Genomic DNA, 47,522 nt, shown 5'->3' with positions numbered 1-47,522 from the left:
CCGGCGGCACCGGCGGACTGGGCGGCAATGGCATCAAGGCCGCCGACGGCGCGGTCGGCGCCAACACCGACGGCGGTCACGGCGGCGACGGCGGTAACGCCGCGGCGGGCGGGGCCGGCAACAACGGCGTCAACGCCGCCAACCCTGACGGCACCGCCGGCCACGCCGGCGGTAAGGGTGGGGCCGGCGGCGACGGCGGTGCGGCCGGCGGTGTGGGCGCCAAGGGCGGCACCGGCGGCAACGGCGGTAAGGGCGGCGACGGCGGCCAGGGCGGCAGCGGCATCGACGGCACGGCCGGCAGCCAGACCACCAACGGCGTCGGCGGCAACGGCACGGCCGGCGGCAACGCGGGCGCCGGCGGCGCGGGCGGCGATGGCGGCCAGGGCGGCGCGGGCGGCGCGGCCAACGGCGGCACCGCGGGCACCGCGGGCACCGGCGGGGCGGCCGGTAACGGCGGCAACGCTGGCTCCGCCGGCAAGGGCGGCAACGGCGCGGCCGGGGCCAACGGCACCGCCGCGGTCAACAACGGCAACGGCTTCAACGGCGGCGACGGCGGTGCCGGCGGTAAGGGTGCCGACGGCGGCGCCGGCGGACACGGCGGCGCCAACGGCGACGGCATCGGCACCGGCGCCAACGGCAACGGCGGCAACGCCAGCAGCGGCGGCGTCGGTGGTGATGCCGGTGCCGGCGGCGCCGGCATCACCGGCGTCAACGGCACCGCCGACATCGATAAGTACGGCAACGGCATTGGCGGCGGCCAAAACGGCGGCAACGGCGGCAACGGCGGCACCGGCGGCAAGGGCGGCGACGGCGGTACCGGCGGCGCTGCCGGCGGAGCCGGCGCGACCAAGGGCAGCGACGGAGCCGGCGGCGTCGGCGGCAAGGGCGGCAACGCGGGCACACCGGGCAGCGGCGGCGACGGCGCGGCCGGCACGGTCAACAACACCACCGGCGGTGCCGGCGGTAAGGGCGGTAACGCGGGCACCGTGGGCGCTGGCGGAACCGGCGGGATCGGCGGCAATGGCATCAAGGCCAGCGACGGCGCCAACGGCTCCGCGGTCGTGGGCCCGGCCGGTAACGGCGGCGCCGGCGGCACGGGCTTCAGCCCCACCACCGCGGGCGCCAACGGCGGTGACGGCGGCGCCGGTGGCGCCGGCGGCAACATCGGCAACGGCGGCGATGGCGGTGCCGGGGGCAACGGCGCGGCCGGCGCGCCGGGCCCTGACGGCGTCAACGCCAACAACCCGAACGGGTCCGACGGCCAGGCCGGCGGCAAGGGCGGGGCCGGCGGCAAGGGTGGCGCTGCCACCGGCACGGGCACGCACAGTGGTAACGGTGGTGCCGGCGGTAAGGGCGGTGCCGGCGGCAACGGCGGCAGCGGCCTAGACGGAACAGCCGGCACGGCGAGTAGCGGTGTCGGCGGCAACGGCACTGCCGGCGGTAACGCCGGCAGTGGTGGGGCCGGCGGCGACGGCGGTAAGGGCGGCGCCGCGGGCACGGCCAGCGGCGGTGCGGCCTCAGGCGCTGCAGGTGCGGGCGGCGCTGCGGCTAACGGCGGCAACGCGGGTACGGCCGGCAATGGTGGCGCCGGGGCGGCCGGGGCCAACGGCACCGCCGCGGTCAACAGCGGCAACGGCTTTGCCGGTGGCGAGGGCGGTCGCGGCGGCAACGGCGGCAACGGTGGCGCCGGCGGCCACGGCGGCGCCAACGGTGACGGCATCGGTAAGGGCGCCGACGGCCTGGGCGGCAACGCCAGCAACGGCGGCCTCGGTGGCGCAGCGGGTAGCGGCGGCAACGGCATCAGCGGCGCTAATGGCACCGCCGACCTCAACAAGTACGGCACCGGCGTCGGCGGCGGTCAAAACGGCGGCGACGGCGGCAACGGGGGCAAGGGCGGCGCCGGGGGCGACGGCGGTAAAGGCGGGGCTAACGGCAGCGGCGTCGGCTCCGGCAGCAATGGCGTCGGCGGCAAGGGCGGCCAGGGCGGCAACGCCGGCACACCCGGCAGCGGCGGCGACGGCGCGGCCGGCACCGCCACCAACACCACCGGCGGTGCCGGCGGTAAGGGCGGCAACGCCGGCAGTGCGGGCAGTGGCGGCGCCGGCGGCGCCAATGGCGGCGGCGGCAGCGCCGCCAACGGCGCCAACGGGACCGCCGTCACCGGCCCAGCCGGCAATGGCGGCGCCGGTGGTGCGGGCTTCAGCCCCACCGCCGCCGGTGCCAGCGGCGGTGACGGCGGTGCAGGCGGCGCCGGCGGCAACGTCGGCAACGGCGGCGCCGGCGGTGCCGGTGGTAACGGCGTGGCGGGTGGGGCCGGCGCCAATGGCGTCAACCCCGGCTCCAGCGGTGCCGACGGTCAGGCCGGCGGCAAGGGCGGCGCCGGCGGCGCCGGCGGCGCGGCCACCGGTGTGGGCACCAAGAGCGGCAGCGGCGGCGCCGGCGGCAAGGGCGGCGCCGGCGGCGCCGGCGGCAGCGGCGTGAACGGCGCCAACGGCACGAGCACCGCCGGTGCCGGTAACGCCGGTCAGGCCGGCGGCGCGGCCGGCAGCGGCGGCGCCGGTGGCGACGGCGGAAAGGGCGGTGCCGCGGGCTCCGCGGGCGCCGGTGTCATCCAGGGCACCGCCGGTAGCGGCGGGGCCGCCGGCAACGGCGGTAACGCAGGCACCGCCGGCACCGGCGGCATCGGCGCACCCGGAGCCAACGGAACGGCCTCGAGCCCCAACGGCTTCGCCGGCGGCAACGGCGGCGCGGGCGGTGCCGGCGGCAACGGCGGCAAGGGCGGCGTAGGCGGTCTCAACGGCAACGGCTCCGGCACCGGCACCAATGGGACCGGCGGCAACGCCAGCAACGGCGGCGTCGGTGGCGCGGCCGGCGCCGGCGGCACCGGCATCACCGGCGCCAACGGAACCGCCGACCTCAACAAGTACGGCACCGGCATCGGCGGCGGCCAGAACGGCGGCGACGGCGGCCAGGGCGGCACCGGCGGCGCCGGCGGCAAGGGCGGCGTAGGCGGTCTCAACGGCAGCGGTAGCGGCACCGGCACCAACGGCAGCGGCGGCGTCGGCGGCAAGGGCGGCAACGCCGGAACACCGGGCAGCGGCGGCGACGGCGCGGCCGGCACGGTCACCAACACCACCGGTGGTGCCGGTGGCAAGGGCGGTAACCCCGGCGGCACCGGCGCCGGCGGCACCGGCGGGGCCAACGGCGGCGGCGGCAGCGCCGCCAATGGCGCAACGGGCGCCGGAGTCGGCGCGCCGGCCGGTAACGGTGGCGTCGGCGGTCGGGGCTTTGACGCCATCACCGCGGGCGGCAACGGCGGCGACGGTGGCGCCGGTGGCGCCGGCGGCTCGATCGGCAACGGCGGCGCCGGCGGCGCCGGCGGCAACGGCATGGCCGGTAAACCCGGCGACAACGGCGCCGCACCCGGCGACAACGGCCAGATAGGCGGGCAAGGCGGTAACGGCGGCAACGGTGGTGTGGGCGGCAATGGCGGGTCAGCCACCGGGACCGCCGGTGTCGGTGGCGCCGGCGGCAACGGCGCCGACGGCGGCAAGGGCGGCGCCGGCGCAGCCGGCAAGGACGGAGCGGTAGGCACCAACAACGGCGCCGGCCAGGCCGGCGGCGCCGGTGGCCAGGGCGGCAGCGGCGGCAGCGGCGGCAACGGCGGCGCCGGCGGCAAGACGCTCGGCGGAACCGGTACCCAAGCTCTCAGCGGCGTCGGCGGTAACGCCGGCAACGCGGGCAACGGCGGCAACGGCGCGGCCGGCGGCAACGGCGCGGCCGGCGTCAACGGCACCAACAACGGTGCCGGCGGCAACGCCGGGGCCGGCGGGGCCGGCGGGGCCGGCGGTAACGGCGGCAACGGCGGCACCGGCTCCACGCAAGGCAAGGCGGGCAACGCCGGCAGCGGCGGCAACGGGGCAACCGGCGGTAACGGCGGGATCGGCGCCGACGGCACCGCGGCCAACCCCAACGGCGGCGCCGGCGGCGCCGGCGGCAACCCCGGCCTCGGCGGCAAGGCCGGCAGCGTCGGCACCGGATCAGGCACACCGACCCCGGGCACCAAGGGCACCACGCCCACCTCCGGCGGTAACGGCGGCAACGGCGGCAACGGCTTCAGCCCCAGCGCCCCGGGCGCCAGCGGCGGCAACGGCGGCGACGGCGGCAACGCCGGTGCGGTCGGAAACGGCGGCAATGGCGGTAACGGCGGAAACGGTGTGGCCGGAATGGCCGGCAGCACCGGCATCAACCCCGGTGACAGTGGCGGGAACGGCCAGGCCGGCGGTTCCGGCGGCAACGGTGGCCGCGGCGGTAACGCCGGCGTGACCGCCGGCATCGCCGGCAACGGCGGCAACGGTGGAACCGGCGGCGCCGGCGGCAACGGCGGCACCGGCCTCAAGGGCTCCGCCGGTGTGCAGGGCGTCGACGCATACGGCACCGGCGTCGGCGGCGGCCAGAACGGCGGCAGCGGCGGCAACGGCGCCGTGGGCGGCAACGGCGGCAACGGCGGCGTCGGTGGCCTCAACCCGCACGGCGCCAAGGGCACCACCGGCGTCGGCGGCAAGGGCGGCGACGGCGGCAACGCCGGCACACCCGGCGACGGCGGCGACGGCGCAGCCGGCACCGCCACCAACACCACCGGCGGGAGCGGTGGGAAGGGCGGCGACGTCGGCAAGGCGGCAGCCGGTGGCGCCGGCGGCAGCGGCGCCAACGCGCCCGTCAACGGCAACGACGGCGGCACCCCCACCACTCCGGTGGGCAACGGCGGCCGCGGCGGCATCGGCTACACCGCGACCACCGCGGGCGGTAACGGCGGCGACGGCGGCGCCGGCGGCGCCGGCGGTAATTACGGCAGCGGCGGTGCCGGCGGCAACGGCGGCAACGGAGCGGCGGGCGCGGTAGGCAAGGACGGGGTCGCCAACGGCGGCAACGGCTTTACCGGCCAGGCGGGCGGTGCCGGCGGCAAGGGCGGCGCCGGCGGCGACGCCGGGGGCAACCTCGGCGACGGCGGCGCCGGCGGCAAGGGTGGTGCCGGCGCGGACGGCGGCAACGGCGGTACCGGCCGCGACGGCGCCAACGGCGTGTCCGGCGTCGACGCGTACGGCACCGGCGTCGGCGCCGGCCAGAACGGCGGCAGCGGCGGCGACGGCGGCGTCGGCGGCAACGGCGGACAGGGCGGCGCCGGTGGCAAGGCCGGCCTGTACGGCACCGCGGGCGGTGTCGGAGCAGGCGGCAATGCAGGCAACGGCGGAGCCGCGGGTGGATCCGGCAGCGGCGGCAACGGCGCGGCCGGCATCACCGGCAGCATCAACGGCGGCGACGGCGGTAACGGCGGCAGCGTCGGCAAGGCCGGGGGCGGCGGCACCGGTGGCTTGGACGGCAACGGCGACACCAGCGGCCTGGACGGCAAGGCGGGCGCCAGCTTCACCGGTCCGTCCGGAAACGGCGGCAACGGCGGCGTCGGCTACAGCCAGATACCCAACGCCACCGACGCCAACGGCAACGGACTGGCCGGCGGCGCCGGCGGTAAGGGCGGCAGTGGCGGTACCAACGGCAACGGCGGTCAAGGTGGGGCCGGCGGTAGCGGCTCCAACGGCGCCAACGGCGCCAACGGCGCCAACGGCGGCACCAACGGCGCCACCGGCGGCAACGGCGGGGCCGGCGGCAAAGGTGGGGCCGGCGGCGCCGGCGGCACCACTATCGGCAACGCCGGCAACGGCGGTCAAGGTGGCGCCGGCGGCAACGCCGGCAACGGCGGGGCGGGCGTGGACGGCCATGACGGCGTTCCCAACACCAACGCTTACAACAACGGCATCGGCGGCGGTCAGGCCGGCGGCAACGGCGGCAACGGCGGGGTCGGCGGCAACGGCGGCGGCGGCGGCGCGGGCGGCACCGCGACCAACGGCACCAACGGGCTCGGCGGCAACGGCGGTAAGGCCGGCAACGGCGGCAACGGCGGCACCCAGGGCAACGGCGGCAACGGCGCGGCCGGCACCGTCACCAACCCCGACGGCGGCGCCGGCGGCAAGGGCGGCACCTCCGGCAGCGGCAAGGCCGGCGGCACCGGCGGCACCGGCGGTGCCAACGGCAGCGGCATCGGCGGTGGCAGCAACGGCGCCAACGGCACCGCGGGCAGCACACCCACCAACGTCGGCGGCAACGGGGGCCGCGGCGGCGACGGCTACAACGCCACTGTGCCCGGCACCAACGGCGGCAAGGGCGGAGCCGGCGGCGACGGCGGCCTCTACGGCGACGGCGGCGCCGGCGGCAACGGCGGCAACGGCGCGGCCGGTGCCAGCGGCCCCAACGGCAACGCCATCGACCCCAACGGCAAGGCCGGTCAGAACGGCGGTAACGGCGGGGCCGGCGGTGCCGGTGGTAACAGCGGCAGCCAGAACGGGCACGGCGGCGCGGGCGGTAACGCTGGTCAGGGAGCGGCCGGCGGGAACGGTGGCAACGGCGCCAACACCACGACCGGCACCGGCGGCAACGGCGGCAACGGCGGCAATGGCGGCCTAGGCGCGGAAGGCGGCAAGGGCGGCAACGGATTCCTCGGCGGCGGCGACGGCGGCAAGGGCAGCGACCCCGGTGCCGGCGGCAACGCCGGGATCGCCGGTGTCGGCCCGAGCGGCCCGGGCACCAACGGCACCAACGGCACCACACCCACCACCCCGACCGGCAACGGCGGCGACGGCGGCGACGCCTTCGGCGTCCCCGGCACCGGCCAGACCGGCTATAGCGGCGGCAACGGAGGCGACGCCGGGGCCTACGGCAACGGCGGCAACGGCGGCAAAGGCTTCACCGGCGGTGCCGGCGCTACCGGCTCCGCCGGCACGTTCCCCGGCGGCAACGGTGGCGTCGGCGGGACCGGCGGCGACGGCGGCGCCGGCGGTAAGGGCGGCAACGGCGGCACGGTTGCCGGCAACAGCGGCAACGGCGGCAGCGGCGGCACCGGCGGTGTCGGCGGCACCGGTGGCAAGGGCGGTACCGGTGACTTCAGCTTCAACGGCGGTAAAGGCGGCGACGCCGGCAACGGCGGGACCGGCGGCAAGGGCGGTTTGGGCGGCGACGCCGGAACCGTCACCAGCGGCACCGTCGGCAACGGCGGCAACGCCGGCGACGGCGGCACCGGCGGCGTAAGCGGCGTCGGTGGCACCGGCGCGGCGGGCACTGCCGCCCACCCGACCGGCGGCACCGGCGGCAACGGAGCCAACCCCGGCAGTGGCGGCGCCGCCGGAACGCCCGGCACCGGTCTCAACCCCGGCAACCCCGGCAACCCCGGCAGCACCCCGACCACCATCGCCGGCAACGGCGGTACCGGCGGCGCGGGCTGGAACTCCAACGACCCGACCAAGGCCGGCGGCGACGGCGGGACCGGCGGTAACGCCGGGCAGTACGGCGTCGGCGGCAACGGCGGTGCAGGCGGCAGCGGCGCGACCGGTACCACCGGCGCCAACGGCTCCTCCCCGGGCGCCGACGGCAAGATCGGCGACAACGCCAGCGGCGGCGGCAACGGCGGCACCGGCGGCCTGGGCGGCACGATCGCCGGCGACGGCGGCAACGGCGGCGCCGGCGGCAACGGTGGCGGCGGCGGCACCGGCGGCAACGGCGCCGACGGCCCAGCCGGCGGCGACGGCGGCAAGGGCGGCAACGGCGGCAACGGCGGCGTCGGCGGCAAGGGCGGCAACGGCGGAGCGCACTTGGCCGCGGGCTACCACGACGGCAACGGCGGCAAGGGCGGCAACGGCGGCAATACCGGTGTCGGCGGCAACGGCGGCAACGGCGGCAACGGCACGGCCGGCAACCCCAACGGCGGCAATGGCGGCGACGGCGGCATCGTCGGCGGCGCCGGTGGACTCGGCAAGGGCGGCACCGGCTTCAGCAACGGCGCCGACGGCAACCCCGGCCAGGTTCCGGCCGGCACCGCCGGCAACGGCGGCAACGGCGGCAACGGCTTCAGCCCCACCACCCCCGGTACCTCCGGCGGCAAGGGCGGCAACGGTGGTAGCGGCGGATCCACCGGCAACGGCGGCAACGGCGGGGCCGGCGGCAACGGCACGGCCGGCACCCCCGGCGTCAACGGCGTCGCCCCGGGCAGCAGCGGCACCGACGGCCAGGCCGGCGGCTCCGGTGGGGCCGGCGGCAACGGCGGTGCCAGCGGCACCCTCGCCGGAAACGCCGGCAGCGGCGGCGCCGGCGGCAACGGCGCCAACGGCGGCAAGGGCGGCAACGGCGTGACCGGCAAGGCCGGCGTCCAGGGCGTCAACAGCGGCACGGGCCAGGCCGGCGGCAACGGCGGCAACGGCGGCAACGCCGGCGACGGCGGTAACGGCGGCACCGCCGGCGCACTGCTCAACGGCAGCGGCAGCGCGGGCACCACCGGCGCCGGCGGCAACGGCGGCAACGGCGGCAAGGCCGGCACCCCCGGCAACGGCGGCACCGGCGCGCTGGGCACCCTGCTCAACCCCACCGGCGGCAACGGCGGCAACGGCGGCAACGCCGGTACCGCCGGCACGGCCGGCATCGCCGGAACGGGCTCCCCGGCCGGTACCAACGGCAAGGCCGGCGACTCGGTCGTCGGGCCGGCCGGCAACGGCGGCCAGGGCGGCGCCGGCTACAACCCGCTGACTCCGGGCCGCAGCGGCGGCAACGGCGGCAACGGCGGCGACGGCGGCAATATCGGCAACGGCGGCAACGGCGGGGCCGGCGGCAACGGCGTGTCCGCGGCCATCAGCGGAACCAACGGCGTCAACCCCGGCGACAGCGGCACCGACGGTCGCTCCGGCGGCTCCGGCGGCAATGGCGGGGCCGGCGGCAAGGGTGGCACCGTCTCCGGCAACGGCGGCAACGGCGGGGCCGGTGGCAACGGCGGCAACGGCACCAAGGGCGGCAACGGCGTCAACGGCGCGGCCGGCGTCACCGATGTCGACGCCTACGGCACCGGCATCGGCGGCGGCCAGAACGGCGGCAACGGCGGGGTCGGCGGCAACGGCGGCAACGGCGGCAACGGCGGGGTCGGCGGCGTGGCTCAGGGTGTGGGCACTGGCGGCAGCACCGGCACCGGCGGTAACGGCGGCGACGGCGCCAACGCCGGCACCCCCGGCGACGGCGGCAACGGCGCGCCCGGCACGGTGAACAACCCCGACGGCGGCAAGGGCGGCAACGGCGGCAGCACCACCGTCGGCGTCGGCGGCACCGCGGGCACCGGCAGCGGCGCTCCGACCAACGGCAAGAACGGCGCCGCGATCGTCGGCGCGGTCGGCAACGGCGGCAACGGCGGCATCGGCTTCAGCCCGTCGACCGCGGGCGCCAGCGGCGGCAACGGCGGCGCCGGCGGCAACGGCGGCAGTTACGGCAACGGCGGCAACGGTGCGGCCGGCGGCAACGGCGTGGCCGGTACCCCCGGCGTCAACGGTGCCGCCGCCGGCGACAGCGGCACCAGCGGCCAAGACGGCGGCGCCGGTGGCGCCGGCGGCAACGGCGGCAACGGCGGCTCGATCTCCGGTAACAGCGGCAGCGGCGGCACCGGCGGCAACGGCGCCAATGGCGGCGCCGGCGGCAACGGCGTGGCCGGTACGAACGGCCTCACCAACGGCCAAAGCGGCGGCAACGGCGGCAACGGCGGCAACGGCGGTAACGGCGGCACGGGCGGCAACGGCGGTACCGCAGGCACGGTCCTCGGTACCGGCAGCGCCGGCACCAACGGCGCCGGCGGCTCGGGCGGCAACGGCGGCAACGCCGGAACGCCCGGCAACGGCGGCAACGGCGCGGCCGGCACCTCCACCAACCCCACCGGCGGCAACGGCGGCAACGGCGGCAACGCCGGCACCGCAGGCACCGGCGGCATTGCGGGCACCGGCGGCACCGGCACCAACGGCAGCAACGGCACGCCGGTCACCGCACCCGCCGGCAACGGCGGCAAGGGCGGCGACGGGTTCACCGCGACCGCCGCCGGCGGCAACGGCGGCGCCGGCGGCAACGGCGGCAACGGCGGGAACATCGGCAACGGCGGCAACGGCGGCAACGGCGGTGCCGGCAAGGCCGGCACGGCCGGCAGCAACGGCAGCGGCACCGGCGCCAGTGGCACCGACGGCAAGGCCGGCGGCTTCGGCGGCGCCGGCGGCAACGGCGGCAACGGCGGCTCGATCTCCGGCAACGCCGGCAACGGCGGCAACGGCGGCAACGGTGCCAACGGCGGCAACGGCGGCAGCGGCACGACCGGAGCCGACGGCGTCGCTAACAGCAACACCTATGGCACCGGCATCAACGGCGCCCAGAACGGCGGTAACGGCGGTAACGGCGGCGACGGCGGCAAGGGCGGCAACGGCGGCACCGCCGGCACGGTCCTGGGTACCGGCAGCGCCGGCACCAACGGCGCCGGCGGCAGCGGCGGCAAGGGCGGCAACGCTGGGACACCCGGCAACGGCGGCAACGGCGCGGGCGGCACCGCCAGCAACCCCAACGGCGGCGTCGGCGGCAACGGCGGCAACGCCGGGACCGCCGGCAACGGTGGCCTCGCCGGCACCGGGGGCACCGGCACCAACGGCGCCAACGGCACCTCGGTGACCGGGCCGGCCGGCAACGGCGGCAAGGGCGGCGACGGCTTCAACGCCACCGTCGCGGGCACCAACGGCGGCAACGGCGGCGCCGGCGGCAACGGCGGCAACATCGGCAACGGCGGCAACGGCGGCCTCGGCGGCAACGGCGCGGCGGGCAATGTCGGCACCAGCGGAGCCAACCCCGGCGATAACGGCGGCGTCGGTCAGGCCGGCGGAGCCGGCGGCACGGGCGGCGCCGGCGGCATGGGCGGCACTATCTCCGGCAACGGTGGTATCGGTGGCAACGGCGGTCAGGGCGCCACCGGCGGGGCCGGCGGCAACGGCGCGACCGGCGACTTCAGCGTCAACTCCGGCGCCGGCGGCAAGGGCGGCGACGGCGGAGTCGGCGGGGCCGGTGGCGCCGCCGGGGCCGGCGGCAAGGCTCAGGGCGCCGGCGACGGCGGGGCCGGCGGCAACGGCGGACTGGGCGGCAACGGCGGGGCCCCCGGCACCGGCGGCAACGGCGCCGCAGGCACGGTGACCAACCCGAACGGCGGCACCGGCGGCGACAGTGGCACCGGCGGCAAGGGCGGTATCGGCGGCGCCGGCGGCGCCGGCGGGGCCGGCGGCGTCACTTCCGGCAACGGCGGCAAGGGTGGCAACGGCGGGGCCGGCGGCATCGGAGGCAGCGCATTGCTCGGCCAGACCGGCGGGGTCGGCGGCAACGGCGGCGGTACCAACGGCAACGGCGGCGACGGCGGCAAGGGCCCCAGTGGCGGTGACGGCGGCGACGGCGGCGCCTTGGGCGCCGGCGGTGCAGCCGGTACCGGTGGCACCAATGGCGACGACGGCACCGGCGGGACCGGTGGCGGCGGCGGCACCGCCGGCAACGGCGGTGGTGGTGGCACCCCGGTTGGCGCCGGCACCCCGGGCAACACCGGCGCACCGGGCAACCCCGGCACTCCCGGCGGGAACGGCTAGAACTGCAGGGCGCTGAAACGCCAGTCCAGCACCTGGCGATCTGGCTCGTCCGGGGTCTCGCTGACCGCGTAAACCAGCGACCGCAGACCCAGGACGCCGCCGTTCATGGTCGGCTCGGCGGACTCGACATGCAGCTCGCTGTACAGGGTGTCGCCCTCCCGCACCGGCCCGGTGTGGTCGCAATGCGCCCAGCCCAGGACAGTGGCCATGTTGGGCAACAACCGGCTCGCCTGCGCCAGCGCCAGGCCGATGGTGTGCCCGCCGTACACCAACCGCTGTCCGGCGACCCGCGAATCATGGTGTGTGGCAGCGACATTCAGCGTCAGTCGGGCCAGCTCAGGCGCGCTACTGACCAGATCCGCGGTGCTGTGCAGCACCGCACCGGCGATGCCGGCGTCAAGACAGGCTGCGAAATGCGGGCCCGGCACCCGTTGACGGAAGACATCGCCGTCCCAGTCGTCGGTCGGAGCGATTGCCGGCGCCACCGCGTCGGCGCCGACGGCCGACAAATCGTCGGCGGGCCCAGATCCAGCCCAGGCCGGGGAGGCAGGCAGCATGGCGCAGCGGTAGAAGTCAAGCACCAGCCGGTCCGCCTGGTCGATGGCGGTCATCCGCAGCGCCGCCAGTCCGGTGGGCGCTCGGCCAGGTTTGGCCGAATTGGCCCGCAGCCCAACGACTTCGGTGCGGGTGTAGATGGTGTCCCCGAGCACCGGGAACCGGTGAAACGTCAGCCCGCGGTAGAACAGGTTGGCCTTGACCCGCGGGGTCACCAGTGTCGACTGTCCGATCGCCAGGTCGCAAACCAGACCTGGATGTGCCAGCGCCGCCGCCGCGCCGGTCACCGCCGAGCACAGATCGGCGTCGAGGGCCAGTCGCATCCGGTCCCCCACGATCGCCTGGTGCGCGGCCGCCAGGCCCGGCGACAGCGTCACCGACGGTGCCCAGTCGAACACCTGGCCCACCGAAAGGTCGTCGAAGTAGGGCCCACCCTCGCGTAGTTCCGCGTAAGTCACGGGGTCAATATGGCACAGGTGAACAGTGAACTTGACGACGACGAGGCGATGCTGGTCGCCACCGTGCGGGCGTTCATCGACCGCGACGTCAAACCGACCGTCCGCGAGGTCGAGCACGCCAACACCTATCCAGAAGCGTGGATCGAGCAGATGAAGCGGATCGGCATCTACGGCCTGGCCGTGCCCGAGGAGTACGGCGGGTCGCCGGTGTCGATGCCGTGCTACGTCGAGGTCACTCAGGAGTTGGCCCGGGGCTGGATGAGCCTGGCCGGGGCGATGGGCGGGCACACCGTTGTCGCCAAGCTGCTGACGCTGTTCGGTACCGCCGAGCAGAAGCAGGCGTACTTGCCGAAGATGGCCACCGGCCAGGTGCGCGCCACCATGGCGTTGACCGAGCCGGGCGGGGGTTCGGACCTACAGAACATTTCCACCACCGCGGTGCGCACCGGCGCCACGGACGAACTGGTGATCAACGGTTCCAAGACCTGGATCAGCAATGCCCGCCGGTCCGGGTTGATCGCGTTGCTGTGCAAGACCGATCCCCATGCCACACCGCGCCATAAGGGAATCTCCATCGTGCTCGTCGAGCACGGCCCGGGGCTGACGGTGTCGCGCGACCTGCCCAAGTTGGGCTACAAGGGCGTTGAGTCCTGCGAGCTTTCGTTCGACGACTTCCGGGTGCCGGTATCGGCGGTGCTCGGTGGCCAACTGGGCCAAGGGTTTTCGCAGATGATGCAGGGCCTCGAGACCGGCCGGATTCAGGTGGCCGCCCGCGCGTTGGGGGTGGCGACGGCGGCGCTGGAAGACGCGCTGGACTATGCCCAGCACCGCGAGAGTTTCGGCAAGCCGATTTGGCAGCATCAGTCGGTGGGCAATTATCTGGCCGACATGGCAACCAAACTCACCGCCGCGCGCCAGCTCACCCGCTATGCCGCCGAACGCTACGACAGCGGGCAGCGCTGCGATATGGAGGCGGGCATGGCCAAACTGTTCGCCTCCGAGGTGGCCATGGAGATCGCGCTCAACGCCGTGCGGATCCACGGCGGCTACGGCTACTCCACCGAATACGACGTGGAGCGCTATTTCCGGGAGGCGCCGCTGATGATCGTCGGCGAAGGCACCAACGAAATCCAGCGCAATGTGATTGCCGGACAACTGGTGGCGCGAGGCGGCATCTAGCAGGTACAGAACCCGCCGGTGCTGTATATTTGCCTGACTTCAGCAAACCGGCGCGCGAACCAAAGGGGAGGCAGCTGCCATGAGTTATCCGTCAGACCCATACGGTGGTTCGCCAGATTGGCAGCAGTCCCAGCAGCCGGGTCAACAGCCGGGTTGGCAAAGCCAGCCGCCGGGCTATCCGCCCCAGCAGCCGGGTTATCCGGCCCCGCAACCGGGTTATGGCCAGCCGGAGCCGGACAACTACCTGGTGTGGGCGATTCTGGTCACGGTGCTGTGCTGCCTGCCGTTCGGGATCGTCTCGATCGTGAACGCCACCAAGGTTTCCGGACTGTGGGCGCAGGGGCGCTATGCCGAAGCCCAGGCCGCATCCGCCAGCGCCAAGAAGTGGGCGATCATCGGCGCGATCGCCGGCGTGGTCGTCGGCGTGGTGGTTGGAATCATCTACGTCGTGCTTATCGCGGTGGCGGTTTCGGTGGATCACAACACGCCGTCGACCATCACCACTTATTCCGGCTACTGATCGCCGCCCGGCCCAGCCCGGCCCGGCTCGGCTCGGTCCAGCGAATCCGCGTGTGAATCCATGGCTTTGACTGTGCATCCCGGGCGGGCGAACCGGCCGGATCCTGCCCTGGAGGCACACTGAAAACCCCTTTACCCGACCTCGTCCACCAGCCCCCACTCCAGCGCGGTCGCCGCGTCGATGGTCTGGCCGGAGAGCACCAGATACGCCGTGCGCCAACGGCCGATCCGCCGCGTCACGCTCAGCGTGCCGCCGGCTCCCGGAAGCAGTCCCAGACCCAACTCCGGCAACCCGAACACCGAATCCGGTGCTGCCACAACCCATCCGCAGAACGCCGCCATCTCCAACCCGCTGCCCAGCACCTGGCCGTGCACCTCGGCGCGACAGGCGCGGCCCAGCCGTGCGGCCAAAGCGTCGAGCAGCAGCGCCGGGCTGTGCCGGGTGCGCGCCAGGTGAGCACTCGCCGGATCGGCGAAAGTACCGAACTCGGCGAGGTCCCCTCCGCTGCAGAACGAGGGCCCGTTGCCGCTCAACACGATTCCCGTAACAGACGAGTCCAGCTGCGCCACCGTCAGCGCCTCTAAGAGCGCGGCGCGCGCATCGGTGGAAAACGCGTTGTGCCGCTGCGGCCGGTTGAATCTGACCAGCAGTGTGTCGCCGTCGCGTTGCGCCTGAACAGGATCGGCGATCTCGGGCATCCGGGCCGGGCCCCGCTCGTCAAGCCAGCGGGCGAACTCCGGGCCGGCCTGCAGCGTCGAATATGCCAGCGACTCGGTCACCACAGCGGCCAGCGCCGCACCACACGGGTCGACCGAGCGCAGCACGTCATCACACACCGCGCTGGCCTGCGGCCAGCGCTCACAGCGCCGGGTCAGCTCGGTCACCGTGGCCGGAACCGATTCCACGGTGACCACCCGGCGGTCGGCGCACGGCTTTTCGGTCAACGTGAAAGTCGCCGCCTGGAGCCAGGATTCGTCAGATATCGACCCATACGCAACGATTACGCCCGGCGGCGTACCCGCACCGGGGCCCCCCGCCGCAGCCACGTCGACCACCCGGAGCATGGGTTACACCGAATACTTCTCGATCAGGTCGTTCTTGTACAGCTTGCCGGTGTCGGTGCGCGGCAAGTGCGCCTCGAACGCGATCGATCGCGGACACTTGAAGTGCGACAGGCGTTCTCGCAACCAGTCCAGCAGCTCCGCCCCGAACCGCTGGCAAGAGTCAGCGGGATCGACGGTCTGCACAACCGCCACCACCCGCTGACCCATCTCGTCGTCGGGAACCCCGAACACCGCCGCGTCGAGCACCTTGGGATGGGTGACCAACAGATTCTCAGCTTCTTGCGGATAGATGTTGACGCCGCCGGAGATGATCATGTGGTGGCGCCGGTCGGTCAAGAACAGATAGCCCTCGTCGTCGAGGTAGCCGATGTCGCCGACGGTCACCCAGCCGTGCTTGTTCCGTGAGGCAGCGGTTTTCGCCGGATCGTTTAGGTATTCGAACGCAACGCCGCCGTCGAAATAGATCTCCCCCGCTTCGCCGGCGGGCAGTTCGTTGCCGTCGGAGTCCAGGATGTGCACAGCGCCCGCCACTGGTTTGCCCACCGAGCCGGGATGAGCCAGCCAGTCCTCGGCGGTGATCAGCGTCGAGCCGTGGGCTTCCGAGGATGCGTAGTACTCGTCGATGATCGGCCCCCACCAGTCCATCATCGCCATCTTGATCTGCACCGGACACGGCGCAGCCGCGTGCATCACCCGCTTCAGGCTGGACAGGTCGTACGAATTACGAACGGCCTCAGGTAGTTTCAGCATCCGGACGAACATCGCCGGCACGAACTGGGCGTGGGTCACCCGATGGCGGGCGATGGCGTCCAGCGCCCCCTCGGCATCGAACTTCTCCATCACCACCGTGGTGATGCCGCCGGCCTGCACGCTCATCGACCACACCGATGGCGCGGTGTGATACAGCGGAGCCGGGCTCAGGTACACCGCGTCGGGATCCATCCAGTACCCGACCAGCGCCGACATCATGCCGGGCGCCTCTTCCGGCCGCACGTGCGGCAACTGGCGTTTGATTCCTTTGGGCCGGCCCGTGGTACCCGACGAATACTGCAGCAGGTCGCCCTCGATCTCGTCGGCGATCGGCGTATCAGGTTGATCCGCAACGCATTCCGGGTATCGCTCCCAGCCCGGCAGATCCCCGTCGGCGAGCAGCAACAGCCCGGGCAGCCCGCCCGGCAGGTGTTCGGCCAGGCCCGCGCAGGTGTCGCGCAGTGCCGCCGAGCCGATGATCGCCTTGGCGCTGCTGTTGTCGACGATGTAAGCCGCCTCGGCCGGGGTCAGGTGGGTGTTGATCGGCACGTAGTACAACCCGCTGCGGCGAGCCGCCCACATGACCGCGTGCATGTGTTCGTTGTTCTCCATCAGGATGGCCACGGTGTCGCCCTCGCGCAGACCCGCCTGACGGAACCGGTGGGCCAGCCGATTGGCGCGGGCTTCCAGCTCGTCGAAGCTGATCACGGTGCCTGACGGATGCAGGATGACAGCAGCTTTATCGGCTCCGATGAAGGGGCGGATCTGCATGGGCCGACTGTACGTCGCAGGCCGCCGACCACCGGAACAAGGGCGACAATTCCTGCCCCCACCGGCGCAAATCGTTTGTAAAGTCCACCCATGACAGTTCTGCTTGTCAATCCGCCAGGCGCCCGGCCGGACGCCCTGTCGTTCGTCAGCGCAATCAAGCGCACGGATCCCTCGCGGTATTCCTCCATGCCGGTGGAGCACCTCGGGATGATGTCGATCAAGGCGTACGCCAAGGCCCAGGGGATCGAAATCACCTGCGTCAACGGCTTGGTCGACGGCCATGTGACCGTGGCAGAGACCTGGCAGGCCATGGAAAACGCCGTCGGAGCATCGGGCACGCCGCGCCTTGTCGGCTTTTCCTGCATCGACACTCTTCCGGAGGTGCTGTGGTTGGCGCAGCGCGCCCGACAGGCCTGGGCTGGCGTACGAATCGTCATCGGCCACGCCATCGCGACACTCAACTACGAACGCATCCTGCGTCAGCACGACTGTTTCGACTACGTCGTCGTCGGCGACGGCGAGCAGACCTTCACCAGACTGGCCCTGGCCGTGGTAAACGACGCTGCGGCTGAAGACATTCCGGGGCTGGCCCGCCGCGATGAAAGGGGCCAGATCGTCTACGTACCCGCCCCGCTGATCGATCTCGACGAGCTACCGCCTGCGGCTCGTGACGAGTTGCCCACCGTCCTTGCCGACGGCTTCGCCGCCTCCGTCTTCTCCACCCGCGGATGTCCCTACCGATGCACCTTCTGCGGCACCGGCGCGATGTCCGGGATGTTCGGGAAAGACAGTTACCGGGCGAAGTCGGTCGACGTTGTCGTCGACGAGATCGCAGCTCTAGCGTCGAACTTCGACATCGATTTCTACTCGATCACCGACGACCTGTTTGTCTCCAAACACCCCAGTTCGCAGCAGCGCGCCGCGGACTTTGCCGACGCGGTGCTAAGGCGTGGCCTCGACATCAAGTTCATGATCGATATCCGGCTGGACTCCGTTGTCGATCTGGCTCTGTTCAAACACCTGCACCGGGCGGGTCTTCATCGTGTGTTCATCGGCTTGGAGACGGGGTCCTACGACCAACTGCGCAGCTACCGCAAACAGATCCTCGGTCGGGGAAAAGACGCAGCGGACACCGTTCAATCCCTGCAGGAGCTGGGCATCGAGATAATCGCCGGGACCATAATGTTCCACCCCACAGTGCGGCCCGAGGAGCTACGCGAGACAGTCCGCCTGCTCCTGGAGACAAGAAACGGGCTGCCCTTCAAGCTGATGGGCAAAATGGTCCCCTATCCGGGAACGCCGTTGTACCAAGCCTATTCGGATGCCGGGTACCTCACTTCGGAATGGCCGCTGGGCCAATGGGATTTCGTCGACCCCGAGGCGTCGCGGTTCTACTCCGATGTCGAAGCCCGCATCGGCCCCGATCCGGAGCTCACCTTCGATGAGGCGTCGGCGTTCTTCCTGTCCCGGCTCGACGAGTGGGAGGACGTCATCGCCCGCCGAACCGCGGAGGCGCGGGCGTGACGCACGGCATGGTGCTCGGCAAGTTCATGCCGCCCCACGCCGGGCACATTTACCTCTGCGAGTTCGCCCGGCAATGGGTGGACGATCTCACCATCGTCGTCGGCACCCGGGCCGACGAGCCGATTCCGGGCAAGCAACGCGTCAAGTGGATGCGCGAACTCTTCCCCTTCAACCTGGTAATCCACCTCCCCAACGACAACCCGCAGCGCCCCTGGGACCACCCCGACTTCTGGCCCATCTGGAAGGCGACCCTGGAAGACGCGCTACCCAGGCTGCCTGACTTCTACTTCGGTGCCGAGCCCTACAACGCGCAGTTCGCCGAGCTCCTCGGGGCGCGCTTCGTGCCGGTCGATCAGGGCCGCGTGGTGGTACCGATCAGCGCGACCGAAATCCGCGCTGACCCGCTTGCCCACTGGCAGCACATCCCGCGCTGCGTCCGGCCGGCCTTCGTGAAACGCATCAGCATCATCGGACCCGAAGGCACCGGCAAGACCACCCTGGCACGGGCGCTGGCAGAAAAACTCGGAACCAGCTGGGTCCCGGAGCGGGCCAACATATTGCGCGAACTCGACGCACCAGCAGGACTGGACTGGACCGAAATCGCGCGCGGACAGATCGCTTCGGAGCAGGCCCTGGCGCGCGACGCCGATCGCTTCCTGGTCTGCGACACCGATCCGATCGCGACGGCCGTGTGGGCCGAGTTGCTGGCCGGCGGCTGCCCGCCGGAGCTGCGCGAATTAGCCGGACGTTCTTACGATTTGACGCTGCTCACGACTTCCGGCGCGTCGGGCGACGCCTTTTCCGTCCGTTGTGAGCAGGCGCTGCGCGCCGCGGGACGGCCCTATGTGGTGCTCAGCGGAGGTTGGGAGGAGCGGGTCTCGACGGCCGTGCGGGCCGTCGAAGAACTCGCCCCTGCCCGTGGGTGAATGAAAGCTACTCAGCCTCGTCCAGGCGGTGCTTGAGCGCGTCGAACTCGTCCTTGATGCCGGTGGGCAGCTTCTCGCCGACGAACTGCAGCCACTCCTCGATCAGCGGAATCTCGTCGCGCCACTCGTCGACACGAACCGTCAGCGCCTCGGCCACATCGGCGGGGTCGGCGTCCAGACCCTGCAGGTCCAGATCCTCGACGGCGGGCACCGTGCCGATCGGGGTGGTGCGGCCGCCGGCGGTGTGCTCGATGCGGTCGACGATCCACTTCAGCACCCGGCTGTTCTCGCCGAAGCCCGGCCACAGGAAGCGGCCGTCGTCGCCGCGGCGGAACCAGTTGACGAAGAACACCTTCGGCAACTTGGACTCGTCGGCGTTCTTGCCCAGGTTGATCCAGTGCTGGAAGTAGTCGCCGACGTTGTAGCCCAGGAACGGCAGCATGGCCATCGGGTCGCGGCGCACGTTGCCGACCTTGCCCTCGGCCGCGGCGGTCTGCTCGCTGCCCAGGGTGGCCCCGATGAACACGCCGTGTTGCCAGTCGCGCGCCTCGGTCACCAGCGGGACGGTGGTCTTGCGGCGGCCGCCGAACAGGATGCCCGAAATCGGCACGCCCTGCGGGTCATCCCACTCCGGAGCCAGGATCGGGCATTGCGACATCGGCGTGCAGTACCGCGAATTCGGGTGCGCCGCTTTGGTATCCGTCTCCCGCAGGATCCAGTCGTTGCCCTTCCAGTCGATCAGGTGGTCGGGCTCGCCCTCCAGGCCCTCCCACCACACGTCGTGGTCGTCGGTGAGGGCCACGTTGGTAAACACCGTGTTGCCCGCCTCGATGGTGCGCATGGCGTTCGGGTTGGACTTCCAGTTGGTGCCCGGTGCCACCCCGAAGAAACCGAACTCAGGGTTGACCGCATACAGCCGGCCGTCCTTACCGAACCGCATCCAGGCGATGTCGTCGCCCAGGGTTTCCGCGCGCCAGCCCGGGATTGTCGGCTGCAGCATCGCGAGGTTGGTCTTGCCGCACGCGGACGGGAAGGCAGCGGCGAAGTAGTACGCCTTGTTCTCCGGGGAGATCAGCTTGAGGATCAGCATGTGCTCGGCGAGCCAGCCCTCGTCGTGGGCCATCGCCGAGGCGATCCGCAGCGAATAGCACTTCTTGCCCAGCAGCGCGTTGCCGCCGTAGCCGGAGCCGTAGCTCATGATCTCGCGGGTTTCCGGGAAGTGGGTGATGTACTTGGTCTCGTTGCAGGGCCACGGCACGTCTTTCTGGCCCTCTTCCAGCGGCGCGCCGACGGAGTGCAGCGCCTTGACGAAGAAGCCGTCGTCGCCGATCTTCTCCAGCGCGGCCTTTCCCATTCGGGTCATGGTGCGCATCGAGACAACGACGTATTCGGAGTCGGTGATCTCCACGCCGAGCTTGGGTTCGTCGGCGCCGAGCGGGCCCATGCAGAACGGCACCACGTACATGGTGCGGCCACGCATACAACCGCGGTACAGGTCGGTCAGGATGGCCCGCATCTCACTGGGGTCTTTCCAGTTGTTGGTCGGGCCGGCGTCGATCTCGCGCTCCGAGCAGATGAACGTCCGGGATTCCACCCGCGCGACGTCGGAGGGGTCGGACAAGGCCAGGTAGGAGTTCTTGTGCTTCTCCGGGTTCAGCTTGGTGAACGTGCCCGCCGCGACCAGGTGGTCGGCCAGGCGCTGGAACTCTTCCTCGGAACCGTCGGCAAACACCACCCGGTCGGGCTGGGTGAGCTCGGCAACCTCCTCCACCCATGCCAACAGCCCCTGGTGCTTCGTCGGCGCGGTATCCAAACCGGGGATGGTCGCTGAGGTCATCGAACTCTCCTGAATTCTGCTGCTAGTTATCGGCTTGTCTGATTGCGTGTAGTCGTTCGTGCATTTGCTAGCACTGCTTATCATCACGGCTAGCGCTTATATACAGGTTATCGCGCATCACTTGTCGTGTAAGGCCTGCAGGGGTATAAGCCTGCTCACAGGACCGATTCAGAAGATGCGGAAAAGTCAGAAACTGCTACCATTCGCGCCCCTCGAAACCCGATCCGTTGGTTTTGCCGTCGAGGCTGTGTATACCCGGTTGCCCCAGTTCTGCACGTACCGCGTCCAGCGCGGCCCGGATGGTCGGCATTTCCCGGTCCCGCAGCGCCGCGGCCCGGGCCGCCGCAATCGCATGCTCGCGCAATTCGCTGTCGATGACGCTGACCTGATCGGCCACCCGGGCGTTCTCGGCTTCGTCGCGGGCACTGAGTGCGGTGCTCAGCAGCGACTCGGTGGCCAGCACCTGACCGGCCACCAGCGCCTCGAGTACCGAGCGCAACGACCCCGCCACATCGCCAGTCCAGCGGTCCAGCAAAGCACGGTCATGCAGTAGTGCACGAGTGCTCACCACCCACACCGCCGCGCCGAGTCCGACCGCCACGCACGCCACGACCACCGCCACCGTCAGCCCGGGCGCCCAGCGGGGCACCAGGCCCGCCGCGAGCCGGCTCAGTGTCAGCGCGACACCCAGTCCGAACCCAGCGCCCAGCAGCATCGTCAGCCGTGTCTCCAGCCGCCGCGATTTCAGCGGCGGGGCGCTGATCGGGACCGTCGGCAGGTTGTCCAGCAGCGGCGGCTCCACCGGCACACCCATCACCTGCGCTACGTCGTCCAGCTGCGCGGCGGTTGCCTCGGCCACCTCGGCGACCACTTCCTGTACCCGGGCGCGGGTGTGGGCCTCGAACCCGGCCATGTCGCGCCGGGGCAGCCCGGCGATGTCCTCCTGCAAGTCGGTACGAACCGACGAACAACGGTTGCGTACAAGGTAGGACAGCCCGACGCGCGCCTGCTGGATCTGGCCGCGCAAGGTGATGCTGAGCTCCGACTTCGACTGGCGGCGTTCCCGCAGGGCCGCGCTGCGTTCTGCGCGCAAGGCCTCCACCCGGGCCCCGCGTCCGGCGCCCGCGGCGTCGCGGTCGAATCGCTGAGCGACCTTCTGCAGCCGGGATTCCCACGCGCGCAACCTGTTTCGCCGGGCAATGTCGGAGTTGGCAAGCTGTCTCCGGACAATCCCGCCCAGCTCGTCGACGACCGGCTCGCCCACCTCAGGTGCGGCCGCCACACCCACCCAGGGCACCTGTATGTAGCGGGGCGCGTATGCGGCCAGCCGGTCGCGGTTGGCGGTCACCGCCTCGCGCCAGTTGAGGTGCACGTCGATCTTGGCCACCACCGCCACCACCACGTCGGTGTGCTCGGCGGCGGCATCCAGTAGCGCGCAGTCGGATTCGGTCAGGGCGGCCGCCGCGGACACCACGAACACCACCGCCATCGGCGCATCACCGGTGCCCAGCTCCGGCGCCTCTATGAAGACCTGATCGGGCAGCCGCTCGCGCAGCGCGGCGGCCACACTGCTGACGCCGGCCAGCCACGGACCGGCTACCAGCACCACCTCACGGCGGTTGATGGCCGGCGCATCCAGTCGTGGGCCGATCGCGGCCACCAACGCGTCCACCTGGGCGGCCGGATCATCGCGGGCCGCGCCGATCACAATGTCTCCCCCGCCGCCGGCCATAGCCGCAGCGATCCGCGCGCGATATCGGTCCCACAGGCCCGGTGCAGGTCGCTCACCGGCCCGCGAGCGTAACGCTGCCAGCGCACCGCCCGCTGCAGCGGCGCGGCCGGTCCCAGTTCCAGCCCGCTGGACGCCAGCACGTCAGCGGCATCAGCCATCCTGGCGACGACGGTGTTGTCGCAGGACGAAAAGGCGTCGATCCCGGGGAGCGAAACGGCCAGGGCTTCCAGCTCGGCGACCGCACGCAGCACGCGGCGGTACCGCGCCTCAGCGCCGGCGGCAAGCACTGCGGCAACGACGGCGTCGACACCGCTGGCCCGCCACAGCAGCGCCGCGACCTGGGCGCGCGAAACGCCGCGGCGCACCGCCGCCACACCGAGCGCGATGCCGAACAGGTCGAGGGTCTCCAGCAGGCGCAGCCGCGCCTGGGCCGGCACCGGAAGCCGGGCCATCAAAAAGCTGTCGTAGCCGCCGTCAAGGCAGGCAGCGCCGGCCGGGTGGACGGCCAGGCCGGCCAGCACCGCCCAGGCAGCCTCGTCGAGCACGGCCACGGCCAGCAACCCGATCATGGGCAGCACCGGTCTGGCGACCAGGTCGGAGAGCCGCGCACAGCGGGCCCCCGCCGCCGCGATCGGCCCGCCCGCCGCGAACCCACACAGGTCGGCCTTGTTCAGCACCACCACCACGGGCGCCCCGATATCGCGCAGGGCATCGCGGTCCTCGGGTTTGACCACCTCCGCGGTGACATACAGCACCACCTCCGCCCGGTTCGCCGAGCGCACCTCGATGTCCGGTGCGGCGTCCACCGCGCGCGCCACGGTGGCCCGACCCACCCCGTCGCGGCCCTGCACAGACACCCGCAAGGGCGCCGCGGCTCGCTCGGAAATGGCCTTTACCCGCAGGTCATCGGTAGCGGCAGCGAATCGTGCCAGCTCCTCGACGAAAATGTGCTGCCCCCGTTCCGTGCAAGTCGTGCCCCCACCGAATGGTGACATCTGCGCCGCCCGGACGCGAGCCACCGCTACCAGCCGAAGGCAACTGTTGGGTATCAATCTGGACCACGGGCGGCTACACCAGCGGTTCATGAGCCACCATGGACGAATGCATGCGCAACCCGGGGTGGGGGTACGTCCCGACGCACGGGTGGAATCCGAAGACGGCGGTCAGGACAGCGCATGGGGCTATCTGCCCGCCACCAGCTTTCGGTCGCGACGTTCCGCGCTCTCGAATGCCCAGCGCCAGACCTGGGAGCGACGCTGGCCGGAGCTCGGCATGGAGGCGTCATCGCGGGATGCCCCCCTGGACACCCGGGCCTGGTTCGGCCGGGACGCGCCGCTGGTGCTGGAGATCGGCTGCGGCAGCGGCACGTCGACACTCGCGATGGCCAAGGCCGAACCGGATATAGACGTGATCGCGGTGGAAATCTACCGGCGCGGGCTGGCGCAGCTGCTGAGCGCGATCGACAGTGAGAATGTGGACAACATCCGGTTGATCCGCGGCAACGGGGTCGACGTGCTGCAGAATCTGATCGCCCCCGGTTCGTTGAGCGGCGTGCGCGTCTTCTTCCCCGATCCGTGGCCCAAGGCGCGCCACCACAAGCGCCGGCTGCTGCAGCCCGGCACGATTGCGTTGATCGCACACGGGCTGATCCCCGGAGGTGTCCTGCACGCCGCTACCGACCATGCCGGTTATGCCGAGCACATCGCCGAGGTCGGCGATGCCGAACCGAGCCTGGTTCGCATCGAGGCCGGCGCGCCGCCACTGCCCATCTCGGTGGCCCGCCCGATCACCAAGTACGAGTCCAAAGCCCAGGAGGCGGGCAGCACCGTCAATGAACTGTTATGGAAACGGCTGACTGAATGAGCCTGACCGAAGAAGTGGCCACACCGTCCGAACCGCTGGCCGGGCGGTCGCTGCCGCCAGTACTGACCGGCTTCGCGCCGCCAATCGGTCGGGTCCTGCTGGTATGGGACGCCCCCAATCTGGACATGGGCCTCGGATCGATCCTGGGCCGTCGGCCGACAGCGCTGGAGCGACCCCGCTTTGACGCCCTGGGCCGCTGGGTGCTGGCCCGCACCGCCGAGGTCTCGGCCAGCCGGCCCGGCGTCTCGATCGAGCCCGAGGCCACCGTCTTCACCAACATCGCACCCGGCAGTGCCGAGGTGGTCCGGCCCTGGGTGGACGCGCTGCGCAACGTCGGCTTCGCCGTCTTCGCCAAACCGAAGATCGACGACGACAGCGACGTCGACCGCGACATGCTGGCGCACATCGACCAGCGCTATCACGAGGGACTTGCGGCGCTGGTGGTGGCGTCGGCCGACGGTCAAGCGTTCCGTCAGCCGCTGGAGGAGATCGCCCGCGGCGGAACGCCAGTTCAAGTGCTCGGATTTCGTGAACACGCCAGTTGGGCGCTAGCGTCGGATACCTTGGAGTTCGTCGACCTGGAAGATATCGCAGGTGTTTTCCGGGAGCCGCTCCCGCGGATCGGCCTTGATTCGCTACCTGAGCAGGGAGCTTGGCTGCAGCCGTTCCGGCCGCTGTCCTCGCTGTTGACCTCGCGTGGTTGATAACCGACGGACGAAAATCGAAAAGCGCGGGTCGCTAACGATCCAGTAAGGAGCTTACGTGTTCGCCTGGTGGGGTCGAACTGTGTACCGCTACCGGTTCATCGTAATCGGGGTCATGGTGGCACTGTGCCTTGGCGGCGGCATTTTCGGGTTGAGCCTGGGTAAGCACGTCACGCAAAGCGGTTTTTACGACGACGGCAGCCAATCGGTGAAGGCCTCGGTGCTGGGCGACCAAGTTTACGGCCGCGACCGGACCGGCCATATCGTCGCGATCTTCCACGCCCCGGACGGCAAGACGGTCAACGATCCGGCGTGGTCGAAGAAGATCACCGACGAGCTCAACAAGTTTGTGCAGGACCACCCCAACCAGGTGCTGGGCTGGGCCGGTTACCTACGCGCGCCGGACTCGACAAGCTCGGTCATCAAGGGCATGGCCACCGACGACAAGAAGTACACGTTCGTCTCCATCCCGCTCAAGGGTGACGACGACGACACCATCCTGAACAACTACAAAGACATCGCGCCATCGCTGCAGAAGCTGGACGGCGGCACCATCCAGCTCGCCGGTCTCGAGCCGGTGGCCGAGGCCTTGACCGGCACCATCGCCACCGACCAGCGACGGATGGAGGTGCTGGCGCTGCCGCTGGTGGCCATTGTGCTGTTCCTGGTGTTCGGCGGCGCCGTCGCGGCCTGCCTCCCGGTCATGGTGGGTGGCTTGAGCATCGCGGGCGCCCTGGGCATCCTGCGGTTGATCGCGATGTTCGGGCCGGTGCACTTCTTCGCTCAGCCCGTGGTCTCGCTGATCGGTCTCGGCATCGCGGTGGACTACGGGCTTTTCGTGGTGAGCCGGTTCCGGGAGGAGATCGCCGAGGGCTACGACACCGAAACCGCGGTTAGACGCACGGTCATGACCGCCGGCCGGACGGTCGCCTTCTCGGCGGTGCTGATCATCGCGTCGGGCGCGAGCCTGCTGATGCTGCCGCAGGGCTTCGTGAAATCGCTGACCTATGCGCTGATCGCGGCCGTCGGGCTGGCCGCCCTACTGTCGATCACCCTGCTGCCGGCCTGTCTGGCCGTGCTGGGCCGCCATGTGGACGCGCTCGGTGTGCGGACTGCGTTCCGGGTACCGTTCCTGCGCAATTGGAAGGTGTCCAGGGCTTACCTGAACTGGCTCGCCGACCGGCTGCAGAAGACCAAGACCCGCGAAGAGGTCGAGGCCGGTTTCTGGGGCAAGCTGGTCAACTGGGTCATGCGGCGGCCACTGGTCTTCGCCATCCCGATCGTCATCGGCATGATCCTGCTGGTCATCCCGCTGTTCAACCTGTCGCTGGGCGGCATGAGCGAGAAGTATCTGCCACCCAACAATGCAGTGCGCCAGTCGCAGGAGCACTTCGATCAGCTCTTCCCCGGCTATCGCACCAACCCGCTGACGCTGGTCATCCAGTCGACCAACCATCAGCCCGTCACCGACCAGCAGATCGCCGACGTCCGCAGCAAGGCCATGACGATCAGCGGGTTCATCGAGCCGGACAACAACCCCGCCGATATGTGGCAGGAGCGCTCCCAAGCGCCGGGTGGATCGAAGGATCCGTCGGTGCGCGTGCTGCAGAACGGACTGGTCAATCCCGGCGACGCGTCCAAGAAACTCGCCGAGCTACGCGCCATCACCCCGCCCAAGGGCATCGAGGTATACGTCGGCGGGACGCCGGCCCTGGAACAGGATTCGATTCATAGCCTGTTCGACAACATGCCGGCGATGCTGGTCATCCTGCTCACCGCGACCACGCTGTTGATGTTCCTGGCCTTCGGTTCGGTGGTGCTGCCGATCAAGGCCGCGGTGATGAGCGCGCTGACCCTCGGATCCACTATGGGCATCTTGACGTGGATATTCGTCGACGGGCATGGCTCCGGGATCCTGAACTTCACCGCGACACCACTGACCGCGCCGGTCATCGCGCTGGTGGTGGCGGTCGGCTACGGCCTGGCCACCGACTATGAGGTGTTCCTGGTCTCCCGAATGGTCGAGGCTCGGGAGAACGGCATGTCGACGCAGGAAGCGATCCGGATCGGGACGGCAACCACCGGCCGGCTGATCACCGCGGCCGCGCTGGTGCTGGCCGTGGTCGCGGGTTCGTTCGTGTTCTCCGACCTGGTGATGATGAAGTATCTGGCGTTCGGGTTGATGGCGGCTCTGCTGCTGGACGCCACCGTGGTCCGCATGTTCCTGGTGCCCTCGGTGATGAAACTGCTCGGCGATGACTGCTGGTGGGCACCACGCTGGATGCGACGGCTACAGACCCGCATCGGGCTGGGCGAGATCCGGCTGCCCGACGAGCGCAAGCGACCGGCAAGCACGACGCGGCCTCCCGTCACCGCGGGGCTGGTCGCGGCAAGCCCGCGGCCACCACACGACCCGACTCACCCAGCCGCTCTCGAGGCACCGCGTCAGACGCGTACCGCCGAGCGGCCCGAGGGCGTGCCCTCGCTCAACGGGCCGTCCAGCGCCAAGACCGCCGCGATACCGACGCGGTCCAATGAGCCCAGCGAGCCGCCCACCACGCGCCTGCAAACTCGGCCGTCGCCGCCGTCGGCGGGCCAGACCCGTGCCATGCCGGTGCCCGGGGAGGCAAAGGGCGACCCGGCCGACAAGGACAAGACCGCCGCTATACCGGTCATGCGGGCAGACGCCAACGACTCCGATGCGGCCACCGAGAAGCTGAACGCCCGCGGGCAGGACGACAAGGGCGGGGGCTCTGATAATGGCACCGACAACACCCGCGGCCGCCGCCGCGGTGGCGGCGGCGGGCTCAGCGCCCAGGACCTGCTGCGCCGCGAGGGACGGATCTAGTTCTAGCGCCCTTCGTGTGTGCTCTGACGGCTTCGAGTGTGCATTGACGGCTTCGAGTGTGCATTGACGGCTTCGTATGTGCTCTGACGGCTTCGAGTGTGCGTCCAGGGTGGCGATTCCGCGATTTCACCGCCCACGATTCCCACTCGAAACCGTCAGTTCACGCTCGACGCACGAGCACTCACAGCTTCGTGCGTGCACTTACGGCTTCGACTGTGCTCCGGCGGCTTCGCGTGCACTGACGGCTTCGAATGTGCGCTAGCGGCTTCGTGTGTGCTCTGACGGCTTCGTGTGTGGCTCCAGGGTCGCGATTCCGCGATTCCACCGCCAACGATTCCCACTCGAAGCCCCCGGTTCACGCTCGACGCGCCAGCACTGACGGCTTCGAATGTGCGCTAGCGGCTTCGTGTGTGCGTCCAGGGTCGCGATTCCGCGATTCCGCGATTCCGCCGCCAACGATTCCCACTCGAAGCCCCCGGTTCACGCTCGATGCTCGAGCCGGACCAGGACAAGCGACTCAGCCGTCGGGATCGTCGGGTTCGGCCGCCACGATGACGCCCTCCTCCTCCGTCTGCTCCTCGGACTCGGCCTCGGGATCTCGGGCCAGCAACACCTGCATCGCATTGTTGAGGAACGCGACGGTCGGGACGGCCAGCAAGGCGCCGACGATGCCGGCGAGCACACCGCCGGTGGAGATTGCCAACACCACCGCCAGCGGGTGGATCGAGACGGCCCGGCCCATCACCAACGGCTGCAGCAAATGCGCTTCCATTTGATTGACCGCGATCAGCAAACCGAGGGTAATCAGCGCATAGACCAGCCCCTTGGCCAGCAGGGCAACCACCACCGCCAGCAGCCCGGACACCAGCGCACCGATCAGCGGGATGAATGCGCCGAGGAACACGATCGAGGCCAGCGGCAGCGCCAGCGGTATCCCCATGATCGCCAGCCCGGTGCCGACGCCGATCGCGTCCGTGAGCGCCACCAGGAACGTGGCCCGCACGTAGCCGATCAGTGACCCGTAGCCGGCCCGCCCCGCCTCGAGCACCCGGTCGCGTACGTGCACGGGGACGAGCTTGGCGACGTACTGCCAGATATTGCGGCCGCCGTACAAGAAGAAAATCAGCGTGAACAGCACCAACACCGCGGCTGTGACGAGTTCGGTGATGGTGGCCGCGGTAGACAGCGCGCCGCTGGTCAGCTTGGCCTGATTATTGCGCAGCGCCTCGATCGCCGCGTTGCCCGCATTCTCGATCTGCTCGCTGCGCAGGTGCGCCGGGCCTTGGATGAGCCAGCGGCGGCTGGAGTCGATGCTGTGCTCGACCTGCTTCACCAGATCCGGCAAGCCGGCGATGAATTGGATGATGACGAACGCCAGCAGGCCACCCAGAACCGAGAACCCGCCCAAAATCACCAGCGTGACCGCGGCCCCGCGGGGCAGCCCTTTGCGGTCCAGCCAGTCCACCACAGGTACCAGCAATGCACTGATCATCATCGCCAGCAACACTGGCACGACAATGACTTCCAGCTTCTTGATCACCCACAACAGCGCAACCACGGCGCCGAGAATGACCAGCAATCGCCACGACCAGGCCGCGGTCCGGCGAACAAGTGGCGTAACCGAGGCATCGTCGAGACTTGTCGACATCCGGCAAGCGTAGCTGGATGCATGCCGCCACGATCCGGTTACGATCCCGGACCGAGCCCGACACAGTCCGCGACGTGCGGCGATACCCGCGTCACCTGCACCGTTACCCTATTCAGATGTCGCACGGCGCCTCCGCCCGCAAAGGGCTTGCCCAGCGCGAAGAGGTTTCGCGCGGCAAGTACTGGTGGCTGCGCTGGGCGGTCCTGGCGATCGTCGCGATCGTTCTCGGCGTCGAGGTGGCGCTGGTGTGGGACCAGCTGGCCAAGGCCTGGATGAGCGTGTATCAGGCCAACTGGTGGTGGCTGGTCGCCGCGATGGCCGCGGCGGCGGCGTCGATGCACAGCTTCGCGCAGATCCAGCGCACGCTGTTGAAGTCGGCCGGGGTGCACGTCAAACAACTGCGCTCGGAAGCCGCCTTCTATGCGGCGAACTCACTGAGCACCACGTTGCCGGGCGGGCCGGTGCTCTCGGCGACCTTCCTGTTGCGCCAGCAACGCATCTGGGGTGCCTCGTCGGTGGTGGCGTCTTGGCAGCTGGTGATGTCGGGGCTACTGCAGGCGGTGGGCCTGGCGGTGCTTGGGCTGGGCGGCGCATTTCTACTGGGCGCCAAGAACAACCCGTTCTCGTTACTGTTCACCCTGGGTGGGTTCATCGCACTTTTGCTGCTGGCCCAGGCGGTGGCGTCGCGGCCGGAGCTCATCGAGGGAATCGGCACCAGGGTGCTGTCCTGGGTCAACTCGATCCGCGGCAGGCCGGCCGACGCCGGGCTGGACAAGTGGCGCGAAATCCTCATGCAGCTCGAGTCGGTGAGCCTGAGCCGGCGCGACCTGGGGGTGGCGTTCAGTTGGTCGTTGTTCAACTGGGTCGCCGACGTCGCATGCCTGGCCTGCGCGGCCTATGCCGCCGGCGACCACGCCTCGCTGGCCGGATTGACGGTGGCCTACGCCGCCGCCCGCGCGGTCGGCACTATTCCGCTGATGCCGGGCGGGCTGCTGGTCGTCGAGGCGGTGCTGGTGCCCGGGCTGGTCTCGAGCGGCATGGCGTTGCCCAATGCCATCTCAGCGATGCTGATCTACCGCCTGATCAGCTGGCTGTTCATCGCCGCCATCGGCTGGGTGGTGTTCTTCTTCATGTTCCGCACCGAGAAAGTCGGCTCGGCCAGCGACGATGACCCGCCCACCGACCCGGAACTGCGGCTACCCATCCAGCAGACCGGGCTTTCCGACGACCCGGCCGAAACCGCCTTGCAAGGGCCGTTACCGCCGCCCGATCGCCGGCCGTACAACGACCACCCGCAACACCGATAACTCAGCCGGCGCGCTTTGCCGGTGCCGGGCCCGGAATCGGCGCCGTCGCGGCCGGCGGACTCAGCTGGGTGCCGCCGCCGGTAACGCCCGGCAGGCCCCCTGCACCCTGGGCCGCCTGCGCCAGCCCGAGCGCCTGCGGAAGGGTGATCGGCAGCTTGCACCGGCCCGACAGGGTCGTCAGCGGCTGCGAAAGTCCTTGCAGATCGCTGGCAACTTTGGGGTGGGTGTCGAAGTAGCTCTTCAGTGAGCCGAGCGATTGCGGGCCCGCGGGCTGCTGCAGGACAGTGGTCATCGCTTGATTGGTCTCGGGATGGGCGTCCAAGTAGTCGCCGGTCTGCTTGGCTACCGACCCCGCGGTCCTGGCGACTTCACTGGCCGCACAAGGGTCGGTGGCACTTTGGGCCGACGGAGTGCCCGACGGCAGCGACAGCCAGATTCCCGGCAGCGCCCCGGCGATCAGTGCCGCAATCAGTCCGCGATGCACGGTGGTGACGGTCGGCTTCATGCACTAATCCCCTTCGAACCCATTTGATTCCCCCCGGAACGGATGGCGCAGCGCCACCTAAGGCCAAGGATGATCCTGCCATAGCGCCCGCCGGGCGCCGAATCGTTGCAGCTCAGCAACCTTGAACCCGACATCATCCACAGCTCGCTGCGGTAGGCTCGCAGCACGCAGTGCGCGAGAAATCGCGAGAAATACGGGGAGTTCGACATCCAGCTTTTCATGATGCGCCTGAGCCGCAACCTGCGCAGATTCCGCTGGTTCGTGTTCGCCGGCTGGCTGCTCACGTTGGTGCCGGCCATCTATCTGGCGATGACGCAGTCGGGGAATCTCACCGGCGGCGGCTTCGAGGTGGCCGGCTCCCAGTCGATATTCGTGCACGACGAACTCCTCGCCCAATACCCCGAGCTCGGCGCGTCCTCGCTGGCGCTGGTGGCCGCCCCGCGCGCCGATGCCAGCTACCAGGACATGAACGACGCGGTCGCCCAGTTGCGCCAGATCGCCGGCGAGTTCCCCGGTGTCAGCGAGTCCCCCAACCCCAGCCAGCGGCCGCCGCAGCCGGACCGGCCGTATGTCGTGTCGCTACGGCTGGACGCCCACAACACAGGCACCAGCGACGTCGCCAAAAAGCTGCGGGAAAAAGTCGGTGTCAAGGGCGATCGGTCCGGCCAGACCGCCAACGGCCACGTGCGGCTCTACGTCATCGGGCAGGGCGCGCTGACCGCCGCCGCGGCGGCCAACACCAAACACGACATCGCCGCCGCCGAACGCTGGAACCTGCCGATCATCCTGATCGTGCTGCTCGCGGTGTTCGGTTCACTGGCCGCCGCGGCGATCCCGCTGACGCTGGGCATCTGCACCGTCGTGGTGACCATGGGCCTGGTCTTCCTGCTGTCCACGTACACCACCATGTCGGTATTCGTGACATCGACGGTGTCGATGTTCGGTATCGCGCTGGCGGTGGACTACTCGCTGTTCATCCTGATGCGCTTTCGTGAGGAGCTGCGCTCCGGCCGCCAGCCCGCCGAGGCGGTGGACGCCGCGATGGCCACCTCGGGGCTGGCGGTAGTGCTGTCCGGCATGACCGTCATCGCGTCGCTGACCGGGATCTACCTGATCAATACCCCGGCGCTGAAGTCAATGGCTACCGGCGCGATCCTGGCGGTCACGGTCGCGATGCTGACGTCGGCCACGCTGACGCCGGCGGTGCTGGCGACGTTCGGCCGCGCGGCCGCCAAACGGTCGGCGCTGCTGCATTGGTCGCGACGCCCGGAAAGCACCGTGTCGCGGTTCTGGACCCGCTGGGTCGGCTGGGTGATGCGACGGCCATGGATGTCGGCGCTGGCGGCATCGGCCGTTTTGATCCTGATGGCGGCTCCGGCGACGTCGATGGTGCTGGGCAACAGCTTGCTGCGCCAGTTTGACTCGTCGCACGAGATCCGCGCCGGAGTGGCGGCCGCATCCCAGGCGCTCGGGCCCGGCTCCCTGGGTCCGGTTCAGGTGCTGGTCACGTTCCCGGACCGAACCGCTTCCGAGCACGCCCAGACCATCGCCGCCATCCGTCAGCAAATGACACAGGCGCCCGACATCGCCTCGGTGGCACCACCGGAATTCGCCGACGACAACAGCAGCGCCCTGCTCAGCGCGGTATTGACCGTCGATCCCGAGGATATGGGTGCGCGCCACACGTTGGATTGGATGCGTAGCCAGCTACCCAAAGTCCCCGACATCGATCTCCACGGTTCGGCGCACGTATACGTCGGCGGCTCGACCGCGCTGATTAAGGACTTCGACGACCGGGTGTCGGCGACCGAGCCGCTAGTGCTGGTGTTCGTGGCCGCGATTGCGTTTCTCATGCTGCTGATCTCGGTGCACTCGGTCTTGCTGGCGTTCAAGGGCGTACTGATGACGCTGCTGTCGGTGGCCGCCGCCTACGGCAGTCTGGTGATGATCTTCCAGTGGGGCTGGGGCGAGCGGCTGGGCTTCCCGCACCTGACTTCGATCGACAGCACAGTGCCCCCGCTGGTGCTGGCGATGACGTTCGGGTTATCGATGGACTACGAGATCTTCCTGCTCACCCGAATCCGCGAACGCTTCCTGCAGACGGGCCACACCCGCGACGCCGTTGCCTACGGCGTAAGCACCAGCGCGCGCACCATCACCAGCGCCGCACTGATCATGATCGCAGTGTTCTGCGGCTTCGCGTTCGCCGGAATGCCGCTGGTCGCCGAGATCGGCGTGGCCTGCGCGGTGGCGATCGCCGTCGACGCCACCATCGTGCGGCTGGTCCTGGTGCCCGCGCTGATGGCGATGTTCGCCAAGTGGAACTGGTGGCTGCCGGGCTGGTTGGGACGCGTGTTGCCGTCGGTGGACTTCGACCGGCCGCTGCCCGAGGTCGACCTGGGCGGCGTGGTCGTCATCCCCGAGGACATCACCGCCGCGATCGCGCCCAGCGCGGACCTGCGCATGGTGATCAAGTCTGCGGCCAAGCTCAAACACCTTGCGCCCGATGCCATTTGCGTGACCGACCCGCTTGCCTTCACCGGTTGCGGCCGCGCCGACAAGGAGCCCGAACCCGTCGCCGACGAAACCGCGGCGCTCGCCGCGCCCGCCACGAAGATCGGTCTCGCCTACCGCAACGGCCTGGCCCGGGCGATGTCGTGGGCCGATCGCCCGGTGCATCCGGTCACCGTGTGGCGCGGGCGGCTCTCGGTGGCACTCGATGCCCTGGAAACCAACGGGACGGCCCGCGGCACGTACAAGCGGCGCAGTCCGGTGGAGACCACCAATGTCCAATTGCCCACCGGCGACCGGCTGCAAATCCCCACCGGCGCCGAAACACTGCGGCTCAAGGGCTACCTGATCATGTGCCGTAACAGTAGCCGCGACTTTGCCGAATTTGCTGACATGGTCGACGCGATGGAACCCGAGACCGCGGCGGTGGTGCTGGCCGGAATGGATAGGTATTACTGTTGTCAACCGCCCAGACGGCAATGGATGGCCACCCAATTGGTGCGTCGGCTGGCCGATCCGAACCCCGCTGACCTCGACGAGGAAGGGGTCGAGGCGGAAGGCAAGGCAAACTGGGAGGACGTCAGGCAACGCTGCCTGTCGGTGGCCGTGGCAATGCTGGAGGAGGCGAGGTGACGTTGGCAGCAGACCGACGCGCCGCACCGCGGCAGCAACGCCCCGACCCGCCGGGCGGGCCCGACCTGGACCAGCCGGTGGAATTCTGGCCCACCGCGGCCATCCGCTCGGCCCTGGAAGGCGGCGACATCGCCACCTGGAAGCGCATCGCGGCCGCGCTCAAACGCGATCCCTACGGGCGCACCGCGCGCCAGGTGGAAGAGGTCCTCGATGGCGCGCGGTACGGCATCTCCAAGGCATTGTGGGAAGTGCTGGACCGCGCGCGCACGCACCTGGAAGCCAACGAACGTGCCGAGGTGGCCCGCCACGTCAAGCTGCTGATGGATCGGTCCGGGCTGGGGCAGCAGGAATTCGCGTCCCGCATCGGGGTCGCCGCCCAAGATCTGGCCGCCTACCTAGACGGCAGCGTCAGCCCGTCGGCCTCGTTGATGATCCGGATGCGTCGGTTGTCGGACCGGTTCGTTCGAGTGAAGAACACCCGCGCTGCAAATTAGACGCCCGCATCGTCGCTAGCTGGACCCGATGGCGCCGCTCCTCAGCGGGCCGGTGGCGCCGCTCCTCAGCGGGCCGGTGGCCCGCATCGTCGCTAGCTGGACCCGATGGCGCCGCTCCTCAGCGGGCCGGTGGCCCGCATCGTCGCTAGCGCGCGCTGATCGGCGCCACGTCCAGCACCAGCCAGTCATTGCCGCGCTTGGTCAGCGCCACCCGAACCGCCGGCGCCGCCTGACTGCTCGGCTGGCCGGGCACGTTCTGGGTGACCCGCAGGATGACCGCCACACTGGCCGCCGAGGGACCCAGCGCCTCCGCCCCGGCCGACAGCGTCGCGGCCTGCGCGGTGACCTTGCGCTGCGCCAGGTCGGCGCTGGATTTGGTGTATTGCTCCTTGAACGCATCGGCACGTTCGGGCACCATCATCGCCGCGGCCTTGTCGACGGAGGCGTTGGGCGCGGTCGGCGAGAACGACGCCACCGCCTCGGCCATCCCCGAAGCGACCTGTACCACCGTGCGGGAGTCCCGCTTGAAGTCCTCATCCGGCGTCGTCCAGTGGTTGTAGCCGGTGAGCACCGCCGCCGACAGGGCCGCGGTGCACAGGAAGGCAACCGCCAGCCGCAGCCCCGGCGCGTCGTCGTCGGTGCCAATCGTCACCGCATCGCGGCGGAACAGCCAGAAGTTGATCGCCATGCCCTCGACGATCAGCAGCACCAGCACCGAGCACGCCGACACCCACCACCACGGCCACTCGAGGACGAGGCCGATCGCCACCAGCGCGCCGATCGCGGCCACTGGAGCTGCGATATCGAAGGCCGCAAGCCGCCACGCATTCCTCATCGGATGGTCTCCAGCTGGGAGATCATCAGCTTGCCGTCCACGTTGGACACATCGAGGCGCAGGCTCCAATGCACGGTCTGGGGTTTGGCGCCGGCGTTCTCGGCGACCGATGTGGCCACCACCATCACCGAGTCGGTCCGGGTCGCAAACGCCGGCAGTTTCGTCGTGACCACGGGCCGCGACGCGCCGGGCTGGGTGTCCAGGTCGTGGTGCAGGGTTTCGACGGCCACTGCGTCGATGCGGCCGGTGCTGTGCGTCTGCAACTTCTCCACCACCTGCCGGTAAGGCTGTACGGCCGCGTCGAAGTCGGTGTTGAGTTGTCCGACCGTCCCGTCGTGCAGGCGCTGCAGACTCGCGTCGACGTTGCCTGCGTTCATGTTGATCAGCACATCCGTCCAGGCGGCTGCGGCCGCGATGACGCGGGTCAGGTAGGCACGTTCGCCGGTGGCGTCGCGGTGCGCGTTCCAGATGAATACCGCCAGCACGATCGCGGCGACCGAGACCAGGCCCAGCACGGTCGAGGCGATGCCGTAGCTGGAGAACATGCCGCCCGCCGCGCTCTCGGCTTCGTCTATGTCCACTTCGTCGTCGGCCGCGTCGGTGTCCGGCTCGGTTTCGTCCAGGTCAGGCATGGGCCGATCGTTGCACCCGAAACGAGATGGAAGGATGGCGGGGTGACTGTAGAGGCCATCCGCTCGGGCATCGAGCTGACCTATGTCGACCCCGATGCCCGTCCCCAAGACGACTTGTTCGGCCACGTGAACGGCCGCTGGCTGACCGAATACGAAATCCCCGCCGACCGCGCCACCGACGGCGCCTTCCGGGTCTTGTTCGACCGGGCCGAGGAGCAGGTGCGCGACCTCATCACCGAAGCGAGCCAGTCCGGCGCCCGGCAAGGCACCGACGAGCAGCGCATCGGCGACCTCTACGCCAGCTTCCTCGACGAGGAAGCCGTCGAGCGTCGCGGCGTGCAGCCGCTGCTCGATGAGTTGGCCACCATCGATGCCGCCGCCGACCGGGCCGCGCTGGCCGCAACCGTCGGCGCCCTGCAACGCACCGGGGTGGGCGGTGGCGTCGGACTCTACGTCGATACCGATTCCAAAGATTCGACCCGGTACCTCGTGTACTTCTCCCAATCGGGCATCGGATTGCCCGACGAGTCCTACTACCGCGAAGCCCAGCACGCCGAGTTGCTGGCCGCCTACCCCCGACACATCGCCCGGATGTTCGGCCTGGTGCTGGGGGGCGATCCCGCCGAGCACGCCGACACGGCCGCCCGCATTGTGGCGCTGGAGACCAAACTGGCTGCGGCGCACTGGGATGTGGTCAAGCGCCGCGACGCCGAGCTCACCTATAACCTGCGCACGTTCGCGCAGCTGCAGACCGAGGGGGCGGGCTTCGACTGGTCCGGCTGGGTGAGCGCGCTGGGCACCACACCCGAGGCGGTCTCGGAATTGGTTGTGCGCCAACCTGATTACTTCACCACGTTCGCCGAGTTGTGGGCCGGCGAAGATCTTGAAGACTGGAGGCGCTGGGCGCGCTGGCGGTTGATCCGGGCCCGTGCACCCTGGCTGACCGACGAACTCGTCGCCGCCGACTTCGACTTCTACGGCCGGCAGTTGACCGGCGCCGAACAGATCCGCGACCGCTGGAAGCGGGCGGTGGCGCTGGTCGAAAGCCTCATGGGCGACGCGGTCGGAAAGCTTTATGTGCAAAGGCATTTCCCGCCGGACGCCAAAGCGCGGATCGACGCCCTGGTGGAAAACCTGCAGGAAGCCTACCGGATCAGCATCAACGAGCTGGACTGGATGACCCCGCAGACCCGGCAACGCGCGCTGACCAAGCTGGAGAAGTTCACCGCCAAGGTGGGCTACCCGGTCAGCTGGCGGGACTACTCGAAGCTGGTGATCGACCGCGACGACCTCTACGGCAACTTCCAGCGCGGCTATGCGGTCAATCACGACCGTGAGCTGGCCAAGCTGGGTGGCCCGGTCGACCGCGACGAATGGTTCATGACCCCGCAGACCGTCAACGCCTACTACAACCCCGGCATGAACGAAATCGTCTTTCCCGCAGCGATTCTGCAGCCACCGTTCTTCGACGCCGAGGCCGACGACGCCGCCAACTACGGCGGGATCGGCGCGGTGATCGGACACGAGATCGGGCACGGGTTCGATGACCAGGGCGCCAAGTACGACGGCGACGGCAACCTGGTCGACTGGTGGACCGATGACGACCGTACCGAATTCGGCGCCCGCACCAAAGCGCTGATCGAGCAGTACGAGACGTACACGCCGCGAGCCCTCGACAGCAGCCACCATGTCAACGGCGCGTTCACCGTCGGCGAGAACATCGGCGACCTGGGTGGGCTGTCCATCGCGTTGCTGGCCTACCAGCTGTCGCGAAACGGCGAGCCCGCTCCGGTCATCGACGGCCTGACCGGGGTGCAGCGCGTGTTCTTCGGCTGGGCGCAAGTGTGGCGGACGAAATCGCGTGACGCTGAGGCGATCCGGCGACTGGCAGTGGACCCGCACTCACCACCGGAATTCCGGTGCAACGGCGTCATCCGCAACGTTGACGCCTTTTATGAGGCGTTCGATGTCGCCGAGGATGACGCGTTGTTCCTGGAGCCGCACCGCCGGGTTCGCATCTGGAATTAGTCAGCTGCCCAAGTACTCCGACTCCAGCACCAGGTCGGGTAATGCTTGGTATTCGACCCGCGCCTCATGCTCGATGGTGTTCCATAGGATGCCTTGTTGGCCGCTCATGTATGCGCGGTAAGCGGGCGAGCCCGGCCACATGACGTTATCTGCGACCACGATCGAGCCCTGGTGCAGCCAGCCGCGGTTCAAAATGTGCTGCAGGTCGGCCAAATAAGCTTCTTTATCGTGGTCTATGAACACGAAATCCAGCTTTCCGCAACAGAATCCGTGTTCATTGGCCAGCGTGTCGAGGGTACGGCCGCCGTCACCGATAGTGCCCACCACACACGTCACCCGGTCGGCGACGCCGGCGTGTGCCCAGATCCGTCGGGCGTTGGCAGCGTTTGCTTCGGCGAACTCGATCGAATACACCTTGGCCTTCGGAGCGGTTCGGGCGATTCGCAGCGCGCTATACCCACAATAGGTTCCCAATTCGAGCGCCACTGCCGGGTCGGCGCGCCGTACCGCGGCATCGAGCAGCGGCCCCTTCTGATCGCCGACGTTGATCAAAAGCGCTTTCTCGTAAGCGAACCTGTCGAGTGCCGCCAGTGCACCGTCGACGTCACCGGCGCGAGCTTGCTCCAGTACGTAGTCGACGGCCGCCGCTTCGCGCCCGTCGCCGATCTGGCCGGTCGCCGGGATATTGCGCAGTTCCATCAACAGCGACCAGGAAGAGCGATCGTTTGCGGTCATCTGAGCGAAAATCGAATCGGTAGTTGCTTGAGGCCGCCCACCCATACCGCGGGGTAGTAGGTCGGATCGCCGTCCAGTTCAATGCTTTTCAGCCTCGGCAACAGCTGGCCGAAGAGGCTGTACATTTGCATACGGGCCAGCGCCGCCCCCAGGCAGTAGTGCACACCGTGACCGAAGCCCAAGTGTTTGTTGAGTTTACGTCCGATGTCGAATTTGAACGGGGCGTCGAAGACATCCTCGTCGTAGTTCGCCGAGACATAGGACAGCAGCACGGATTCGCCTGCGGCGATCGGTGTTCCACGCACGACCGTGTCCCTGACGGCCGTCCGCATGAACTGCTTGGTCGGGGTGACCCAGCGGATCATCTCTTCGCACGCCGTCCCCGTCAGGCGGGGCTCATTGCGCAGCCGCTCGAACTGGTCGGCGTTTTCCATCAGTGCGAGCAGCCCGCCGGACATGGCCGAACCGACGGTGTCGTGGCCTGCGGTCGCAAAGATCGTGAAGTAGGACAACACATCGACGAGATCCAGTGGCTTGCCGTTGATTTGAGCATTGGCGATTGTCGATGCGAGATCCCCGGTCGGATGCCGGCGCCTCGATGCGGTGACACCGGCGAAGTATTGGTATGCCTTCATGGTGGCGGGCAGATGAACAGCGCTGCCAGTGGCTGCGCCGGCCTCCCCGTCATCGCGGCCGAACATCTCTCTGGTCAGCCCGCGCACGTGGGGAATGGCCGACTCCGGCAGACCCAAGAGCGCCATCATGACCGCCAGCGGGTAGTCGACCGCGATCTCCTTGACGAAGTCGCACTCACCGCCGGCTGCCAGCATCTTGTCCACATATGTCTTGGCCAGCTCGTCGACGCTGGCCTGTATGTGCCGCAACGACCGGGGACTGAACCAGTCCGCGGTGATCGCGCGCAGCCTGCGGTGGTCCGGGTCGTCCACGTGTACCAGCGAGCGCCCGCTGGTCACGAACGGCTCGATACCACGCGCCGCCAGAAATGGACGGCGTGCGTTGGTGAACAGCTCATGGTTGCGTTCGATGGCCGCAATGTCGGCGTACTTCGTGATCGCCCAAAACGGCCGATAGTCTGGCACATCAACCCAGGACACGGGGGCCCTGCGGCGCAGGTGAGATAGTGCAGCGTGTAGCCGCGGGCGGTCGGTGTATGCGAGCGGGTCCGCCAATACCTCGGCCGCTTCGTCCCTGGTCTTCGCGCTCATCGATGAGGCTTCCTGCCATGCTCGTATTTGAGGCCACAAGCCAGCTGTAACCGGCTTCGGCGCCGCCATGGTGGAGGAATTTATCAGCGGCTGGCAGGTGAACGGCATGGGAAAATCAGCAATTCGCGGTTGTGGAAACGGCCAACGTGCACATCACGTGGTCGCTGACGGGCGCGCCCTTTAGCGAATTCTTCTGCACCGACGCCTCTCCAACCAGCAATGCGTGACCAAACGAGTCACTTGACGACGCTAAGGAATTCGCAAGCCGGTGTCTATCAGAAGTTTCCGAATAAACGCTTGTGCTAGGCGCAAGCCTCGATTCGGGCGGGCACGTGCTTGTGCCACGGCGTGCCGGCGTAGGGGTCGCGCCAATCGGTAGAGGTCAGCGCGTTGGGCGCCACGCCCGGAATCACGGTGCGACCATCCTCGGCGACGTAGTCGAGCCCAAAACCGTTGGGCAGGGCGGCATGTCCGGCCAGCATAGTCTCGTTTATCTCGACGGTCGCCTCCGCGCTGCCGGCGGCGGTGGTGATCCGCGCCCGGCCGCCGTCGACAAGTCCGAGGGTCTGGGCGTCTTCCACGCTGACGCGCAGGGCCCCGTCGGCGTCGCGCTTGCGCCAGGACGGGTCCCGGAAGATGTCGTTGGCGGTGTAGGCGCGGCGTTCGCCGACTGACAACACGATCGGCATCTCGGCAGTGGTCAACTGCTGCGGCTCGGAGCTCAGTGCGCGGATGTCGTCCAGCATTTCGGGGATTTCCAGCGCGATCTTGCGATCGGAGTGGCTGATGAGCGCGAAGTCGTCCGCGTAGTTGTGGGCGGTGAACGTCACCCCCGACGGGCTGTTGAGGATCGCGTCGAACAGTGCGTTGCCATCGGCGTGGCCGGCCCGCCGGACGGCGTCCGGGTAGGTCATCGCCGTCTTCTGGGCCAGCCCCCACAGCGCGGCCGCACCGGCCAGTCCGTCCGGCAGCGTCGGACCCAGCGTTTCGTAAAGCACGTAGGGCAGCAGCTTCGCCACCGTAGGGTTTGACCCCATTGCGCCGAGGAAAGCCGCGGTGTACGCCTCGCGGCCTTGCTTGGCGGCTTCGCGCAGCGGTCGCAGATCCTCATCGGTGACGACGTCCAGCGCCCGTACCAGTCGCGCCCAGATCTCCGGTTCGGGCAAGGTGCCCGGCAGCGGTTCGAGCAATGGCCGGCGCAACTGAAAACCGTTGTGCGGGAACTCGAAATTGAAGAAGGTGGCTTCCGGCTTCTCGAACTGCGAGGCGGCCGGCAGTACGTAGTGGGCCAGCCTGGCCGTCTCGGTCATCGCGACATCCACGACCACCATCAACTCCAGCGCCTGGAAAGCCTTGCGACACGCGGTTGAATCGGCCAGCGAGTGAGCGGGGTTGCCACTTTCGACGATCATCGCCCGGAATCGGTCGGGATGGTCGGTCAGGATCTCTTCGGGGACGGCATTGGCCGGGATCAGCCCGGCAATGATAGGCGCCCCGGTGACCGGGGTGCGGCCCGAGACCGTACTAAACAGCGGCGCTAGTGACGAATGCAGATGCTGGCCACCCTTTTTCGCGAAGTTGCCGGTGAGGATCCACAGCATCTTGTTGAGATAGGAGCACAGCGTGCTGTTGGGTCCCTGCTGAACGCCGAGGTCTTCGAATACCGAGACGCTGTCAGCCGTACCGATGCGCCGCGCCGCGGCACGCAACAGCTCCTCGTCCACCCCGCACCGCTGCGCGTAGTCGGCGATCGGGACGTCGCGCAGCACCTCACGCACGGCCTCGGCGCCATGCACGCTTTCGGCGAGAAATGCTTCGTCGCAAAGGTTTTCCTGTACCAGTACCGCGGCCAGGGCCGCCAGGCACCAGGCGTCGGTGCCAGGGCGCACGCGCAGGTGGAAGTCGGCCATCTTCGCGGTGTCGGTGACCACCGGATCGATCACGATCATCGACCGCGCCGGATCCTTGGCTATCTCGTTGAGTACCACCCTGGCCCGCGGGAAGCTCTGCGACATCCACGGGTTCTTGCCGACGAACACCGACACTTCGGCGTGCTCGAACTCGCCGCGAGTGTGTCCGCCGTAGAGCTGCGCGTCCACCCATGCCTCGCCGGTTTTCTCCTGCGCCAACGCATTCGACCGGTATCGGGCACCCAAAGCCTTCAGGAATGCTCCGCTGTAAGCGCCGCCCAGATGGTTACCCTGTCCCCCGCCGCCGTAGTAGAAGATCTTGTCGCCGCCGTAGACGTCGCGGATGCGCTTGAACCCTTCGGCGATCTCGACAATCGCGGTGTCCCAGTCGATCTCCTCGTAAGTCCCGTCCGGGCGGCGGCGCATCGGCGAGGTCAACCGCGCGCGGTTGTTCTGATAGTGGTCCAGCCGCAACGCCTTATTGCAGGTGTAGCCCTGCGATCCGGGATGTTCCTTGTCGCCGCGGATGCGGGCCAGCCGGCGATCCTCGACCTGAACCACGATGCCGCAGTTGCATTCGCACAGGATGCAGGCCGTGTGCTGCCATTCAGTGGTGGTCATCGCGGTTCCCTTCGGGCAGTTGAGCCAGCAGCAAGTTGCGCAGCTGGTTGTGCATGGCATCAAGAGGGCTCAGGTCGCGCCTGACCCGGGCCAGTATTAGGGCGCCTTCCAGCGTCGAGGTGGCCAGGACCGCCAATTCGCCGGCCTGGTCGGGCGCGATCCCGTCGGCGACGAAACGCTGGGCAAGCAGCTCGCACCAGCGGTCGAATACGGCGGCCGCGCGCTCGACCACTGGGGCCATTCGCTCCCGGTCGGCCGGTTCCCCCGCCTCAACTGAGACCGCCGCTATCGGGCAGCCGGCGCGAAAGTCGCTGTCCTGCAATTGCTTACGGTACTTCTCGTGCAGGATGTCCAGCAGCTCAAGGCTTCCGGCGGCCTGTTCGATGATGGCGGCGACGTGTTCGCCGGCCAGGTCGACCGCCTCGGCCAGCAGCTGGCTCCGACCGCCGGGGAAGTAGTGGTAGGCCGACCCGCGCGGGGCGCCACTGTGCTCCAGCACGTCCGAGATCGCAGTCGCGTGCGCCCCACGCTCCCTGATCAGCAACGCGGCCGAGATCACCATTCGTTCGCGGGGGGTTGGCATATGTATGATGCTATACATAACAGGCGCGCAAGACTAGACACAAAATCGCCCCTTTCAATTCAGAAAGGGGCGATTCCGCAGCTGAGAAACTAGATCTGCCAGTCCTGGGCGCCGTCGTTCTTCGTGTAGGTCCCGACGGAGTTCTTCACCACGATGGGATCGCCACTGCCGAAGTTGTCGAAGAACCACTTCGCATTGGCCGGGCTCAGGTTGATGCAGCCGTGGCTTACGTCCCGCTTGCCCTGATCGCCCACCGACCACGGCGCGCTGTGCACGAAGTTGCCGCTGTTGTCGATCCGGACCGCATCCGAGACGGTCACCTTGTAGCCGTTCGGCGAGTTGACCGGAACCCCGTACGTCGAGGAATCCATCACCACCGTCGGCATCTTCTCCAGCACGTAGTAGGTGCCGTTCGGAGTCTGGTGGCCACCCGAGGCCATACCCATCGACATCGGGAAGGTCTGCACCACGGCGCCGTTGCGCGTGATCGTCATCTGGTGCGTCGCGTCGTCGGCGGTCGCCACCAGTGCATCACCGGTGTGGAAAGTCGAGACGGTACCGGCCGCATCGATGGTCACCTGGGTGTTGGCCGGCCAGAATTGCAGCGGACGCCAGCGCACCTGGGTCGGGCTCATCCAGTAGAACTTGCCCGGCACCGGCGGAATCGACGCGATGTGGATGGCGTGCTCGGCCATGCCCTGGTCGGCGATCGGTACCGCAAAGTTGATGATGATGGGCTTAGCCACCCCCACCATCGCGCCATTGACCGGGTTGAACGTCGGGGGACGGAACGGCGGGTTGCCGACGAACGGCGTCGGATCCTGTCCGGCGACCGGGCCCACCGGCACCGCCAGCGGGTCGGCTGGCGGCGGGGCGAGCGGATCGGGCAGCGGTGGCAGCGCCAACGGGTCCGGTGCGGGTGGATCCGCGGGTGCAACGACGCCCGGGTCGGCGGGTGCGTCCTCAGGGTCGGCCAGGGCCGGACCGGCGCCCAGCATCAGCACCGCAAGCACCCCGGCGGCGTTCAGAGCGGCGAAGAGGCGTCCCCTCGTGCGGACCTTTGTCCAGCGCGACATATGCCATCCCTCCAGTCACATTCGCTGACCAGTCTGGCATAGTGTGGCGCCCCGCTACCCGTGCAGCGGCCCGCGCGGACCCGCCCAGCGCTCGATCACGCGTCGCTGACCTGCAGCTTTCATCAGTCCTGTGAAATTGTCGCGGCAGCCCTGCCCGGAACCTCGATCAGCCGCTGGACGGCCGCCATCCCCAACAGCGCGACACCCATCAAGCCCGCCGACGCGGTCAGCATCATCGCCACACTGCGCTCATACAACAGCCCCCCGGCCAGCGACCCGGCCATGATGCCGACCTGAAAGGCCGTCACGTACAAGCCCGAGGCTCCGTCGGGGTCGTCGGCCCCGCTGCGCATCGCCGCCGATTGCAGCATCGGCGACACGGCGTTGGCCATGGCGCCCCACAGCACGATCCCGGCCGTTCCCAGCACCAGCGCCATTGTTGCGGTGCCGGACGCGCCGAAAGCCAGCGCGGCCAGCAGCGCCAGCGCGGCCGTCAGGCCGGCCATACAGAAGACGACCGCGCCGTTGGGCCGCCGGTCGAGCTGCCGCGCCACCAGGGCCACCGCGATCACACCTGCGACTCCGTAAGCCGCCAGCAACCAGGCTTGGCTGGGACCATGCACGCCGACGACTTGACGCAGGATTACCACGATGTAGGTGTAGGAGACGAAATGTCCGGTTACGCCGACCATGGTGATCACGCTGACCAGAACCAGTCGCCGATTTCGGTGGTGCCGGGCACGACGACCCACATGCTGCAAACGCTTGGCGTCGATCGCCATCTCCGGTAGCACCAGCCACGCCGCCAGCGTGATGGCGGCAGCCGCGACCGTGACACACACCGCCGCCAGCCGCCAGCCCCACATCAGGCTCAAAGCGACCGTGAGCGGGCTGCCCACCACCAGCGCCAGGCTCGTTCCGATGAAAGTCGATGTCATCGCACGCCCGGCGTGACTGGGCGGTACCAACCGGGTGGCCAGCGGCGCGATCACCGACCACAGCAACCCGTGCGTCACCGCGCACAGCACCCGTCCGGCGGCCAGCACCGCGAAGTTAGGCGCCAGCGCCGAGATGAGCTGCGAAATGGTCAGGCAGATCAGGCTGACCAACAGCGCCCGGCGGCGCGGCCAGTGCGCCGTCCAGCGCACCAACGGGACCGTTGTCAACGCCGCGACCAGCGCATACCAGGACAACAGCGTCCCCACCAGCACCACACTGACGTGCAGGTTGCGCGCCATCGCCGAAAGCGCGCCCACCGGCAGGATCTCGGCGGTGACATAGATGAAGGCGGCCGCGGCCAGCACAGCCAGCTGCGCAGCGATCCGTGGCGTCCATGGGCGTGCGGCAGTGGCGGGTATTGCGGCTTCGGTAGTCATAGCGTGGCGTGCCCACAACCGTACGCATCGCGGTAACGGCGGTTTCGCAACACGCCCAGGGGCGTACCCCAGTCAATCAGGAACGAACCAGGCGCGCGATGGCCGCCGACGCTTCGGCCAACTTGCTGTCGGCCTCGGTGCCGCCCTCGGCGACCGCACGCGTGACGCAGTGACTCAAGTGCTCATCGAGCAGATTCAACGCCACCGACCGCAGGGCGCTGTTGACCGCGCTGATCTGGGTCAGCACGTCAATGCAGTACTTGTCCTCGTCGATCATCCGCGCGATACCGCGGACCTGACCCTCGATGCGACGCAGCCGCTTGGCGTAGTTGTCCTTCTCCTGCGTGTATCCGTGTGGCGCCGTCATACCCGCATCCTACCCCATACCCCAGCGGGGTATTAGCCCCGCTCAGCGGCCGATTCTGGGCGGATTTTTTTGCGATGCCGGCGCACCGCATACTTGTGCAATGCCCGAAGCCGACATAAAACCACGCAGCCGCGACGTCACCGACGGCCTGGAGAAGGCCGCCGCCCGTGGGATGTTGCGTGCGGTAGGCATGGGCGACGAGGACTTCGCCAAACCACAGATCGGCGTCGCGTCGTCATGGAACGAGATCACGCCGTGCAACCTCTCCCTGGACCGGCTGGCCAAAGCGGTCAAGGAGGGAGTGTTCGCGGCCGGTGGCTATCCGCTGGAGTTCGGCACGATCTCGGTGTCCGACGGCATCTCGATGGGCCACGAGGGCATGCACTTCTCGCTGGTGTCGCGTGAGGTGATCGCCGACAGCGTGGAAACCGTGATGCAGGCCGAGCGGCTGGACGGTTCGGTGCTGCTGGCCGGCTGCGACAAGTCACTGCCCGGCATGCTGATGGCCGCCGCCCGCCTGGACCTGGCGGCGGTGTTCCTCTACGCGGGCTCTATCCTGCCGGGGGTCGCCAAGCTGTCCGACGGCAGCGAGCGCGAGGTCACCATCATCGATGCCTTCGAAGCGGTGGGTGCCTGCGCCCGCGGGCTGATGCCGCGCGAAGACGTCGACGCCATCGAGCGGGCGATCTGCCCCGGCGAGGGCGCGTGCGGTGGCATGTACACCGCCAACACCATGGCCAGTGCCGCCGAAGCCCTCGGCATGTCGCTGCCGGGCAGCGCCGCAC

General features: G+C 69.6%; 30 protein-coding genes (1 of these 30 only partly in view). 13 read left to right on the top strand and 17 right to left on the bottom strand.

The window, feature by feature from the left end; genetic code table 11:
- Window positions 1-11,519, top strand: an 11,519-nt coding sequence (locus tag AWC27_RS31370; protein WP_169726864.1) for a hypothetical protein, incomplete at its 5' end; no start/stop codon positions are given.
- Here the strand turns inward: AWC27_RS31370 and AWC27_RS25815 are convergent.
- Window positions 11,516-12,532, bottom strand: coding sequence for a MaoC family dehydratase (locus tag AWC27_RS25815; protein WP_085673175.1), 1,017 nt, complete (start codon window positions 12,530-12,532; stop codon window positions 11,516-11,518). The genes AWC27_RS31370 and AWC27_RS25815 overlap by 4 nt on opposite strands.
- Window positions 12,533-12,541: 9 nt before the next feature.
- Between AWC27_RS25815 and AWC27_RS25810 the strand changes: the two genes are divergently transcribed.
- Both AWC27_RS25810 and AWC27_RS25805 read left to right on the top strand, forming a co-directional pair.
- Window positions 12,542-13,711: an acyl-CoA dehydrogenase family protein gene (locus AWC27_RS25810; RefSeq protein WP_085673173.1), complete on the top strand. Its 1,170-nt coding sequence runs from the start codon at window positions 12,542-12,544 to the stop codon at window positions 13,709-13,711.
- 79 nt (window positions 13,712-13,790) lie between these two features.
- Entirely contained in the window at window positions 13,791-14,231 is a 441-nt protein-coding gene (locus AWC27_RS25805) for a CD225/dispanin family protein (RefSeq protein ID WP_085673172.1), read from the top strand.
- A gap of 131 nt (window positions 14,232-14,362) precedes the next feature.
- On the opposite strand, the gene AWC27_RS25800 is transcribed toward AWC27_RS25805, so the two are convergent.
- Together AWC27_RS25800 and fadD4 are read right to left on the bottom strand one after the other, a co-directional pair.
- Window positions 14,363-15,295 (bottom strand): enoyl-CoA hydratase/isomerase family protein, encoded by a 933-nt coding sequence (locus AWC27_RS25800; RefSeq protein WP_085673170.1) that lies wholly within the window; start codon window positions 15,293-15,295, stop codon window positions 14,363-14,365.
- Window positions 15,296-15,298: 3 nt separating this feature from the next.
- Window positions 15,299-16,816 (bottom strand): fatty-acid--CoA ligase FadD4, encoded by a 1,518-nt coding sequence (fadD4, locus tag AWC27_RS25795; protein WP_085673168.1) that lies wholly within the window; start codon window positions 16,814-16,816, stop codon window positions 15,299-15,301.
- 90 nt (window positions 16,817-16,906) lie between these two features.
- On the opposite strand from fadD4, the gene AWC27_RS25790 reads away from it, so the two are divergent.
- On the top strand, window positions 16,907-18,340 hold the full coding sequence (locus tag AWC27_RS25790) for a B12-binding domain-containing radical SAM protein (protein ID WP_083115421.1): 1,434 nt from the start codon (window positions 16,907-16,909) through the stop codon (window positions 18,338-18,340).
- Window positions 18,337-19,266: an AAA family ATPase gene (locus AWC27_RS25785; protein ID WP_085673166.1), complete on the top strand. Its 930-nt coding sequence runs from the start codon at window positions 18,337-18,339 to the stop codon at window positions 19,264-19,266. The genes AWC27_RS25790 and AWC27_RS25785 overlap by 4 nt, the downstream gene beginning before the upstream one ends.
- A gap of 7 nt (window positions 19,267-19,273) precedes the next feature.
- Here AWC27_RS25785 and AWC27_RS25780 read toward each other — a convergent pair whose 3' ends face one another.
- From AWC27_RS25780 to AWC27_RS25770, 3 genes are all read right to left on the bottom strand, one after another.
- Complete coding sequence (locus tag AWC27_RS25780; protein ID WP_085673164.1) at window positions 19,274-21,103, bottom strand: phosphoenolpyruvate carboxykinase (GTP); 1,830 nt, start codon at window positions 21,101-21,103, stop codon at window positions 19,274-19,276.
- 196 nt (window positions 21,104-21,299) lie between these two features.
- Window positions 21,300-22,811, bottom strand: coding sequence for a hypothetical protein (locus AWC27_RS25775; protein ID WP_085673213.1), 1,512 nt, complete (start codon window positions 22,809-22,811; stop codon window positions 21,300-21,302).
- Window positions 22,808-23,830 carry a hypothetical protein gene (locus tag AWC27_RS25770; RefSeq protein ID WP_085673215.1) on the bottom strand — a complete coding sequence of 341 codons (1,023 nt, stop codon included), beginning with the start codon at window positions 23,828-23,830 and terminating at the stop codon, window positions 22,808-22,810. The genes AWC27_RS25775 and AWC27_RS25770 overlap by 4 nt, the downstream gene beginning before the upstream one ends.
- Window positions 23,831-23,918: 88 nt before the next feature.
- On the opposite strand from AWC27_RS25770, the gene trmB reads away from it, so the two are divergent.
- Genes trmB through mmpL3 form a run of 3 tightly spaced genes read left to right on the top strand, consistent with a single transcriptional unit; the run spans window position 23,919 to window position 28,250 of the window.
- Window positions 23,919-24,698, top strand: a complete 780-nt coding sequence (gene trmB / locus AWC27_RS25765) for a tRNA (guanosine(46)-N7)-methyltransferase TrmB (RefSeq protein WP_085673162.1) — start codon at window positions 23,919-23,921, stop codon at window positions 24,696-24,698.
- Window positions 24,695-25,402 carry an NYN domain-containing protein gene (locus tag AWC27_RS25760; RefSeq protein ID WP_085673160.1) on the top strand — a complete coding sequence of 236 codons (708 nt, stop codon included), beginning with the start codon at window positions 24,695-24,697 and terminating at the stop codon, window positions 25,400-25,402. The genes trmB and AWC27_RS25760 overlap by 4 nt, the downstream gene beginning before the upstream one ends.
- A gap of 58 nt (window positions 25,403-25,460) precedes the next feature.
- Window positions 25,461-28,250 carry a trehalose monomycolate exporter MmpL3 gene (gene mmpL3 / locus AWC27_RS25755; protein WP_085673158.1) on the top strand — a complete coding sequence of 930 codons (2,790 nt, stop codon included), beginning with the start codon at window positions 25,461-25,463 and terminating at the stop codon, window positions 28,248-28,250.
- A 517-nt stretch (window positions 28,251-28,767) separates the two neighbouring features.
- On the opposite strand, the gene AWC27_RS25750 is transcribed toward mmpL3, so the two are convergent.
- Complete coding sequence (locus tag AWC27_RS25750; protein ID WP_085673156.1) at window positions 28,768-29,898, bottom strand: AI-2E family transporter; 1,131 nt, start codon at window positions 29,896-29,898, stop codon at window positions 28,768-28,770.
- Between the two features lie 116 nt (window positions 29,899-30,014).
- Here AWC27_RS25750 and AWC27_RS25745 point away from each other — a divergent pair, with 116 nt between their 5' ends.
- Window positions 30,015-31,205: a lysylphosphatidylglycerol synthase transmembrane domain-containing protein gene (locus AWC27_RS25745; RefSeq protein WP_085673211.1), complete on the top strand. Its 1,191-nt coding sequence runs from the start codon at window positions 30,015-30,017 to the stop codon at window positions 31,203-31,205.
- A gap of 1 nt (window position 31,206) precedes the next feature.
- Here the strand turns inward: AWC27_RS25745 and AWC27_RS25740 are convergent, their stop codons facing one another.
- Window positions 31,207-31,710 carry a hemophore gene (locus AWC27_RS25740; RefSeq protein ID WP_085673154.1) on the bottom strand — a complete coding sequence of 168 codons (504 nt, stop codon included), beginning with the start codon at window positions 31,708-31,710 and terminating at the stop codon, window positions 31,207-31,209.
- A 219-nt stretch (window positions 31,711-31,929) separates the two neighbouring features.
- On the opposite strand from AWC27_RS25740, the gene AWC27_RS25735 reads away from it, so the two are divergent.
- Complete coding sequence (locus AWC27_RS25735; RefSeq protein WP_085673152.1) at window positions 31,930-34,854, top strand: MMPL family transporter; 2,925 nt, start codon at window positions 31,930-31,932, stop codon at window positions 34,852-34,854.
- The gene (locus AWC27_RS25730) at window positions 34,851-35,348 is read left to right on the top strand and encodes a helix-turn-helix domain-containing protein (RefSeq protein WP_085673150.1); all 498 of its coding nucleotides are present in this window, start codon (window positions 34,851-34,853) and stop codon (window positions 35,346-35,348) included. The genes AWC27_RS25735 and AWC27_RS25730 overlap by 4 nt, the downstream gene beginning before the upstream one ends.
- A gap of 145 nt (window positions 35,349-35,493) precedes the next feature.
- Here AWC27_RS25730 and AWC27_RS25725 read toward each other — a convergent pair whose 3' ends face one another.
- Together AWC27_RS25725 and AWC27_RS25720 are read right to left on the bottom strand one after the other, a co-directional pair.
- Window positions 35,494-36,183 carry a hypothetical protein gene (locus AWC27_RS25725; RefSeq protein WP_085673148.1) on the bottom strand — a complete coding sequence of 230 codons (690 nt, stop codon included), beginning with the start codon at window positions 36,181-36,183 and terminating at the stop codon, window positions 35,494-35,496.
- Window positions 36,180-36,815, bottom strand: a complete 636-nt coding sequence (locus AWC27_RS25720; protein ID WP_085673147.1) for a hypothetical protein — start codon at window positions 36,813-36,815, stop codon at window positions 36,180-36,182. Before AWC27_RS25720 ends, AWC27_RS25725 begins: the two co-directional genes overlap by 4 nt.
- A gap of 42 nt (window positions 36,816-36,857) precedes the next feature.
- Here AWC27_RS25720 and AWC27_RS25715 point away from each other — a divergent pair, with 42 nt between their 5' ends.
- On the top strand, window positions 36,858-38,843 hold the full coding sequence (locus tag AWC27_RS25715; RefSeq protein ID WP_085673145.1) for a M13 family metallopeptidase: 1,986 nt from the start codon (window positions 36,858-36,860) through the stop codon (window positions 38,841-38,843).
- Here the strand turns inward: AWC27_RS25715 and AWC27_RS25710 are convergent, their stop codons facing one another.
- From AWC27_RS25710 to ricR, 7 genes are all read right to left on the bottom strand, one after another.
- Window positions 38,844-39,578, bottom strand: coding sequence for an O-methyltransferase (locus tag AWC27_RS25710; protein WP_085673143.1), 735 nt, complete (start codon window positions 39,576-39,578; stop codon window positions 38,844-38,846). It lies immediately after the preceding gene.
- Entirely contained in the window at window positions 39,575-40,804 is a 1,230-nt protein-coding gene (locus AWC27_RS25705) for a cytochrome P450 (protein ID WP_085673141.1), read from the bottom strand. The genes AWC27_RS25710 and AWC27_RS25705 overlap by 4 nt, the downstream gene beginning before the upstream one ends.
- Window positions 40,805-41,106: 302 nt before the next feature.
- On the bottom strand, window positions 41,107-43,335 hold the full coding sequence (locus AWC27_RS25700; RefSeq protein WP_085673139.1) for a molybdopterin-dependent oxidoreductase: 2,229 nt from the start codon (window positions 43,333-43,335) through the stop codon (window positions 41,107-41,109).
- Window positions 43,322-43,918: a TetR/AcrR family transcriptional regulator gene (locus AWC27_RS25695; protein WP_085673209.1), complete on the bottom strand. Its 597-nt coding sequence runs from the start codon at window positions 43,916-43,918 to the stop codon at window positions 43,322-43,324. The genes AWC27_RS25700 and AWC27_RS25695 overlap by 14 nt, the downstream gene beginning before the upstream one ends.
- An 89-nt stretch (window positions 43,919-44,007) precedes the next feature.
- Entirely contained in the window at window positions 44,008-44,994 is a 987-nt protein-coding gene (locus tag AWC27_RS25690) for a L,D-transpeptidase (RefSeq protein WP_085673137.1), read from the bottom strand.
- Between the two features lie 122 nt (window positions 44,995-45,116).
- Window positions 45,117-46,370: an MFS transporter gene (locus tag AWC27_RS25685; protein ID WP_085673135.1), complete on the bottom strand. Its 1,254-nt coding sequence runs from the start codon at window positions 46,368-46,370 to the stop codon at window positions 45,117-45,119.
- Window positions 46,371-46,446: 76 nt separating this feature from the next.
- A complete protein-coding gene (gene ricR, locus AWC27_RS25680; RefSeq protein WP_085673133.1) occupies window positions 46,447-46,737 on the bottom strand; it encodes a copper-sensing transcriptional repressor RicR in 291 nt (96 codons plus the stop codon).
- A 100-nt stretch (window positions 46,738-46,837) separates the two neighbouring features.
- On the opposite strand from ricR, the gene ilvD reads away from it, so the two are divergent.
- Window positions 46,838-47,522: the beginning of a dihydroxy-acid dehydratase gene (ilvD, locus tag AWC27_RS25675; protein WP_085673131.1), read on the top strand. Its footprint extends 1,010 nt past the window's final position; 685 of the gene's 1,695 nt are visible here — the first part of the coding sequence; it begins with the start codon at window positions 46,838-46,840; its stop codon lies off the right edge, out of view.

Source organism: Mycobacterium szulgai, assembly GCF_002116635.1.
Taxonomy (GTDB): domain Bacteria; phylum Actinomycetota; class Actinomycetes; order Mycobacteriales; family Mycobacteriaceae; genus Mycobacterium; species Mycobacterium szulgai.
Note: the sequence above shows the minus strand (reverse complement) of the source record. Positions and strands in the feature narration are given on the sequence as shown.

What these genes read in the sequence shown, in the direction of transcription:
- AWC27_RS25810 (WP_085673173.1), top strand. Translation starts at nt 12,542, where the DNA reads ATGGCACAGGTGAACAGTGAACTTGACGACGACGAGGCGATGCTGGTC.
- AWC27_RS25805 (WP_085673172.1), top strand. Translation starts at nt 13,791, where the DNA reads ATGAGTTATCCGTCAGACCCATACGGTGGTTCGCCAGATTGGCAGCAG.
- AWC27_RS25800 (WP_085673170.1), bottom strand. Translation starts at nt 15,295, where the DNA reads ATGCTCCGGGTGGTCGACGTGGCTGCGGCGGGGGGCCCCGGTGCGGGT.
- fadD4 (WP_085673168.1), bottom strand. Translation starts at nt 16,816, where the DNA reads ATGCAGATCCGCCCCTTCATCGGAGCCGATAAAGCTGCTGTCATCCTG.
- AWC27_RS25790 (WP_083115421.1), top strand. Translation starts at nt 16,907, where the DNA reads ATGACAGTTCTGCTTGTCAATCCGCCAGGCGCCCGGCCGGACGCCCTG.
- AWC27_RS25780 (WP_085673164.1), bottom strand. Translation starts at nt 21,103, where the DNA reads ATGACCTCAGCGACCATCCCCGGTTTGGATACCGCGCCGACGAAGCAC.
- AWC27_RS25770 (WP_085673215.1), bottom strand. Translation starts at nt 23,830, where the DNA reads ATGTCACCATTCGGTGGGGGCACGACTTGCACGGAACGGGGGCAGCAC.
- trmB (WP_085673162.1), top strand. Translation starts at nt 23,919, where the DNA reads ATGAGCCACCATGGACGAATGCATGCGCAACCCGGGGTGGGGGTACGT.
- AWC27_RS25760 (WP_085673160.1), top strand. Translation starts at nt 24,695, where the DNA reads ATGAGCCTGACCGAAGAAGTGGCCACACCGTCCGAACCGCTGGCCGGG.
- AWC27_RS25750 (WP_085673156.1), bottom strand. Translation starts at nt 29,898, where the DNA reads ATGTCGACAAGTCTCGACGATGCCTCGGTTACGCCACTTGTTCGCCGG.
- AWC27_RS25745 (WP_085673211.1), top strand. Translation starts at nt 30,015, where the DNA reads ATGTCGCACGGCGCCTCCGCCCGCAAAGGGCTTGCCCAGCGCGAAGAG.
- AWC27_RS25740 (WP_085673154.1), bottom strand. Translation starts at nt 31,710, where the DNA reads ATGAAGCCGACCGTCACCACCGTGCATCGCGGACTGATTGCGGCACTG.
- AWC27_RS25735 (WP_085673152.1), top strand. Translation starts at nt 31,930, where the DNA reads ATGATGCGCCTGAGCCGCAACCTGCGCAGATTCCGCTGGTTCGTGTTC.
- AWC27_RS25725 (WP_085673148.1), bottom strand. Translation starts at nt 36,183, where the DNA reads ATGAGGAATGCGTGGCGGCTTGCGGCCTTCGATATCGCAGCTCCAGTG.
- AWC27_RS25720 (WP_085673147.1), bottom strand. Translation starts at nt 36,815, where the DNA reads ATGCCTGACCTGGACGAAACCGAGCCGGACACCGACGCGGCCGACGAC.
- AWC27_RS25710 (WP_085673143.1), bottom strand. Translation starts at nt 39,578, where the DNA reads ATGACCGCAAACGATCGCTCTTCCTGGTCGCTGTTGATGGAACTGCGC.
- AWC27_RS25705 (WP_085673141.1), bottom strand. Translation starts at nt 40,804, where the DNA reads ATGAGCGCGAAGACCAGGGACGAAGCGGCCGAGGTATTGGCGGACCCG.
- AWC27_RS25700 (WP_085673139.1), bottom strand. Translation starts at nt 43,335, where the DNA reads ATGACCACCACTGAATGGCAGCACACGGCCTGCATCCTGTGCGAATGC.
- AWC27_RS25695 (WP_085673209.1), bottom strand. Translation starts at nt 43,918, where the DNA reads ATGCCAACCCCCCGCGAACGAATGGTGATCTCGGCCGCGTTGCTGATC.
- AWC27_RS25690 (WP_085673137.1), bottom strand. Translation starts at nt 44,994, where the DNA reads ATGTCGCGCTGGACAAAGGTCCGCACGAGGGGACGCCTCTTCGCCGCT.
- AWC27_RS25685 (WP_085673135.1), bottom strand. Translation starts at nt 46,370, where the DNA reads ATGACTACCGAAGCCGCAATACCCGCCACTGCCGCACGCCCATGGACG.
- ricR (WP_085673133.1), bottom strand. Translation starts at nt 46,737, where the DNA reads ATGACGGCGCCACACGGATACACGCAGGAGAAGGACAACTACGCCAAG.